This is a genomic window from Actinosynnema pretiosum (genome assembly GCF_024171695.1).
In the GTDB taxonomy this organism is placed as follows: domain Bacteria; phylum Actinomycetota; class Actinomycetes; order Mycobacteriales; family Pseudonocardiaceae; genus Actinosynnema; species Actinosynnema pretiosum.
The window spans coordinates 1-47733 of the sequence record NZ_JAMTCF010000036.1; the positions used below are offsets into that span (position 1 = coordinate 1).

A 47733-nucleotide genomic window follows, 5' to 3' on the forward strand; every position below is an offset into this window, starting at 1 on the left:
GCGACAGCTGAGCGCGGCGGGCAAGCGCCCCGGCCTGGACCAGCCAAGGCTGCAACCGGGTGCGCTGGGCAGGACACCGGGACAGGTCCGGCCGGGACAGCGGGCCGAGGCGGCGGACAGGTGACCTCGCCGGGAACGGGCAGGGCAGTGGTGCGGCGTGGTGGGCGGGGAGCGGTCGGGGCGGCAGGACGGGGCGTGGCGGTGGTGGCGCGGTGCGCTGAGCGGGGTTCCGGGTGGGTGCCGGTGCCGTCGGGCGGTCCGGTGGGCCGCTGGACGGGAGACGGGCGGGCTCGGGTGGTGGGCGGGGCTTCGACCGGCTCGGGAGCCGCTGGCCGCGCGGGTCCGGTCGGGTGCGCGGAGCGGGCCGGGCGCGCTTCGGGCGTGCTGCGGGTGGGAGGGGCGGCGTGAGCGGTGGGGCGGTGGGGTTGCGGGTCGCGCTGCTCGGGCCCGTGCGGGCCTGGGTCGGGGAGCGGGAGGTCGAGCTGGGGTCGTCGCGGCAGCGCGGGGTGTTCGCCGTGCTCGCCCTGCGCGCGGGCACGGCGGTGCGGCGGGACGAGCTGATCCGGGGCGTGTGGGGCGACGACGCGCCCGCCACGGCGGGCGGCAGCGTGCACACCTACGTGTCCGTGCTGCGCAAGGCCCTCGAACCCGACCGGCCGCGCGGGACGCCGTCCCGGCTGCTGGAGTCGTCCGGGTCCGGCTACCGGCTGCGCCTGGAGGCGGCCGACTCGGACGTGGCCGCGTTCGCCGCGCTGCGCGAGCGCGCCCGCGAGCAGCTCGCCGCCGAGCAGCACCGGGCCGCCGTGAGCACGCTCGACGAGGCGCTCGCCCTGTGGCGCGGCACGGCCCTGTCCGGGTTGGACGGTCCGTTCGCCCGCGCCCGGCGCGCCTCCCTCGGCGAGGCCCGGTCCGCCGCGCGCGAGGCGCGGGCCGAGGCGGCGCTGGCGCTGGGCGGGCACGGCGACGTCATCGGCGAGCTGGGCGCGCTGGTCGCCGAGGAACCCCTGCGCGAGCGGGCCCGCGAGCTGCTGGCGCTCGCGCTGCACCGGGCGGGCCGCAGCGCGGAGGCGCTCGAAGTGCTGCGGGAGGCCAGGCGGGTGCTGCGCGACGAGCTGGGCGTCGACCCCGGCCCCGGCCTGCGCGCCGCCCGCGACCTGGTGCTGCGCGACCACCGCGCGGGCCCCGGCCAGGACCCGCCGCAGGCCACCGCCATCCCCCGCCCCCGGCGCGGTGAGGCCGACCAGGTCCTCGTCGGCCGGGACGAGGAGCTGCGGGTGGCCGAGGAGCTGATCGCCTCCGCGTCCTCCGGCCGGGGGCGGGCGCTGTGGGTCGAGGGCGAGATGGGCATCGGCAAGTCCAGCCTGCTCGCGGCGGTCGTCGCGCTCGCCGCGAACGCCGGGCACCGCGTCGCGCACGGCGTCGCCGACGAGCTGGGCACCCGGTTCCCGCTGCGGCTGGCCATGGACTGCCTGGACGTGGACGTGCGCTCCCCCGACCCGCGCCGCGCCGCGACCGCCCGCGCCCTGCGCGACGAGCGCCCGCCGTCCGGGTCGGTGTTCACCGCCGGTGACCCGATCGCGGCGGCCGTGGAGCGGCTGGGCGCGCTGGTGGAGCGGCTGTGCGGGGACGGGCCGCTGACCGTGGTCATGGACGACCTGCAGTGGGCCGACGAGAGCAGCACCGAGCTGTGGCACCGGCTCACCGGGGTCGCCCGCAGGCAGCCGCTGCTGCTGGTCGGGGCGGCGCGGCCGGTGCCGCACCGGGTCGACGTGGCCCGGTTGCGCCGCGACGCCGAGGCGGGCGGCGCGGTGCTGGACCTGCTGCCGCTGTCCGACTCGGCCGTCACCAGCGTGGTCGGCGAGCTGGTCGGGGCCGCGCCGGGACCGGGGCTGCGGCGGGTCGCGGCGCGCGCGGGCGGCAACCCGCTGTACGTGCGGGAGGTCGCCGACGCGCTGGTGCGCGAGCGCGCGGTGCTGGTGTCGGCCGGGATCGCCGAGGTCGCCCCGGACGTGCTCGACCGCACCCCGGTGTCGCTGGTGTCGGCGGTGGCCGACCGGCTGGACTTCCTGACCGACCCGACCAGGCAGGTGCTGCGCTGGGCCGCGCTGCTGGGCGGCGAGTTCTCCGTGGAGGACCTGTCGGTGGTGCTGGCCAGGCCCGTGCCCGACCTGCTGGGCGCGTTCACCGAGGCGGTCGCGGCCGGGGTGCTGCGCGACGCCGGGTCGCGGATGGCGTTCCGGCACCCGGTGATCCGGCAGGCCCTGTACGAGGGCACCCCGTCCGCGCTGCGCACCGCCCTGCACCAGCAGGCGGCGCGGGCGCTGGCCGAGTCCGGGGCGCCCGCCGAGCACGTGGCCGGGCAGCTGATGGCGGCGGCGGGCGAGGTGGACGCGTGGGCGGTGCGCTGGGTGGTCGGCAACGCCCAGTCGCTCGGGGACCGGGCGCCGCTGGTCGCCGTGGAGCTGCTGCAGCGGTGCCTGGCCTCGCCGCGCGCCCCGCAGGACACCCGGTCGGCGCTGGCTGCGCGGCTCAGCTCGGTGCTGTTCCGGGTGGGCCGGGACGCCGAGGCCGAGGAGCACGCCCGGCGCGCGCTGCCCGGTCTGCGCGACGCCGACCAGGTCGCCAAGGCCCGCTGGACGCTGGCGTACGTGCCCTACCGGGCGTCCCGGCCGCGCGCCGCGCTGGCGGAGCTGCGGGAGGCGCTGGCCGACCCGGTGCTCACCGACACCTGGCGGGCGCGGCTGCTGTCGCTCCTGTCGCTGGTGCAGCGGGCCGGGGTCGGTGACCTGGACCAGGCGGCGGTGAGCGCGCGGCAGGCCATCGCGGTGGGCGAGCGGGCGGGCGACCCGTTCGCGATCGGGCAGGCGCTGGAGGTGCTGTGGCAGGTGGAGGCGGTGCGGCGGGACTACGCGCGCGCCGTCGGCTACCTGGACCAGGCGCTCGACGTGGTCGGCACCGACGTGGGGCTGGCCGACCTGCGGCTGGTGCTGCTGGACAACCGGGTGTTCACGCTCCAGTGCCTGGACCGGCTGGACGAGGCCGGGCGGGTGCTGGAGCAGGCGTTCCGGGTGGCCGGGCCGGGCACGCCGGTCGCCGGGTTGCAGGTGGCGGCGGCGGTGCACGGGTTCTGGCTGGGCGACTGGGACGGGGCGGTCGCCCGGCTCGGGGCGGTCATGGCGGACGCGGAGGAGTTCACCGGGTTCGGGTTGCGCGAGGGCGGGCCGGTGCTGCTGCTGCACGGGGCCGCCGCGCTGATCGCCGCGCACCGGGACGACGGGGCCGCGCTGGCCGCGCACCTGGCGGCTGGGGCGAACCTGCCGCTGGTCACGGCGGCCGACCGGGAGAACTGCGACTTCCTGGTGGCGGCCGAGGCGATGGGGGCGGCGCGGGCCGGTGACGAGGCGGGGGCGGTGCAGCTGCTCGGGGCGATCCTGGACACCCGGTTCGCGCAGATGATGCTGCGGCACCAGTGGTTGCCCGACCTGGTGCGGCTGGCGCTGGCCTGCGGTGACCGGGCCACGGCGCGTGAGGCGGTGCGGGCGTGCGAGGCGGAGGCGGCGCGGGAGACCACGACGGCGCGGGCGGCTGCTGCGGCGCGGCGGTGCCGGTGCGCGTGGGAGGGCGACGCGGACGGGCTGGCCGAGGTCGCCGGGCACTACCGGCGGACGGGGCGGGTGTTCGAGCTGGGGCAGACCCTGGAGGACCGGGCGGTGCTGCTGGCCGGGCGGCCGGGGGTGGGCGCGGCCGAGCGGGAGGTGGCGCTGGGCGAGGCGCTGGCGGTGCACGAGGCGCTGGGCGCGCGGTGGGACGTGCGGCGGCTGCTGGAGCGGACCGGCCGGGACTGACCCGGTGGGGATCGGGACTGCGGGGATCGGGCCGGTGAGGATCGGGCTGGCGGGGATCGGATCTGCGGGGATCGGGCCGGTGGGGATCGGGATCGGGGTGCGGGAGCGCTCCCGGTCCACTCCGGACGGGCGGTGGGCCGCGTCCGGGCGGTGGTCGGGGCCACCCCTGCCCGTTCCCCCGGCGGTCCTCCCCCGGTGCGGGACCGCGCGGGGCCCGGTCACGGCAGCGGGCCCGCCGGACCACCTTCCTCCGCCAGGACCGGGGCGCCGATCACCCCGTCCCCCGACATCACCCAGTCGGGGTCGACCGGCGCCGGGCCGCGCGGCGCGGGCACGGCCTTCGGCGCGCCCGTCGCCCTGATGCCCCGCACGAGCAGGTCGACCACCCGGCGCATGTCGGCCTTCCGCTCCACCGGACCGCCGTCACCGCCCCGGTCCGCGCCGGAGGGCGCGGCCACCTCAGATCATCCCCTTCCGCAGCGCGTACGCGACCGCGTGCGGCCGGTTGCGCAGGTGCAGGCGGGTCGTGATGCCGTAGAACACGTTCTTCACGGTCCGCTCCGAGTAGCTGAGCCTGGTCGCGATCTCGGCGGTGTCCAGGCCGTCCGCGATGAGCCGCAGCACGTCGGCCTCCCGCGAGGTGAGCCGGTCGGGGCCGGTCTCGGTGGCCACCAGCTCGCGCTGCAACCGCTGCACGTGCCTGAGCAGCTCGGCCACCAGGTTCGGCGGCATCACCCCGCCGCCCTCGGCCGCCGCGAGGACGCTGCGCAGCACCCGGTCGCCGGTGGCGGCGGTGCGCGGCACGATCGCCACGACCCGGCACTCGGCGGCGGTGAGCACGTCCGCGTCGCCCACCTCGTCGAGCACCAGCACCACCGGCGTCCCCGCCTCGGTCGCGGCGCGCCGCAGCCGGGAGGTGACCTCCTCGGTGAACTTCGGCACCGCCACCACGGCGACGTCCGCACCCGCCCGCTCGCGCTGCCCCACCAGCACGACCTCGGACCTTCCCGCGAGGTAACTCGTGAGCCCCGCAAGGCTGAGGTGGTCGGTCGACTGCACCGCCACCCGAACTCGCTGATCCACCACTGCCTCCCACAGTCCCGGATTGTGCGAGTCCGACTCTGCCGGTGGCCGCTTCACGCGTTCTCAACCGCTTCTACACGACTTCTCCAGGCAGCCGCTCAAGCCGCGCCGACCAGTGCCGGTGGGCCCGCGCGACCAGGTCGGGCAGGGTGCTGGTGGGCCGCCAGCGCGGGTAGTGCGCGCTGAACTTGGCGGTGTCGGTGGTCCAGTAGCGCACGTCCGCGTAGCGGGGTTCGGGGTCGTAGTCGAAGGCGATCTGGCGGTCGGTGAGGTGCTCGTAGCCCGCGATGGCCTCCAGCAGGGAGCAGCTGCGCTCCCGTCCGCCGCCCGCGTGGTAGACCTCGCCCGGTCTGGGGGCCAGCGCGTACTGCCAGAACATCTCGACCAGGTCCGCGACGTCGAGCACGTCCCGCACCTGCTTGCCGCCGAAGCCCCTGACCACGAACGGGGAGCCGCGCAGGGCGTCGCGGACGAGGGCCGCGACGAAGCCGTGCTGGGCGAACGGGGCGTCGCCGGTGGTGGCGACGAGGCCGCCGGTGCGGAAGACGCCGACGGCGACGTCGAGCCGCTTGCCGCTGTCCTGGGCGGCGAGGTCGGCGGCGAGCAGCGCGGTGCCGCGCGGGGTGCGCTCGACGTGGTCGACGTGGTGGGCCTCGGGCAGGCCCCGGTCGTGGGCCGGGTGGCCCTCGGGCAGGTCCCAGCGGGTGGGGGTCTCGACCAGGGGCAGCAGGTTGGGAGCGGTCCCGTAGACCTCGACGCCGGAGTTCAGCACGAACACCGCGTCCGGGCAGCGGGCGTGCACGGCGTGCAGGAGGTTCGCGGTGCCGACCGCGATCAGCATCGGGTCCTGGCCGTCGGGCTCGCGGCCGGTGTGGACGACCAGGCGTACGTCCGCGCCGTACTCGGCGAGCACGGCGGAGACGGCGGCGCGGTCGGCGAGGTCGACGCGGTGGCGGCGGAACCGGGCGGTCGGCTCGGCGGTGGTGGCGGGACCCGTGCCCGCGTCGAGGCCGACGAGCAGGTCGTAGCGGGGGCCGAGGGCGCGCACCACCTCGCCCCCGACCAGCCCGGTGGGGTCGGTGACCACGGCGATGTCCATCGGTGCGCTCCTCGTCTCGGGGGAGGGGGGATCAGGGCCTGCGGAAGAACTCGACCTCGCCGAGGGCGATGTGCCCGCCGGGCGGTTGACCGGCCGCGCCGGTGATCACCAGGCGGATTCGGACCACGTCGCTGATCCCGGTGTTCCACTGCTGCGGGCCGGGCTTGTCGGCGAGCTCGACCCGCTCGGTGCGGGTCGAGCCGTCCTCGGCGGTGGTGACCACGTCCAGGGAGGACGCCCTGCCCTGGGCAGCGAACTGCTGCTGGTCCTCGGCGGCGCCGGTGTGCACGATCAGGGCGAGCAGGCGGAACGGCTCGGCGAAGGTGAACTCGATCGAGTCGCCGACGGCCGGGGCGCCCCAGTAGCGGTTGCTGGCGCCGTCGACGGCGAGGTTCGACGGGTGGTCGGGGAGCTGGGCGCTGGCGGCGGTGCCCGCCGGGCCGACCGGGGCCGGGGTGGCGAGCTTGTCCAGGGTGTCCTGCCACAGGTCGACCGCGCGCGGGTAGAACAGGTAGCCGGCGATCAGCAGCGCGGCGATCGCGGCGATGGCGGCGAGCCTGCGCAGCAGCCGGGACCGGTCCCCGCGCCACCGCCTGCGCTGCTTGCCGCCTGCCTGCCCGGCGCGCTGCTCCGGGTGGAGCGGGGTGGCGCAGCGGCGGCAGAAGCGGCGGTCGGGCGGGTTGGCGGTGCCGCAGTTGGGGCAGCGCGGGCCGACGACGTTGTCCTGGATCGGGGTGGTGACCTCGGGGCGCCGGGCCTCGGGCAGTCCCGGCAGGACGGGGCCGAGGTCGCCGGGGGCCCGGTCGGCCAGGGAGGTGGGGTCGGCGGGGCGGAACGGGGTGGGCGTGGCGGCTCGGGTGGCGCCGGTGGTGGCGAAGCTGGTGGACCGGCCGCCCCACCAGGGCCAGCGGATGGCCTTGAGGAACCGGGACCAGGCCGAGCCGGTGGGTTCGGGGCGGGGGGACGGGGGCGTGGCTGTGGGAGCGGGCTCGGCGGGTGAGGGCTTCGGCTGCTCGTCGCTCGGCGGCGCGGCCGGGAGCGGGGTGGGGCTGGGCGGTTCGGCGCGCGGTGGTTCGACGGGCGTGGGTTCGGCGCGCGGTGGGAAGGCGCGGGGAGGCTCGGCGCGCGGAGGCGTCGGCGGTTCGGCGCGCGGTGGTTCGGGGCGTGGCGCGGGCGGTTCCGCCTTGGGCGGTTCGGCCCTCGGCGGTTCGGGCGCAGCTCGTGGCGGTTCAGCGCGAGGCGGCTCAGCGCGAGGCGGTTCAACACGGGGCGGCTCAGCGCGAGGCGGCTCAGCACGAGGCGGCTCGGCTCGCGGCGGTTCAACGCGTGGTGCGGTCGAAGGCGTCGCAGGAGCGGGGCCCCCTCCCCCGCTCCCCCACCCCAGGTAGGTCCCGCAGTTGCCGCAGAAGTCGTCCAGCGGCCCGACCTGCGCCCCGCACTGCGGGCACGTCACCGCGCTCACCCCGCCTCACCGCCCCGATCCCCATCCCGATCCCCGTCCAGCACCTCGACCACGCACCGCAGGTGCACCGGGCACAGCGCCTCGACCAGCTCCTCCACCCGCTCCCGGTCCACCGCCGCCACCCCCGGCCGCACCCGCACCACCACCGGTCCGTCCGGCCCGGCGGGGATGGTGGCGCCCGGTTCCGGCGACCAGCTCACGCCCGGCCCGTCCAGCACCTCCACCCGCACGCCCAGCGACAGCTCGACCCGCTCCACCAGCCCGGACACCGTGCCGCGCTTGGCGTGCAGCTCCACCGCCCGGCTCACCGCCGCGCGCCGCAGCTCCAGCGGCCACCGGGGGTCGACTTCGGCCGCGACCCACTCCGACAGCCACGCCAGGAAGTCCTCCGGCGCGAGGTCGGGGTCCAGGTACGCGGTGATGTTGTCCAATGTGGACAGCACGGCCGACAGCACCGCGTCCAGCCCGCCGGTGAACCGCTGCGCGAACCCGTCCTCCGCGTACAGCGCGGGCAGCAGGGCGCCGATCGGGTGGTTGCTGGGCAGGTCGGGCAGCGCGGCCCTCATCGCTGCTCCACCGCGACCTGGTGCTGGTGCGAGAACACCAGCGCGTTCGGCGCGACCTCCAGCCGCTCCACCGGCCCGCCGCGCGCCCCGGTGATCGGGTTGGCCGGGAACATCCTGATCTCCTCCACCAGCCGCACGCCCGGAACCCGTTGCAGCACCGCGAAGACCTCGCCGAACTGCACGGGCCTGCCGAACTCCCACCCGTCGCCGTCGCGCCCGCCGCGCAGCGGGTTCAGGTACCGGTACAGCGAGGCCAGCGCCTCGCGCCGCACCCGCTCGGCCTCGGACTCGGCGGCCACCAGCCGCGCCACGACCGTGACGCCCTGGTAGCGCGGCGGTTCGACCACCAGGCGGCTGCCGATGAGCCTGCGCTCCTCCAGGTACCGGGCCACCGTGGTCAGCAGCTCCTGCCCCGGCATGAGCTGCTCGAACCGCAACCGGTCGTCCTCGTCGGCGACCGCGTCGGGCACCAGCAGCACCCGCGCGCCGTGCTCCGACGGCAGGCAGCGCACCCTGGCCAGCGACGGCGCGGCCTGCTTCGCGAGCAGCTCGTGGTCCTCGGCGGTGACCGCCCGCCACTGGGCGCGCAGCTGGTTGGGCACCCGCTGCTTGGCCTCGGGCACGGTCTCGGCCTCCACGCCGCCGCGCGCGGCCTCCCGGTTGACCACCTCCGCCACGTACGGGACGGAGCTGCGCAGCACCGAGATCGCGCCGCGCGCCACGTTGCCGCCGCGCCCGCCGCCGGTGCGGTAGCGGGGAACGCGGATCACCGCCCCCTTGGCGGGGGTGGCCCCGTAGCGGCGCAGCCCGCCGTCGGCCTCGCGCACGGCGGGCGGGAACCGGATCTCGCCGGTGCCCGCGTCGAGCACGACGTGCCGGTCGTCGGGGCCGGACGCGCCGAAGTCGTCCACCGCGGACCAGTCGACCCAGCCCTCGCCCTCGGACACCTGCACGACCACCGGCGGACCGTCGAGCAGGACCGGCGCGGAGGGCAGCGAGAACCGCTGGCCGGGCACCCCGGCCGACTCGCCGACGACGACGTCGGTGCTGGTCTCGGCGTGCTCGGCGACCGTGGTGCCGCCGATGGTGTAGGCCTCGACCTCGCGCACGGTCGGCGACTCGGAGTAGAATGGTTGCCCCGCGACGGGTTCCACGACGCGGCAGCGCAACCACCCGGCGGTGCTGCCCGCGATGGCCGACTCGACGTGCCCGGCAGGCACGTGCAGCACCACCTCGCCGGGCCGGTTGAGCCCGCCGGTGCCGTCCTCGTCGACCTCGCACGCGGTCCACCCGGCGCCGTCCCAGGCCTCCCACACCAGCGGCGGCTGCCTCGGGTCGACGCCGATGCCCTCGACGCGGCTGTCCAGGCGCAGCACGACCGCGCAGCGCGGCACGGCCGCCGACAGGCCGATCAGCATCGCGTCACCGGCGCGCGGCGACGGCTGGAACACCTGGACGTTCTTGCGGGTGTCCGGGTCGACGTCGGCGTTGCCGCGCAGGTCCCTGGTGCGGTCGGTGTGCTCGCCGCCGTCGGTGCGGGTGACCAGCTTGTCCAGCTCGCACGGCACGATCGGCAGGTCGTCGGTGGTGGCGAACACGACGCCGCCCGTGCTCTCGCCGCCGACCGTGGTCACCTCGGTCCCGGCGGGCAGCAGCACGGTGTCGGGCTGGGCGGCGGACAGCCAGAACGTGACGCCCGCGCGGGCGGCGGTCGGCGGGAACAGGCTGACGCCCAGCAGGTCCAGGAACGCCAGGTGGTTCTTCTCCGGCACCCGGTTCAGCCGGTAGACGAGCTGGTCGACCATGTGCGCGAAGGTCTCGATCAGCGTGACGCCGGGGTCGGAGACGTTGTGGTCCGTCCACTCCGGACAGCTCTGCTGCACGTACCGCTTGGCCTCGTCCACGAGCTGCTGGAACCGGCGGTCGTCCAGGTTGGGGGCGGGAAGCATCAGACGACCTCGCTCTCCTCGGAGGGGATGGTGTAGAAGGGGAAGACCAGGTTGCGCGGGTCGTTGGTGCTGCGGATCAGGTAGCGCACGTCGATGTAGAGCGTGCCGGTGTCGACCGCGTCGAACGCGACGACCACGTCGGTGACCTCGATGCGCGGCTCCCAGCGCTCCAGGGCGGTGCGCACCTCGCGGGAGATGTCACCGGCGGTGGCCCCGTCGGCGGAGGCGAACACCAGGTCGTGGATGCCGCAGCCGAACTCGGGGCGCATGGGCCGCTCCCCCGGCGCGGTGCCGAGGACGAGCCGGATGGCCTCCTGGATCTCCTGCTCGCGCTCGACCATGCCGATGCCGCCGCGCGCGTCGACGCCGAGCGGGAACCCCCAGCCCCGGCCGATGAACCCGCTCACAGCGGCCCCCCGACGAAGACGGTGCGCAGCGGCGGGATCGGGATGATCTTCGCCCCGCACGAGGTCTGGTCACCGACGACGGCGGCGGGCAGCCCGCCGACGAACACCCTGCTGGCCAAGGACTTCCCCGGCAGCACCAGGTTCGCCACGCTCGCGATGGCGTGCGGCGGGATGACGCAGACGTGCTGGGCGCTGACCACGGCGGCGGGCAGGCCCTGGATGAGCACGGTCATGGCCTTCGCGGACTTCGGCGGTCCGATCGTGCCGCCGTGCGTGGTCTTGTCGTTGACCCTGGCCGCCATGGGCATGGTGGTCCTCCTCGCGCTGTCCCGGTGTTGCGGTCCCGGCTCAGTTGAGCCGGATGGTGCGGCCCTTGACGACGACGTCGCCGGTGAAGCCGGTGTCGATGTCGACGCCGGTCCTGGCGGACACGTCGACCTTGCGCCCGGCCTTGAGCTTGATCCCGCCCCGGCCCGCGTCGATCTCGATCCCGGTGCGGGAGAGCGTGATGCTGCACCCGCCCCGACCGCCCTGGACCAGCCGCAGCTCGTTCTTCTTGCGGTCCAGCACCACTTCGAGCTCGTCGTCGCCGGACCCGAGCCGCACGCCCTGCGCGGCGGCGCCGTCGAGCAGTTCGAGCCGGTCGCCGCCGCGGTTGACCAGGGACCGCCGGTTGACCTTCCCGCTGCGGCCGTCCACGAGCTTCTGGTCGTGCCTGGACGGCTTGTCCACCCCGTTGTAGAGCCCGCCGAGCACGTAGGGCCGGTCCAGGCTGCCCTGCTCGAACCCGACCAGCACCTCGTCCTTGACGTCGGGGCTGAACACGCCGCCGCCCCCGGCCCCGCCCAGTTGCACGGTGCGCACCCAGTCCGAGACGTACTTGTCGTCCAGCCACGGGAACTTCAGCCGCACCCAGCCCCGCTGGCCGTTGCCGATCTCCTTGACGTCGGTGACCTCGGCGATCGCCAGCCCCGGCATCCTCGGCCCCCTGGCCGGGATGGCGTCGTGGGCGACCAGGCCCGCGAACGAGCGGTCCGGCGAGGCGCTGACCAGCACGGTGGTGCGGTAGCCCCGGTTCGGCTCGATGACGTGCGTGACGGCGGTGGCGGTGTAGCGCCCGCTGAACGCCGCGCCGACGTTGCCCAGCGCGATCGGGACGCCCGCGCGCAGCTGCGGGTTGCCCTCCACCACGGCCTCCAGCTCGCCGTAGCCCGCGCTCAGCGACTCCTCCAGGGCCTTCGCGGCGGCGTTCGCCTCGGCCTGCGTGGCGTACGGGGTCCCGGCGGCGAGGAGCTTGCCGCCGGAGGTGAGCTTGGCGGCCTTGGTGGCGAGCAGGCCGGGCACGACGGTCTTGCTGGGCTGCGGCTTGCGGGTGGCCACGACCTCCTTCTTGGTGGCCTGGTTCCAGCCGCGCACCTCGACGCCGCCGGTCTGCTCGTTCGTGCCGAGGACCGCGCGCAGCGCCATCAGGTTGCGCCCGTACTCCAGCACGTACGGGCTCTTCTCCGCCGACGTGGTGGGCGCGGGCGCCTTGGACGCGGGCTCGGGCTTGACGAAGTCCAGCACGCCCTTGTCGTCCACGCGCACCAGCGCGCCGTGCTCGCGGGCGAGGGTCTGCAGGAAGTCCCAGTCCGAGACGCCGGCCTGGCTGATGTGCTGGTAGGTGATCGGCGCGGCCTCGACCTTGCCGACGGTGAGCCCGGCGTTCTTGGCGACCTTGCGGATGATCGCGGTCGCGCTCATCTCGTGGAACGCCTCCACGCGGCGTCCGCGCAGCAGCCGGTGCGCGCGGTTCATGGCCCGCAGCACCGTGTACGAGCCGGTGCCGTCGACCTCCAGCTCGATGGAGGTGACCTCGCCCCGGAACAGCAGCTCGTTCGCGTTGGTGCGGGCCGAGGCGACCGACACCTCCAGCGGTGAGCCGAGCGTGATCCCGGTGTCCTTGAGCAGCTCGTGCGAGCCGTCGCGGTAGGTCAGCACGGCCACGTCGGGCAGCCCGACGTTCTCGTCGACCACGCAGCTGACCAGCTCGTCGTCCCACGGGGCCTTGACCGGGCCGCCGCCCGCGACGACGGCGCTGGCCGCGAACGCGCGCCCTTCCTCGGTGCCGCTCACCGGCCACCTCCGTCTGCCAGGGGCACCAGCAGCTCGGTGCCCGGAACCAGGACCATCGGGTCGTCGATGTCGTTGGCCTCGGCGATGACGCGCCAGGCCGTGGGGTCGCCGTACTCGTGGAAGGCCAGCTGCGCCAACGTGTCCCCGACGACGACGCGGTGCGTGCGGCTGGCCTCGTCGGACCCGGAGGTCGGGTTCTGGCCGGGCGGGTCGACCCCGGCCTCCTCGATGGAGAGCGAGCAGGTGGCGCGCAGCGGTTTGCCGTCGACGTCGAACAGCGAGTAGTCGACCGACAGGCTGGAGAGCACCCCGTCGAACGAGACGGACTTGGCGGTGCCCCACTCGAAGCGCACCCACGGGCTCGCGGGCTTCTTCTTCGCGATGCTCCTCTTGGTGGGCACGCACGCCACCATGAGGCTCTCGATGCGCTGCTCCACCGAGTTGTCGTGCTTGGCGGTGGCGTCCAGGAACACCTGCACCGACAGGGTTCGCGGGCCGCTGCCGACGAACTCGGGCAGCGAGGCGGACCCGGCCATGCGGGCGGGCTGGCGGCGCCACTCGGTGGACTTGGACAGCGAGAGCGCGTTGGGGTTGAACTGGAACTTGACGGTGGCGAGCTTCCCACCCGGTTTCGCGCCGACCCTCGGGGGCGGCTCCATGATGACCAGGCGGGCCTTGACGAGGCTCGCGCCCGAGGTGGGCGGCACGGCGGTCTTCCCTTCTTCCCGGTCTCAGGAGGCCTGGAGGCCCTCGTGGGCGATCTCCAGGGTCTCGACCGCGGCCGAGGAGCTGGACGGGTCGAACGACGGGCCCTGCCAGCGCACCGGCACCACGCCGATGACCTGCCAGCGCACGATCGGCTTCAGGTCCGGGGTGAGCGCGACGATCTCGCCGTCCTTCTTCTCCACCTGGCGCACCGTCTCGTCCAGCCAGCGCAGAACCTTGGAGGAGTCCTCGGTGACCGGGCGGGTCATGGTGATGTTGGTCCAGGTCATGCGGGTGGGCAGCTGCCAGGCGAACCCGTTGTTGCCGCCCTCGTTGTAGGCCTCGACCTCCATCTGCGCGCCCAGTCCCTCGCAGGTGTGGAACGTGCCGAGGCTGTTGCCCGCGATGGAGAGCCGGAAGTACACGGTGCTGGCGAACACGTCCGCGCTCATCGCTCGTTCCTCCTGCTTCGGGGCCGCTGGTCCGGTGTGGTGGGGCGGGTCAGCGGCGGTGGTCGTGGGGGCGGCCGACGCGGTCGCGGTCCCGGCGGATCTCGTTGCGCATCAGGCGGGAGAGGGGTTCGAGGAGCTTGCGGGCGAGGGCGTCCAGGTCGGCCCGGTCCTGGCCCTGCTCGTCCTTGTCGACGTCGGGGGTGGTGAGGGCGCTTGTGACGGCGGTGGGGCCGATGGCGGGTTCGGCGGGGGTGGTGGGGGTGGTGGGGGTGGCGGGTTGGGGAGCCTGGGCGTTTCGCTGGACCTGGTGCCGGGTGGTGCCGCCTGTCCTTTGGACGGCCTGGGTCGCTTGGCCTGCTTGGCCTGCTTGGCCTGCGGACGGGGTCGAGCCGTTCCGCTTCGCCGCGAACCGGGGGTTGACCCACTGGAAGGAGCCGGTGGTAGTGGTGACGGCGGGGCCTGCGGTCTCGGCCACGACGCTCGGGCTTCCGGTCGGCTGACCGGTCACCGGCGCCGCGTGGGGTTGGGCCGAACCGGTTCGCGCTGGGACAGCTCGCGTTGCGCTGGTCTGGATCGCGGCGCTCCGGGGTGCGCTGCCCTGCGGGACGGTGTTCCACGGGGTCGCGGCGCGCTGGACCGCCGTCACCGGGACCACCGGCGCGGCGGGCACCTGGTGCGGCGCCGAGGTGGACGGCGGACCGGTGTCCAGGCGGCGGGGTGGGATCGGGCGGACCACCGGGGTGGAGCGCCCGCTGGGCTTCGCGGCGCGCTGGACGGCTTGTTCGGCGCTCGTGGCGGACGCGGAGAGCTTGGGGCGCAACGGGTTCGTGGTGATCAGCGGGGCCGGGGCAGTGGCGCGCTGGACCGGGGCCTGGGGCCGGCTGGTCAGGCGGACCAGCGGGAGGCCGGTGGGGCTGATCGTCGCGCCGGGTAGCGGGGAGCTCTGGGCGGGCTTGGGCTGGCCCGGTGTGCGCTGAATCGGTTTGGGCTGGGCCGATTTGGGCTGGGCGGTCGCGGGGTGGGTTTCCACGGGGTGGGCGACCGAGGGGTGAACCGCCGCAGGGTGGACGACCGCGGGTTGCACGGGCGGGGTTTCCGGAGAGGCGCGCTGGACCTGCGGTCGCGCGGGGTCAACGCGCAGGCTCGCGATCGGCTGATCCGGCGAGAGCGGCACCATGCGCTGGACCACGGCGCTCGAACCGGGCTCGGCCACCTGGGGCTTGACGGCAGCGGACTCGACGGCAATGGGTTTGGAGGCAATGGGCTTGGCGGCAGGACCAGGATTAGCAGTAGGAGTGGGCTTGGTGGCAGGGCCAGGCTTGGCAGTAGGACTGGGCTGGTGGGCGCCGTTCCCGGTGGCGCTCTGCCTGGGCCGCGCATCCCCGTGGTTCGTGGCGGCTCTCTGGATCGGGGCCAGCGGGTTCGTGGTGGGCATGGCACTGGCCGGGATGGCGCTGATCGGCGCACCGAGGCCACTGGGGCGGACCACGGTGGGACGTGCCGGTTCCGAGGGCGTGGGCGAGGCTGGAGCCGAGGGGAGCGGGGCGCCCAGCACCGGCGCGGACCTCGGCCTGGTCTTCGGTTCCGGTGCGGTGGTGTCGGAGCGGGTCGCGGGCTTCTTGGTGTCCACCGAGCGCTGCACATCAGGCGTCGCAGCGGGGGCAGCCTCCGGGGCGTTCTTGACCGGGTTGGTCAACGGCAGCTCCGGGGTGGCCAGCGGCGTCACCTGGGGAGTGACGCGCTGGACCACGGCGGGGATCTGCCTGGTGGGCAGGTTCTCCGGAGTGCGGGCGGCGATCAGCGGGCGGGTCAGCGGCAGCAGTGGGACCGAGCGCTGCACATCAGCGCCTACCACGGGTCCTGGAACAGCGCTCGGCGTGGATTTGGGCGCTGTGGGCTTGGCGGGCGCGTGCTTGGGAGGCCCGGACTCGGCGGGAGTGGCCTTAGCGGGGGTGGCCTTGGCAGGTGCGGACTTGGCGGGTCGGACCGAGTTCGGGATGGCTCGGACGGTGCGCTTGGGCAGATCCACGAGTTGTTCGGCGGCACTGCGCTGCACCTGGGATGAACCGGGAGCCGCCGGTTCCGCAGGTGTCGCGGCACGACGCTGCACGAAATCCTGGGTGGGCGGGGTGACGGCCGGTTCCTGCGGGGTGACCACCGGCGCGTGCACCGAAGAAGTCGCCGATCGCCGCACAGCGGGCGTGGTGTTCTCGTGCCGTATGGCGGGGGTGGCTTTCTCCTGCTGCGCAGCGGGTTTGCGGCCGAGGACGCGCTGAACCCAGTTGCCCGCCTTGGCTCGGAACGTCTCGAACTGCGGCTTGGTCGTGCGCGCGGGCGCCTCGCCATCCACCACCGGTACAGCGGCCGGCTCGACGTCCGAGGATTCCGGCGTGTCCAGGGGAAGGTTGGACACCGCAGGTTTCCCACCGCGCTGCGCTCGGCGTTGAACCGGGCGCTGTTGTTCCCGGTCGCGCGTCGAACCACCCCTGGCCCGCTGCACCTTTACCCGTCCAGCCTCCCGTCCCGCTGCCCGTCCAGCCGCCCGTCCCGGTCCCCGTTCCGCTTCCGCTTCCGGTTGCGGTTGCGCGTCCGGCTCGTCGCCCGACGCGGCGCGGAAGACGAACTCGCCGCTGTCGCCGTACTCGGGCGTGGCCAACGGGCGCAGCTGGGCCACCCCGCGCACCACGCCCACGGGCGCGTCCGCGCTGAGCGAGTGCCCCATCGGCCCGGTGCCCACCGCGTGGTCCTGCCAGGAGGCGAGGCCGTCGCGGAAGCGCAGCCCGTCCCCCACCGGGAGCTCACCGCCCAGGACACCGCCGCCCCTCGGCGCCGCGCGCCACCCGCCGTCCCACGGCGGCAGCGGCGCGGAACGGCGCTGCACCACGACCGGCCCGCTGTCGGCAGAAGCGGCACCGTCGCCACCACCGTCCCCGCCCCGCCGCCCGCGCGATCCCCAGCGCACCCGGCTCACCTCCCCTCGTTCACCCTCGTGTTGATCCGCGCGATCTCCGCGACCCACCGCCTGCGCTCGTGGTGCTCCAGGTCCAGCACCTCGTCGCGGGACCAGTGGAAGTGGTAGGCCACGTACGCGACCTCCTCGTGCAGGCGGTCGGCCGCGTACGTCACGATTCCCCCAGGCGCCCACCGGCCAGGTCGACCTCGAACGCGGCGCCGCACGACGGGCAGGCCACGCCCGCCCTGGTGTGCCCCTCGCTGTTGATCCGCCGGTAGAAGTCCTGGAGGAACGCGATGTCCGTGGCGTACATCTGCTCCACGACCCCGGCGTGCACCTCGGGCACCGAGCCCAGCCGCGTGATCACCTGGCTGAGCAGCACCACGCTCAGGTAACCGGGGTTCTCCTTGACCCGCAGGTCGATCTGCGGGCGCAGCTCGTCGCGCGCGGTCGCCAGCCGCATCCGGCCGTGCCGGTGCACCTGGCCGTCCGAGTCCACGTACCCGCGCGGCAGCTCGAACTCGAACTCGGTGCGCAGCCTCGGGGTCGCGGAGTCCGCGCCCCAGGAGGACTCCTGCCGGGAGGTGGGCCCCTCGGAAGGGGCCCGCTCCGGCTGCCTGTCGGTGACCAGCTCGTCGAGCTGGTCGATCGCGATCGTCCGTCGCCTCATTCGACCTTGATCTCCTCGAACGTGAGGGTCACCTTCTCCGTCGCGGCGGTGGACTCGCCCGCCTTGAGCGAGGGGCCCTCCCAGCGGCTGGCCCACGCGTTCATCAGCTGCATCCGGCGCACCGTGTTGCCCTCGGTGTCCTTGACCTCGATGGTGACGTTCTGCCGGGCGGCGCTGACCGCGCCGTTCTCCAGGGTCTCGTTGAGCCACTTGGACAGCTCGTCGCTCTGGTCGAGGCCGCGGGTCAGCGTGACCTCGCCGCCCTTCTGCGCGCCGGGCTGCTTGCGGATCAGCGGCTTGCCGGTGGCGGTGACCTGGAAGACCTCGACCACGTCCTCCTCGACGGTCAGGCCGCTGACCTCCTGCAGGGACTCGACCGTGTAGCCACCGAGCTGCACGCCGAAGATGTGTGTTGCGAGGGCGTCGCCTTCAGCCATTGCTGTGCTCACCTTTCTGCTTCACGCGCCGGTCCCGGCGCGCGCGGGTCACTCGCTGACGAGGCTGGTGCTGTCAGAGAACTGCGCGAGCCGGAACACGACGAACTCGGCGGGCTTGACCGGCGCGACGCCGATCTCGCAGATGACCTGGCCCAGGTCGATCGACTCGGTCGGGTTGTTCTCCGCGTCGCACTTGACGTAGAACGCCTCGGCCGGGGTGCGGCCGAACAGCGCGCCCTGCCGCCACTGCTCGGTGAGGAACGCGGTGATGTTGCGCCGGATGCTGGACCACAGCCGGTCGTCGTTCGGCTCGAACACCACCCACTGGGTGCCGATCAGGATCGACTCCTCCAGGTAGTTGAAGAGCCTGCGCACGTTCAGGTAGCGCCACGCCGGGTCGGAGGAGATCGTGCGGGCGCCCCAGATCCGGATGCCGCGACCGGCGAAGGCGCGGATGCAGTTGACGCCGATGGGGTTCAGCAGGTCCTGCTCGGACTTGCTGATCCCGGTCTCCAGGTCGACCGCGCCGCGCAGCACCTCGTTGGCGGGGGCCTTGTGCACGCCGCGCTCGGCGTCGCTGCGGCCCCACACGCCCGCGACGTGCCCGGACGGCGGGACGAAGGTGTTGCGCCCGCTGGACGGGTCGAACACCTTGATCCACGGGTAGTACAGGGCGGCGAAGTTCGAGTCGTAGCCCGCTTCCTCCAGCCGCCAGTTCCGCACCCGCTGCGGGGTGAGGCCGGGAGGGGCGTCGAGCACGGCGACCCGGTCGCCCATCTGCTCGCAGTGCGAGATGACCGCGAGCTGCACGGTCTTCACGCCCTCCAGGTCGATCTGCCCGCGCTGGTAGGAGCTCATCAGGTCGGGGACCGCGACCATGGTGACCTCGTCGACGCTCTCCAGGCCGCCGAACCCGGTGCGCGCCTCCGCGTCGCCGAGGTACTCCTGCGGGTCGATCCTGGCGGGCACGCCGCCGGATGACGCCGGTGCGCTCGCGCCGGGCAGCGCCACGGTCTGCTTGTCGGGCTTGGCGAGCGCGCCGCTGGGCTGCTCGACCACCTCGACCAGCCTGGAGCGCTCGGCCAGCTGCGTGGCGACGTAGTTCTTGGCGTTCTTGCGGGTGGACACGTCGTGCGTCTCCACGACCCGGTTCCCCTGGCGCACCAGCAGCTTGAACCGGTCGTCGGGCGGGTTCTCGCCATCGGCGTCGGCCACCTCGACGGACACGTCGCCGCCCGCGTCGGGCAGCGACCGCACGGTCAGCGCGCCCAACCGCACCGGCTCGGCCCTCGGCGGCTCGGCGCTCTCCTGCCGCTCCCCGCCGACCCGCACCACGTACGCGGAGCCGCCGCCGTTGGAGAAGTAGCCGTAGACGGCGTGCGGCAGGTAGGCGTCCTCGGTGAAGCCGCCGAACAGCTGGACGAACTGGTTCCAGTTGGCGACCAGCGTCGGCCGGTGGAACGGCCCGCGCTCGGCGAAGCCGACGAACGCCGCGACGGCGGTGCCCACGCCCTCGATCGGCCGCGCCCCGGACTGGACCTCCTCCACGTACACGCCGGGCGACAGGTACTGCGGCATGGTCCGCTCCTCCTGGGTTCTCCGCTCTGGCGAGCTCCCGCGCTCGGCGGGGGTCGCGCTCCGACCAGGAAAGCCTCTCTCCACCGGGAGCTCGGCGGCAGGACCGCCGGACCACCGCGCGGTGCACGGTGACTGCCTGAAAGGGCAAGCGCGCGCGGGTGCCCGATGGGGCAGGCGCGATGCCCTGCCGATGTCCCCCGGAACGGTTCACCGGGACCACGCGGAGCGGAGCATGGGGTGGTCCCAACCGTGACCCCGGCGAGGTGCCCGCGTGCGCGAGACGAGGAAGCAGCAGGAAGAGCAGAGCAGCCGCAGGACCGCGCCCACACCGGTCGGCGAGCGGATCGACACCGCAGGGGTCGGGGAGGTGCTGGAGCTCCAGGACGCGATCGGCAACCGCGCCACCGCCAGGAGGATCGCGGCGCAACGGCAGGCGGAGCAGGAGCAGGACGCCGACGACATGCCCACCGCCCAGCGCGCGCTGGTGGACGCCGCGCTGCGCTCACCCGGCAGGCAGCTCGGCGGACCGATGCGCGAACGGTTGGAGAGGTTCCACCAGACCGACCTGTCCGGCGTCCGACTGCACAGCGGTGCCATCGCCCAGCGCTCGACCGAGGCGATCGGCGCGAGCGCGTTCACCGTGGGCAACGATATCGTCCTCGGTCCGAACGCCAACAACGCGAAGACGCTCGGCCACGAGACCGGCCACGTGAAGCAGCAGTCGGAAGGCGCGGTCGCGGGCTCGGACAACGGCGCAGGGCTGAGCATCAGCGACCCGAGGCACCATGAGGAGCGGTCGGCGGACGCGGACGGGAAGGCCTTCGACTCGGGTGCCGAGCACGCCCCGTCCCTGGGCTCGCACAGCGGCGGTGCGGAGAGCCACGCGGGACACCACCACGTGCAGCGCTTGACCACGAGCGACGACGACTCCTCCTACCGGACGTCCTCGTCGGGGAGCTCGTCCTCCGAGGAGTACTCCACCGACGAGTCGTCGGACGAGGAGGAGTCGTCGTCCGACGAGGACCGGCCGAAGAGGGCTCCGGCCCAGAGCGGGACGGGACAGGACAAGTCGAAGGCCGGACTGGTCAAAGCGGTCCAGGACGTGGTGGCGGAGGGCACCTCGGCCCACGGCGGCGGCAGGCACGGCCGGGTCACCGAGCAGGCGCGGTTGCGCTTCAACCGTCCCTACGAGCACCAGCGGGGCCAGCAGACGGTCTCCCAGCTCAGCCTGCTGCTGCACGACACCCTGCGCCGCGTCCAGGACGACCTGGCGGAGGTCCAGGGGAGCTTCACCAGGCTCAGCGACCGCGAGGTCCAGGGCATGATGATCAACGACCGGCTGATGTTCGCGACGAACTTCAACGACACCATCGACAATGTCGAGACGAGGTTCCAGGAGGGGATCGCCCGGCTGCGCCAGTTACTGAGGGAGCATCAGCAGGATGACGCGGGACGCACCGGGGGACTGCTCCCGGCCGACGCCAACGAGTACCGGGAGCGCATCGCCCGCGCCCAGCGCAAGATCGAATCGTTGATCGCGGGAACGCGCGAGATGGCGAACCAGGCGACGGCGGACGCCCTGCGCGCCAACCTCAACGGCCCTGTAGTGGTCGTCGACGCGGGAGCGGCGAACATGCGCGAACTGCTCACCGCCCCCGAGCACCGGGGAACCACGTTCCTGCTGACCTTCCGGGAGTCGGACGGCAGGAACCGGGAAGGTGAGCGGAGGCCGAAGTCGATGCACGCCGAGCAGAAGCTGCTGGTGGCCATCGACCGGTCCGGGCTGAAACCGGACCAGGTCAAGGGCGAGTTCGTCATCGTGGGCAAGTACCGCCCCTGCATGGGCTGCGCGGCGGCGCTGCGCTACTACCAGGAGGCCATGGGGTTCGAGACCCTCCAGTACAACCCCAACTACGGGCACTTCTACACCGACTCCGTGGAGAGCTTGGCCTCGCACCTGAGCCACGTCGTGGGCGACCCCCGCTACCTGGAGTACATCAGGGAGATGGTCAACGCGGACGGTGACAGTGGGAACCGCAACGCGGTGAGCACCTCCGCGCTGTCGAACCAGGAGCCCCCCGCCGAGCACGACGACGTCAACGGCCCGGAGATCCGCATCGACGCGAGCGACGCGCAGGGGCGCGGCTACCGGACGCCATCGGAGAGCGAAGGGGAGGGGAAGAAGACCGCGCGGGCCAAGGTTCCCTACAAGCCGGGTGCCGGGGGGCGCCGCATCGGCAAGGGGACCAAGAAGGCCTCGGGTGGCCGTCGCGCGCAGCGCTTCCTCACCCCTGCGCAGGAAAAACTGGTGCGCGACACGTGGTTGAGGGGCAATTCCGAGGAGCAGGCCGCTCTGTTCAAGCACTTCAGCAAGCGGAAGGGTGACGAGGGACCGCCGGTGTCCCAGAAGGAGCTGTCCGAGGCCACCCAACCGAAACCCGGCGAGGAGGACCAGCGGAAGGGCGCGACGCCCAACAAGGTCGGCCACCTGGTCAACGACAAGACCGGGCACAAGGACCGGGACAACGCGCGGGCACCCGGCACCGCTCCGAAGAGGGTGCCCACGCGCGGCAAGAAGGCCGATCCCACCGCCCCGAAGAAGCCCAGGGGGAAGGGGGACTTCAAGAAGGGCGGCCCGATGGACTCCGATGGTGAGAAGGAAATCAACAAACTCATCAAGCAGCGGCAGCCGAGCTACGACCAGCTGAGGGAGAAGGCCGAGGCCGACGGGAAGAAGGTCAAGCCGGCCTTGATGCGGAAGGAGCTCGGCCAAGGCATCGCCGACCTGCGGAGCGAGTACAACATCGGTGGCCTGGCGGGAAAGCTCGTGATGTCCGAGGACGCGCTGCGCAAGCACCTCAACCGCACGTACGGCAAGCTCAACGAGAAATCGGCGAAGAACACCGCTCCGCCCCCGCCTGCCGCACCCGCCCGCGCGGAGGACGAGGACGTGGTGATGGGAGGCATGGACGAGGAAGCCCAGGACGAGGAGTCCGGGTACCCCGATGTGCCCGGCTACCGGCACTTCGTCGACTACGGCACCGGGCAGCACTACTACCAGGACCGGGACGGGGGCCAGTACTTCTACGACCTGGACAGGGGACAAATGACGCTGATCCAGGCCGGACTGGAGGTCTACGACCCCGACGAGGTCGTCGCGGGACCCTCCGGAACCAGGTGGGACGACCACATGGAGGTGGACCCCGGCGCGGAGGCGGACACCGAGGAGGAAGAAGACGACGTGCTCTCCGACTCGGCGATGCAGGTCGACGAGGAGGACGAGGTCTACGAGGGGAAGGGCAAAGGGCGCTCGCGGCGGGGGTAGGGGCGCAGCCGAAGGCCCGGCCGGGACCACCCGGCCGGGCCTCGTGCCGCGCCCCTGCCCAGGGTCCGGTCAGCCCGGCGCCAGCCAGGGGCCGAACTCGCTCTCCAGCACGAGCCTGCCCAGCTTCCGGTACTCCTGGTGGATCGCGTCCACCAGGTCGGCCATCGTCACCGGGCGGTCCCCCGCCGCCGCCAGGTAGGCGGCGGTGATCGCGCACGCGCGGATCGACCCGCCCGCCAACTCGAAGCGCTCCGCGCAGAACGCGAGGTCCACGTCGTCCGCGCGGGGCAGCGCGGGAGCGAGGCAGCGCTCCCACAGCGCCCGGCGCTGCTCGGCGTCGGGCACCGGGAAGTCCGCGATCACGTCGATCCGCCGGGTGAACGCCTCGTCCACGTTGGAGCGCAGGTTGGTGGTGAGCACGGCGATGCCGTCGAAGGACTCCACGCGCTGCAGCAGGTAAGCCGATTCCACGTTGGCGTTGCGGTCGTGGGCGTCCTTGACCTCCGAGCGCTTGCCGAACACGGCGTCCGCCTCGTCGAACAGCAGCACCCCGTGCACGCCCGCCGCCTCGGTGAAGATCCGCTCCAGGTTCTTCTCCGTCTCACCGATGTACTTGTCCACCACCGTGGACAGGTCCACCACGTACAGGTCCATGCCGATCTCGGCGGCGACCACCTCGGCGGACATCGTCTTCCCGGTCCCGGACTCACCCGCGAACAGCGCGACCACCCCGCGTCCACGGCCCCCTCCGGGGCGCATCCGCCACTCCCCCAGCACGCGCTCCCGGTGCCGGGCCCGCATCACCAGCTCGGTCAACTGCTTGCGGGTGTGCGCGGGCAGCACCACGTCGTCCCAGCCGACCGAGGGCACGATGCGCCTGGCCAACCGGTCGAGGCCCGCCCCGTTCTGGGCGCGCACCCCGGCCCGCACGTGCGCAAGCCCGACGGGACCGCCCTGAACCGCCGCCAAGCCCTCGGCGACCGCCACCGCGCGGTCCAGCTCCTCCGCGCCCAACCGGTAGCCCGCGAGGTCCGGGAGGAAGCCGGGATCACCGCCCAGCGCCTCGGTCCACCGGGCGGCCAACCGGTCCGGCGCGGGGGACGGCACCGGCACCGGCACGACGGGGCGCGGGCTCCACCGAGGGTCCCAGTGGCCGGCGCCGTGCAGCAGCAGCGGCACGCCCTCCGCGCGGGCGGCCAGTTCGCGCAGCAGCCTGACCCGCTGGGGCAGCAACGGCTCCAGCGGTCCCAGCACCAGTCCCGCACCGCGCAAACGGGCCTCGCGGACGGTCTCGGCCAGCGCGGGGTGGTCCTGGTCGGCCAGCGCCACCGGGTCCACGACGAGCGCGTCCCACCCGCTGCTCGCCAGCGCGGCTACGGCGATCGGCCCGGCGTCACCCGCCGGGTCGCGCAGGTGCAGCGCGCGAGCACCGCCGCTCAGCGCGTCGGCGAGCCTGCCGACCAGCTCGCTCTCCGGTTCCCCGCGCGGGGCGACGACCCGCGCGAACGCCGCCACCTCGGGCGCGAGCGCGTCGTCCCCCAGCAGGTGCGCCACGACCCGGTCGGGCACCCTGAGCGGCCGGGCCAGCGCCGGGTTCTCCGGGGTCTCCACCACGACCAGACCGCCCGCCACGAGCGGCGAGGTGGCGGACAGCCGGAACCGACCGGGCCCGGCGACCGGGGCGCCGCACAGCCGCAGTGCGAGCCCGACCGTGGCCCTGCGACGGCGCACGTCGTCGTTGAGGTAGGCGTAGAGGCTCTCGAACCGGGCGTCCACGTCAGGCGCGATCGACACCAGCAGGAGCTCGACGTCCAGCGGGAACAGCCGGAAGTCGCGGGCCAGCCTGGTCAGTCGCAGGTCGGAGCGCTCGGGTTCGGCGACGGCGGCGGGTGGGTGCAGCGGGGGTTGAACGGGCTGGTCCAGCACCCGCCGCACGGCCTCGTCGGTCAGGTAGAGCCCACGATGGGGGTCGAGCGGGCTCCCGTCGTCATCGGCGGCCTTCTCGACGGCTTTCCTGACCCGGCGCTCGACGGCACCCAGCCTGCGCCACAGGTGCGCCACGTCGGCCGCCCGCGCTCGGGCCACACCTCTCAGTCGGTCCGCCACCGCAGGCTCCCCCACCAGGTCCACCGCCGCACCGATCACGTCAACCGCCCCCGACGGCGGCGCGAACCCGCCACGGGCAACCGGGACCTGCGCGCCCCGAACCCCTCACCCTCCGCCCTCGACGGCCCGTCGTAGCGGAGCCTGCGCGGGTCCTCGTGCGCCTGCTCCGAGGTCCGCAGCACCACGCCCTCGGTCACCGGCGGCCCGGCATCGGTCCACTCACCGGCCAGCGGCGAGATCACCTTGAGGTCGATGGACGGCTTGAGCTCACCGCCCAGCGCCGACCACACCTCGGCGGTCGCCCGGTCTTCCCGGACCGGCCTGGCCGCGGTGAGAGTCACCGACAGGTTCAGCTCGGCGAGCGTGCCGGTCAGCCAGGACGGGGCCATCCGCTCGTTGCGCACCAGGCACGCCAGTACCTCCGAGAGCAGCCGGTGCTCGTCCTGGGGGCGGTTGGTCCACGCCGTGACCAGGTAGGACAGCTCGAACCAGCGGGCGGGGGCGCGCCAGCCGACCACGACGCCCCGCTCGTCGCGCCTCTCCGCGCCACCCGCGTGTCGCCGCCCGACGTCCTCGCGGATGTCGTACAGGAACACGTTGACCGTGGGCGCGTTGCGCCGCGCGTTCCACTCGGTAGTGGGTGCGTCGAACACCAGCTCGCTACCTCCCGCAGGAACACCGCCCGCGGCGAACAACCTGCGGATCGCCTCGTCCACCTCGTGGATCACGCTGACCTCCCCGCGCTCGAAGCACGCAAACCGTCCACAGTGGACCACCCTCGCCCGGTCACCGCCGGTTCACCATGTCCGGCGGACCGATCGTGCCTGGCACCACCAGGAACGGCGTGGTGGCCGGCCGGAACCCGTCGCCGGACGCGGTGATCACGCGCGGCCCGGTCTGGTCCTTGGGCAGGATCAGCAGCTGCGCGATGAAGCTGCCGTCCTGCCTGGGCAGCGTCGGCGCGGCGGCGGCCGTGATGCCCGGCTCCCAGTTCAGCCGCACCGGCGTGCCGGGCGGGAAGTCCAGTCCCCGCACCGAGGTGACGAACCCCGGCTCGCCGATCGGCGGCACCGCCACGATCCTGGGCAGCAGCACCCGCACCTGCGCGGTCGCCGCGTTGTCCCCGGCGTTGTCGTCGCTCCCGGTGGTGCGCACCACGCCCCGCGCCACCCCCTGGCCCGGCGCGACCGGCGCCAGCACCACGGTGAGCGTCTGCGCGCCACCGGGCGGCAGGTCGCGCAGCGCGCAGGCCGTCGCGGAGCACCCGGCGGGCAGCGCCGCGACCGGGATCCCCCTGGGCAGCGCCATCTCCAGCCGCAACCCGGTGGCGTTCGCGCGACCGCCGTTGCGCACGGTGTAGACCACGCTGGCCCGGCCGCCCACGTAGGACGGGGTGGGTCGCACCGCGACCGCGAGCGCGGGACCGGCCTGTGGCGGCGCGGGCGGCGGCGGTGGTGGCGGAGGGGGCGGCGGGCTGCTCGGCGGGGTGGTCGTGGTCGGCGGGACGGTCGTCGTGGGCGGCGCGGTGGTGCTGGTCTGCGCGTCCACCACCGGCACGACGGTGCGCGCGCTGTTGTCGGCGGCCTCGGGGTCGACCACCCCGCCCGCCACGCCCCACCCGATCTCGCCCCGCCCGGCGGTGACCCCGGTGACCACGGCGACGACCGTGACCTCCTCGTCCGGTTGCACCACCCCGAGCTGGCAGGCCAGTCCCGCCACGTCGCACGTTCCCCGCGGGGTCCGCAGCTCGTCCACCCGCACCCCGGTCGGCGGCACGACGGTCAGCGTCGTCGTGGACGAGACGCCGGGCCCGTTGTTGGCCACCACCACGGGGATCTCGGTGCTGGTCCCGGTGGTCACCTCGGGCGTGCTCGACGGCGCCCGCACCGCCAGGTCCACGGTGATCCGCCAGCTGGGTTCCTTGTGCCTGCCGGGGAGCGCGTAGTTGACCCGCGCCTCGGCGAGCCCGCCTGCGGTGAAGTCCACCAGCGCCAACGTCTCCGGCTGCTCGGCGGCGGCCCCGCGCCGGGTGGAGACCACCAGCCGACCGCCCTCCGGGGAGAACGCGGCGTCGCGCGGCTGGTACGGCCCCGGCTCGTTGACCACGGGCGCGCCGCACTGGTCGCCGCCCTGCGGGACCAGCACGCGGCAGGTCTCCCGGTCGAGGTCGAAGGAGATGAGCGCGTCCTGCTCGCGGTTGAACACCAGGTCGCCGCTGTCGGGGCTGAACACCGAGCTGTCGTCGGTGACCTGGCACGGCGACGCGGCGCCGCACGCGATCTCGCTGATGTCGCGCTGGTTGCCCAGGGTCGCGGCGTCGGCGGTCCAGATGTGGTTGTCGCGCACCTCGGTCCCGGTCTCGTCGTCGAACACCACGCCCCTGGTGAACGACAGCGTCCGCCCGTCAGGCGACCACGCGGGCTGGGTGTCCTCCTGCCCCTCCGCGCCCGGCGGCGGGACCAGCTCGCGCAGGACCTGGCCGGTGGAGGCGTCCGCGATGGCGATCCGGCTCGGCCCGCTGTTCGGCCGGATGCCGCCGGGCGAGCGGCGGGTGATGGCGATCTGCTCGCCGTCCGGCGACCAGGCCGGGTCGAACTCCCAGTCGGTGGGCAGCCGGTCGGAGACGTTCAGCCGCACCGGGTCCGAGCCGTCCGCGTTCGCGGTCCAGATCCGCTGCAGGCGCGAGCCGAGCGGTCCCTCGAAGGCGGTGTAGACGATCTTGCGGCCGTCCGGGGAGTAGGTCTGCCGCAGCGTCCACGGGTCGTAGCCGCCGGTCGGCTTGAACAGCAGCCTGGAGTCGGACGCGATGTCCGGGTGCTCCAGCGCGAGCGCGATCCCGAGGTCCCTGGGATCGGTCCCGTCCGGCTGGATGTCGTGCAACCGCACCTCGTTGCGCACCGACGCGGTGGTGCGGGCGATCAGCAGCGTCCCGGTGAGCGGGTCGCCGATCCAGGCGGGCGCGCTGACCTGCCGGTCCTCCCTGAGCAGCAGCTGCGGCGAGGCCCCGACCGGCTCACCGCCGTCGCCCGCGACCCGGTACACGCCCTCCCTGGGGTCCTCCTCCAGGCAGCCGCAGCTCAGGAACAGCAGCGCCGCCCCGTCCGGCATCCACACCGGCCACCGGCCGCTCCACCCGCTCTGGTTGTCCGCGAAGAAGTCCCGGCTGACCCCGTCCTCCAGCACGCGCAGCGTGGCGCGCTGGTCCGCGGGCCCGACCTTGTAGACGATCCGGTCCTCGGTCGGGTGCCACACCGGTTCGCCCGCGCCACCACCGGGTTCGTCGGTGAGCCGCGTGGAGGGACCGCCCGCGAGGGGCCTGCTGCGGATCTGCCCGTCCGCGCTGAACGCGACGCGCTGCCCGTCGGGGGAGATCGTGGGCCACTCCTCGGGGGCGGCGCCCTCGGGGGTGATGCGGCGCAGGTTCGTCCCGTCGACGTCGACCGCCCACAGCTCGCCGCGCCCGGTCGACCGGACCTGCTGGAACACCACGGTGCCCAGGTCGGGGGTGAGCTGCGGGTGGCAGGCGTACATGCCCTCGGTCAGCTGCACGACGGACCCGTCCCGCTGGCGCAGGAACACCTGCGGCAGCTTCTCCGCCCGCATGCTGACGAACACCACGAGCCCGCCGCGCGCCGACACCTCGTCGTCGAAGTGCGCGGGCCGGTCGGAGAGCAGCGGGGGGCTGGGGGCGTTGGTCGGGTAACCGTTCTGCGGCGCGGGGAACTGCCCGATCCCCCGGTGCTCGGTGCCCGCGTACGCGACCCGCTGCGGCGGTGGCGGGTCGTCCTGCTGGGCGGGCGCCACCCCGCTGTGCAGCACCACCACGACGCCGCCGAGCAGCACAGCCACGACCGCCACCACGACGGCCCTGAACCTGGTGAACACCGCGCACCTCCTCACGTCGGTCCCGATCCTGGCCGCGCGCCCCGCCGGGGAGGGAGGTCCCGGCGGGCAGCGCGGGGGAACGGCTGGTGGTCCGTTCGGGCAACCCGGCCGCGCGGGGCCTCAGATGAGCCCGTGGCGCATCACGTACCCGACCGCGTGCGCGCGGTTGCGCAGGTTCAGCCGGGTGGTGACCTCGTGCAGCACGTTCTTGACGGTCCGCTCGGAGAACGACATCTTCACCGCGATCTCGGCGGTGCCCAGCCCCTCGGACACCAGCCGCAGCATGTCGGCCTCGCGCGGGGTGAGGGTGGACAGGCTGGGCGCGTTCGGGTCGAGCACGCTGCGCCGCAACCGGCTGACGTGGTCGAGCAGCTTGCCCAGCAGGTCGCCGGGCAGCACCGCCTCGCCCTTCGCGAGCGCGGTCACCGCCGCCACCAGCCGGTCCTGGTCGGCGTCGCCCCTGCGCACCACGGCCACCACGCCGCAGTCGACGACGGTCTGCAGCGCGTCCTGGTCGAACCGGCTCACCACCACGCCGGTGCGCACGGTCGTGGCCCGCTGGAGGCGGCGCAGCAGCCGCGCGGACGGCTCGTCCACCTCGTCCACCACCACGAGCGCGACGCGCGCGCGGTGCTCCTCGCCGAGGGGCAGGACCTCCACCTCGGGGCGCGGCTTGAGCTGGTGGGTCACGCCGGTGCGCAGCACCTGGTCCGCCGCGTACACGGCGACCGGAATCCTCGTCGTCATCCCGACTCCCCTCGCTGGTGGTGCGTCCCATCGTGGGCCCGGCGGCAGGAGGTCGGGCAGGGGCGCGGGTGCGCGAGTGCACGGGTTTGCCCGCACAGTGCCCTTTTCTCCCTCCCGGACGGCGGCGCGGGCCGCCTAGCGTCCCCCGCGTGACCGCAACGACCGAATTCGGTCTCCCCACCGTGGTGGTGACGCCCGGCCAGGAGACCAGCACGACGATGACGGTGCGCAACGACAGCGACGTGGTCGAGGCGTACGAGTTCGAGGTGGTGGGTGAGTGCGCGCCGTGGACGAGCGTCGAGCCCGCGCGGCTGTCGCTGTACCCCGGCACGTCTGGCCAGGTCGCGGTGCTGCTGCGCCCGCCGAGGGCGTCCACCCCGAGGGCCGGCGAGATCCCGCTCGGCGTCCGCGTGCTCCCGTCGGAGCGCCCGGAGGCCGTCGCGGTGTCGGAGACGACCGTGGTGGTGGAGCCGTTCGGGCAGCAGCGGGCCGAGCTGGTCCCGCAGCGGCGGCGGGCGTGGCGCAGCGCGCGGTACCACGTGCGCCTGCACAACGAGGGCAACACGGCGGTGTCGGTGGCGCTGTCTGCGGCGGCGTTGGACGACCGGCTGACCTACGAGCTGCCGCAGCGCCCGGTGTCGGTCGAGCCGGGCGAGGCGACCGAGATCGACTTCCGGGTGCGGGTCGGGAAGGTCCTGTGGTTCGGCAAGTCGGTGGAGTGGCCGCTGAACCCCGTGGTGACCGCCACGGGTCCGGCGGCGAGCGGCGCGCCGGGCGCCACCCTGGTGGACGGCGGGGCGGTGCTGGAGCACCCGCTGGACGGCGAGCTGGTCCAGCTCCCGGTGTTCTCCCGCTGGCTCCTGGCCCTGCTGGCGGCGCTGCTGGCGCTGGTGCTGGCCTGGCTGCTGCTGGTGCGCCCGGCGATCCAGTCGGCGGCGCGCGAGGCGGCGGACGACCGCGCCGAGGAGATCGTCGAGGCGGGCGGGGTGAACCCTGACAACCCCGGCGGTGGCGGCGAGCAGGGCCAGGGAACCGGAAACGGCAACGGCCAGCAGCCGGGAACCGGCGACGGCGGCCAGCAACCGGGCCAACCCGGCCAACCGGGCACCGGCCTTGGCGGCGGCCAGCAGGGTTCCGGCACGATCGAGGTGGGCACGGCGGGCGGCCAGCAGCGCCAGGGCACCTACACGATCCCGGACGGCAAGCTGTTCCGGATCACCGACCTGGTGGTGAGCAACCACCAGGGCGACGAGGGCGTGCTGACGATCTCGTTCGGCGAGCAGCGGGTCCTCACGCTGGCCCTGGAGACGTTCCGCAACCAGGACTTCCACTGGGTCGCCCCGATCGAGATCCGGGAGAACGACACCGTGACCGCGCTGGTGCAGTGCACGAAGCCAGGCACCCCGGCGACGGGCCAGCAGTCGCAGCAGTGCTTCCAGACGCTGAACGTCAGCGGCCTGCTGAACGACCTGCCGGAGGAGTGAGCCCGCGCTCCGCACAACCCCAAGGAACCCCCGGCCATACTCACAGGCCGGGGGTTCCGCTTCCCACCCCTCAACGCCGCGAACTCCCGCTCCACCACGACAGCTCACCCACTCACGAACTCGACCGCTTCGCGGGCTGCGGGGCGAGCGCAGCGAGCCCAAGCAGCCCCACTCCCGCGTCCCTCGTCTCCGTTTGGCCTGGCGCAGCCCAAGCGCACTTGTCAAGATGCCGCCGCACTGCCACGGCAGACCAACAAAGTCATCCGGCGTCTTGACGAGTGTGCTTGCCTGAAAGGAGGCCAAACGGAGACGAGGGACCCGGACCACCGCAGGGGTACAACCGCACCACAAGACCAACGGTCACCGGCCGACAGAGCTAGTCCCTCTCGTTTTTGGAGGCCTGCCCCGCCGGCGAGGCGAGCTCTTCAGCTCTTGAGCCCTTCCTCAACCACCGACCCACCAGAACACCCACGCCGCCGGTTCCACTCGTCCAGCAGCGCGTTGATCCAGGCCCCCATCAGCCGAGCGGTCTCCGGGTCCCCCCGCCGCAGGTGCTCGACCTGCTCCACCCTGGTCGCCCGCAACTCCTCCGCGAGGTCCCCCACCTCGACCCCAGCCCCGGTACCGCCCCCGCCCCAGCCCCCACCCTCATCCGCGCCCACCCCGCTCACCGCGCACCCGCCGCGATCCGGAACGCCTGGATGTACTTGGGCAGCTCCACCAGCGCCCGCTCCCAGGTGTCCGCAGCGATCTGCCCGGCGAACACCGAGTCCACCACCAACCGCTCGACCTCAGGCGCGATGTCCCCCCCAGGCGCCGAGTGCAGCTTCCGCGACACCTCGGCCCGCAGCAGCTTGGCCCGCACGACCTCCAAGGTCTGCTCCAGCTCGGCGATGACCCGCTCGGCCTGCTCGGCAGGCACCACCAGCCACCCCTTGCGGGCGAGGTGGAGGAACAGGTCGCCCGCGAACCGCTCCCCGGAAGCCCCGGTCTCGCCCTCAGGCCGCATCAGTCCACCTCCGCGCGTCTGCCCAGAGCCCACCACGTCCGCCGACCCCGGCCAAGTGGGTCAGCGGGGTTCTGCCCCTCCGTACCAGGGGTGCTGCCCCCAGCGCCGTTCCCCCGGACGAGTGAACAACCCCCGTTTCCTGAACCGTTCCCCACCACATCGGCGTGTGCCCCCTGTCTGAGCGGACCGGGAGGATCGCATGTCGGGTCGGGGACTTCGGGTGGAGCTGCTGGGACCGCTGCGCGCCTGGGCGGACCCCGGCGAACAGTCCGAGATCGCGCTGGGACCGGCCCGCAGGCGCGCGGTGTTCGCGGTGCTCGCGGCCCGCGCCAACCAGGAGGTGACCAGGCAGGACCTGGTGGACGCGGTCTGGGGCGACCAGCCGCCGCCGACAGCCGTGGGCGCGCTGCACACCTACGTCTCCGGCCTGCGCACGGCACTGGGCGAGGACCGGGCGGCACTGGCGTCGGGCCGCGCCTCCTACTGCCTGCACGTGCCCGACGACGGCCTGGACACCGCCGGTTTCGAGCGCTCCCGCCTGACCGGGGTGCGCCTGCTGGGCGCCGGTGACTGGTCCGGGGCGCGCACCGCGCTGACCGGGGCGCTGGCGCTGTGGCGCGGAACCGCGCTCTCCGGCGTCCCCGGCCCGTTCGCCGAGGTGGAGCGCCGCAGGTTGGCCGAGCTGCGCCTGGGCGCCCTGGAGGCGCACGCCCGCGCCGGTCTGGAGCTCGGCGAGCACACCGAGGTCCTGGCCTCCCTGTCCGCACTCGTGGCCGAGCACCCCGGCCACGAGTCGCTGCGGGAGCTGGTCATGCTGGCCCTGCTCCGCTCGGGCCGCCGGGCCGAGGCGCTGAAGTCCTACCAGGACGCCCGCCGCGCGCTCGCGGGCCAGGGCGTGGAACCGGGCCCCGCCCTCCGCGCGCTGCACCAGCGCGTTCTGCGCGAGGACCCCGGCGCGGCGGCCGTGGCGGAGGTGCTGGCGGCGGGCCCGGTGCGCGCGGACCGGATCACCCGCGTGCGGGACCTGATCGCGGGCCCGGCGGGCTGGGACCGGGCGTTCTCCGAGCAGCACCCGACCGTGGTCCGCCACTCCCCCGACCCCGCCGCACGCCGGACACCCGACCGCCCCACCTCTCGCCCAGCCCCAACCCCAGCCCCACCCCCCCGCAGCTTCCTGGGCCGCACCGAGGAGCTGACCCTCCTGCGCGACCTGATCGCCGACGTGCGGTCGAACCGGAACGGCCTGCTGTGGCTGGAGGGCGACGCGGGCATCGGCAAGTCCGCCCTGATCGCCGAGGCGCTGTCCGGCGCGGCGGGCTGCCGCGTGGTCGCGGTGGCCGGGACCGGAGGCCTGTTCGGCGACCCCGCCACCGCCCCGCTGGTCGCCGCCGCGCTCACCGGCGCGCCCACCCCCGAGCCGCTGGTCCTGCTGGTGGAGGACCTGCACGCGCTGTCCGAACCCGACCTGCTGATGTGGCACCGCCTGGCCACCACCGCGCAGGCCACCCGCAGCTCCCCGCTGCTCCTGCTCGCCACGTCCCGCCCGGTCACCTCGAACCGCGTGCTGCCCAGGCTGCGCAGGGCCGTGCGCGTCCGGGGCGGCCACCTGCGCACCCTGCCGCCACTCCCCACCCCCTACATCGCGGCGCTGATCGGCCAGGTGGTGGGCGCCCGCCCCGGCGCGTCCCTCCTCGAACTGGCCCGCCGCTCGGGCGGGAACCCCCTGTGCGCCGAGCGCGTGGCGACCTCCCTGCTGCACCGCGACGCCGTGCGCGTGGTGGACGGCGTGGCCGAGGTCGACGAGTCGGACCTGGAGCGGGTGCCCCCGGCGCTGCTGTCACTGGCGGCGGGGGTCCTGGAACCGCTGTCCGCAGCCGCCGGGGAGGTGCTCCGCTGCGCGGCCGTGCTCGGTCCGCGCTTCCGGGTGGCCGAACTGGGCGCGCTGACCGGCCGCACCGTCCGCGAGCTGCTGGGCGCGCTGGACGAGGCGGTGGCCGCGTCGGTGGTGGTGGACCCCGGTTCCGGCGAGGAGCTGGCGTTCCGCACCCCGTGCCTGCGCCGCGCCCTCCTGGCGGGCCTGCCCACCACGACCCTCAGCGCGCTGCGCCACCGGGCCGCCCAGGCCCTTCACGCCCTGGGCGCGCCCCCGGAGCGCATCGCCGCCCTGGAGCCGGCGTTCCCCGGCTGACCGCCCGTCACAGGTGCCCTTCCCTCCGCAACCAGGAGAAGGCCACCCACCCGATCGGCACGCGCGCCCAGAACGAGATCAACCGGTGCAGCAGCGCCACCACGAGCGCCATGGACGGGTCGAGCCCGACCGCCGCCAGCTGCGCCGCCAGCACCAGCTCGGCGGCCCCGGCCCCACCCGGAACCGGCACCGCGCCCGCGATCGCCGTCCCGGCGGCGGCGACCAGCAGCAGGTCCCCCAGCGGCACGTCCCCGCCGAACGCGGCCACCGCCGCCGCCAGCGCGGCCGTCGACCCGAGCAGCGCCACCACGTGCCCGGCGAGCACCACCGCGCACCGGCCTGGCGTGCCGAGCCCCTGCCCCATGCCCGCGAGCGCGTCCAGGATCATCACCCGGCTGCGCCGGACCAGCAGGGCAGCCGCCAGCACCACCACGACCGCCACCGCGACCAGCCACCCGATGCCGGGGCTGAGCAGCTCGCTGACCCGCCCGGAGGTGGCCAGGAACGGCAGCACGATCATGACCGTGATCAGCACCGAGGTCCCCTGCACCGCGCCGACCGCGCCGACCGCCCCCGGCGTGGGCACCCCGTTGCGCCCGAGGAACCGCACGTTGGTGGCCATGCCGCCCAGGTTGGCCGGGGTGACCAGGTTCCCGAACGAGGTGGCCAGCTGGGCCACGGTGGTCAGCCCCCACGGCAGGTGCACGGGCGAGGCGGCGCGCAGCGACAGCACGTTGCCCAGCACCGGCAGGGTGGAGGCGGCGATGGCGGCCAGCACCCAGGCGGGGTCGGACTTGACGAACACCTTGCGCAGGATGCCGCTGTCCACTTGGTGCGCGAAGACGGCGAGAGCCACCACGACGACCGCCACCGCGGCGAACTTGAGCAAGGTCGTCCGGTGCTCCGCACCGCGAGTGATGATCACGGATCCAGGATGGACGGTCCGAGCTGAGAACGCGTCACACCACGGGTTGATCGGCGTGTACGACTTCCGCAGTACCCCTGACCTGCGAATGTGCGACGGAGGTGTGGTTTGGTGCGGCGTGTCGGGGTGTTCGCCCTGAGTGATCAACCTGAGAACCTGCGGTTTTCCCCTTCGGAGAACCGGACATGGTGGACATGTTGGGCCGTGTGATTCGTCACGCGGCGTGTTCGGTTTGATCAGCAAAAAGGGCCCCGGAGCACGCCGGACGCGCCGCGGGCCGCCCCGCCCGGTCCAGGGTGGACGGTCGGCGAGCCGGCCACCCCGCTCCGACCACGGCCCTACCCCACCGCCGAGGGCGCCGCCGAGGACCCCCTGGTGATCAGCTCCGGTTGCACCACCACCCGGTGCACCGGCCGCTCTCCACCCGCCCGCAACCGCGCCGCCAGCAGCGCCACCGCCGCCCGCCCCACCGCCGCCTTCGGCGGTCGCACCGCGGTCAGCGGCGGCTCGCACAGCTCCGCCATCTCGTCGTCGTAAGTCACCACCGACAACGCCCCCGGCACCACGATCCCGCGCTCCTGGCAGCGCTGCACGAGCGCCAGCGCCTCCGGGTCCGAGTGCACCAGCAGCGCCGTCGTCCCGCTCTCCAGGCACCGGTCGAGCAGCGCGTCGAGCTGCCGCGCCCAGTCCGGGTCGCGGTGGTCGCGGGTGCTCACCTCCGGCACGCCCTCCAGCTCCAGCCCCAGTTCCGCGCACGCCTGCCGCCACCCCCGGCGCAGGTGCGGGGCGGTGGGGCTGCTGGTCGAGGCGCACAGCCCGATCCGCCGGTGCCCCAGCTCCGCCAGGTGCCGCACCGCCGAGGCGGCCCCGAGCCGGTGGTCGCTGACCACCGATTCGAGCAGCCCGAGCCCAGGGTCGCCGGAGTCGCGCTCCAGCAGCACGACCGGCACTTCGGCAGACCGCAGCCAGTCCACCAGCGCCGCCCCCTGGCTGCCGGTGGTGGTCGGGGCGACCAGCAGCCCGTCCACGCCGACCGAGTCGACCAGCGCGCCGAGCTGGCGCAGCTCGTCGTCCGCCGCGTACCCGGCGCCGCGCAGCACCACCCGCAGCCCCAGCTCGTCGGCGGCCTCGCGGACCCCGCGCACCACGTCCGGCCAGTAGTAGACCAGCGACGGCACCACCAGCCCGACCACCGCGCCGGTGACCGCCCCGGCGCCGCGCCCGCCGCTGGTCGGGGCGGTCGCGGGCAGCTCCAGGGTCGCGCCGCCGTGCACCCGCCGCACCACGCCCTCCTGCGCGAGCCTGGTGATGTCGCGGCGCACCGTGATCGCCGAGACGCCCAGCCGCGCCGCCAGCTCGTGCACCCGCACCGCGCCGTCGCGCCGCAGCAGCTCGACCACCCTGGCCCGCCGCTCCACGGGCAGCATCGCCCGCGCGTTCGTACCCGTTGTCATCCGGCGATTCTGCCCACCGCGCGCGGGTGATCACACGTGATCGGTTGTGCGCACCGGGGATTGACGTCGGAAAACCGATCACCCACGATCTGCCCCACGGCTCCCTCGCCCGGCGGAAGGGATCGGCGTGACCGGACAACGACGACGACCGCGTGCGCTGCTGGTGATGGACGGCTCGACCTTCCGGACGCAGTTCCACGCCCCGCAGCTGAGCAGGCTGGGCGAGCTGGCCGACACCGCCGACCCGGTGTGGGTGGACGAGCTGGACTCGCCGGGAGCCCGGCGGGCGCTGCGCGGCAGCGAGGTGCTGCTGACCTCGTGGGGCTGCCCAGGGCTGACCGCCGAGCGCCTCGCCGCCGCGCCCGAGCTGCGCGCGGTGTTCCACTGCGCGGGCACGGTGCGCCCGCTGGTGAGCGAGAGCCTGTGGCAGCGCGGGATCCTGGTCACCACCGCCGCCGACGACAACGCGGTGCCGGTCGCCGAGTTCACGCTGGCCGCGATCGTGTTCGCGGGCAAGAAGGTCCCGTTCCTGGCGCAGGACGCCCGGCGGCACCGCGCCGACTGGTCGTACCGGGCCGCGCGCGGCGAGCTGTCCAACCGAGGACGGGTGATCGGCCTGGTCGGGTTCTCCCGCGTGGGCAGGCGGGTGGCGGCGATGCTGCGGGCGCTGGAGGTCCGGGTTCTGGTGGCCGACCCGCACGCCGACGCGGCCGAGGTGCGCGCGGCGGGCGCGGAGCTGGTGCCGCTGCCCGACCTGCTGCGGGCGTGCGACGTGCTGTCGCTGCACCTGCCCGCGCTGCCGTCGACCAGCAACCTGATCGGGCGGCGGGAGCTGGCGCTGCTGCGCGACGGCGCCACCGTGATCAACACCGCGCGCGGGGCCGTGCTGGACACCGCCGCGCTGGAGCGCGAGTGCGCGGGCGGCAGGCTGGACGCGATCCTGGACGTCACCGAGCCCGAACCGCTGCCCGCCGCGTCGGTGCTCTACGACCTGCCCAACGTGATGATCACCCCGCACGTGGCCGGGTCGCTCGACTCGGAGGCGCGGCGGATGAGCGACAGCGCCCTGGAGGAGCTGGCCCGCTACCTGGACGGGCAGCCGCCGAGGTCGCCGGTGACCGCCGAGCGGCTGCGGGTGAGCGCGTGAGCGCGGACCGGGAGCTGTCCCCGATCACCGGCTGGACGCGCGGGCACTGGACCGCGCTGGCGGACCGGATGCTGGACGCGGTGCGCCCGCTGACCTCGCCCGGCGGGGCCAGGATCGTGCTGCCCGGCCCGACCGGCGGCCTCGGCGCGGACGTCGACGGCCTGGAGGGCTTCGCGCGCACGTTCCTGCTGGCCGGTTTCCGCCTGGCCGGGGAACGCGGCCACGACCCGGCGAACCTGGCCGAGCGCTACGCGGGCGGCCTGGCGTCCGGCGTCGACCCGGCGTCCCCCGAGCGCTGGCCGCGCCCCGACGAGCACGCCCAGGCCAAGGTGGAGGCGGCCTCGCTGGCGCTGGTGCTGGACCTGACCCGGCCGTGGCTGTGGGACCTGCTGCCCGAGCGCACCAGGGACCAGGTGGTCGACTACCTGTCCCCGGTGGTCGGCGACGACACCTACCCGCGCTGCAACTGGCTGTGGTTCCGCATCGTCGCGCAGACCTTCCTGCGCTCGGTCGGCGGGCCGTGGCGGGCCGAGGACGTCGAGTCGGACCTGGCGCTGCACGAGGATTTCCTGCGCGTGGACGCCTGGTACTCGGACGGCGACGAGCGCGCGTTCGACCACTACAACGGCTGGGCGATGCACCTGTACCCGGTGCTGTGGTCGAGGATGCGCGGCGCCCGCGAGATCACCGATCGGTCCACTGTGGACACCGCCCGCCTCGACCGCTTCCTGCTCGACTACGCGAACCTGATCGGCGCGGACGGCTCCCCGCTGGTCCAGGGCCGCAGCCTCACCTACCGCTTCGCCGCCGCCGCGCCGCTGTGGGTGGGCGCGCTCGCCGAGGTCCCCTCCACCCCGCCGGGCCTGCTGCGCCGCGCCGCGTCCGGGATCGTGCGGCACTTCGCCGACCGGGGCGCGCCCGACGAGCGCGGCCTGCTCACCCCGGGCTGGCACCACGCCTGGCCGGGGATCGCCCAGTCCTACTCCGGCCCGTCCTCGCCCTACTGGGCCGCCAAGGGGATGCTCGGCCTGGCCATGCCCGCCGACCACCCGGCGTGGCGGGCGGTGGAGGAGCCGCTGCCGGTGGAGACCGCCGACCGGCTGTGGACGGCCGCCGCGCCGGGCTGGCTGGTCAGCGGCACCCGCGCGGACGGCGTGGTCCGGGTGGTCAACCACGGGACCGACCACGCCGCCGAGGGCGCGCACGTCGGCGACTCCCCGCTCTACACCCGCTTCGGCTACTCCACCGCCACCGCGCCCCCGCTGTCCGAGCGGTCCTGGACCACCCCGGCCGACCAGTCCGCCGTGCTCCTGGACGCGACGGGCCGCGCCACCCACCGCGCCGGGATGTCGTTGCTGCGCACCGGACTCGTCGACGACGGGCAGGTCGCGCTCGGCGCGTCGCGGGCCCGCGCGCACTGGCTCGCCGACACCCCGCCCGCCCGCGACCACGGCTCGGGCCGCACCGGCGCGCACACCGACGCCGCGCTGATCACCGCGGTGTCGCTGCTGCGCGGACCGTGGGAGGTGCGCTGCGTCCGCGTCGACCCGCTGCCCGGGAACCCCGGCGCGCTCGACGCCGCGACCGCGCTGCGCGTCGGCGGCTGGCCCCTGGCCGCGCGCACCCGCCCCGAGGTGTCCACCACCCCCTCCCGCCTCACGATCACCGACGGCACGACGACGTCCACCCTGCTGACCACCGAGCCGGGCGACACCGTGGAAGCGCTTTCCGAGCACGACGCCAGCCCGCTCGGTCCACACAGCGCCACCCCGTGCGCCACGGGCCCGATCACCCCGAGCCGGTGGCGCGCCTACGCCATCGGTCTCTCCCGCACCCCGGAACCGCCCGACGCCCCCACCACGAGCCTCAGCTCGACCGACCTGCGCGTCACCTGGCCGGACGGCCGCACGACCGCGCTCGACCTGGCCGAGTTCCACCCCACCGCGCCCTGACCGAGGAGCGCCGACCGGCACGGACCGGCACCACCCTGAGAGGACGGGTCAACGATGATTCCGAACCGCCGCGCCGGATCGCGGGCACGACGCTGGGCAGGCCTGGCCGCCGCCCTCTCCCTGGCGGTCACCGGCTGCGGACCCGGCGCCGCCACCGACCCGAACACGCTCACCGTGTCGGTGTGGAACCTGGCCAGCACCCCCGAGTTCCAGGCCCTGTTCGACGCCTTCGAGCAGGCCAACCCCGGTGTCATGGTCAAGCCGGTGGACATCCTCGCCGCCGACTACCCGGAGAAGGTCACCACCATGCTCGCGGGCGGCGACCGCACCGACGTGATCACCATGAAGAACGTCACCGACTACGCCCGCCACTCCAGCCGGGGCCAGCTCCAGGACGTCACCGACCTCGTGGAACCGCTGAAGTCCCAGGGCCTGCAAGGACTCGAGGCGTTCGACACCGACGGCAAGTACTTCGCCGCCCCGTACCGCCAGGACTTCTGGGTGCTGTACTACAACAAGACCCTGTTCCAGCAGGCAGGCGTCCCCGCGCCGCAGAACTGGACCTGGGCCGAGTACGCCGACGCCGCGAAGAAGCTCACCACCGGCAGCGGCGGCGACAAGACCTTCGGCGCCTACCACCACGTGTGGCGCTCCGTCGTCCACTCCGTCGCCGCGGCCCAGAACGACGGCGACCAGCTGAGCGGCGACTACGGCTTCCTCGCCGAGCAGTACACCACCGCGCTGCGGATGCAGGACGAGGGCTCGGTCCTGGACTACGGCACCGCCACCACCCAGCAGGCCGACTACCGCAGCACGTTCGAGAAGGCCAAGGCCGCCATGCTGCCCATGGGCACCTGGTACATCTCCAGCATCGTCAAGGCCAAGAAGGAGGGCAACTCCCAGGTCGACTGGGGCATCGCACCGCTGCCCCAGCGCGCCGAGGGCGGCGACACCACCACCTTCGGCTCCCCCACCGCGTTCGCCGCGAACCGCAACGCCGACAACAGCGACCTGGCCCGCAAGTTCGTCGCCTTCGCCGCCGGGGAGGAGGGCGCGAAGGCCATCACGGCGGTCGGCGTCGTGCCCGCGCTGCGCAGCGAAGCGCTGACCGACGCCTACTTCCAGCTCGACGGCATGGCGAAGGACGAGCTGTCCACCACCGCGTTCAGCCCGGACCACGTCGCACTCGAGATGCCGGTGAGCAAGCGCAGCTCCGCCGTCGACTCCATCCTCAAGGAGGAGCACGAGCTGATCATGGTCGGTGACAAGTCCATCGCCGACGGCATCCGCGACATGGGCGAGCGCGTCCGCACCGAGGCCCCCGAGTAGACCCGTGCCGACCACCGCACCCACGTCACCGCCGACCGCCGCCGACCACGCCACCAGGCGCAGGCGGCGGTCCCGGCGCGCCGCGCTCGTCGGCTGGAGCTTCATCCTGCCGAACTTCCTGGGCTTCGCCCTGTTCACCCTCGTCCCGGTGCTCGCCGCCGCCGTGCTCGCGTTCGCCGAGTGGGACTCCTACAACCCGCCGCGCTGGGTCGGCCTGGACAACTTCAGCCGGATGCTGGCCGACCAGAACGTCCGGGTGGCGCTGACCAACACCCTGTACTACGCGGCGGGCCACATCCCGCTCACCCTCGTCGCCGCGCTCGGCCTGGCGCTGGTGCTCAACCGGCGGATGCGCGGCGTCGCCTTCTTCCGCACCGCCGCGTTCTTCCCGTACGTGACCTCGCTCGTCGCGGTCGCCGTGGTGTGGAACGCCCTGTTCGACCCGAACTCCGGCCCGGTCAACCAGTTCCTCGGCGCGCTCGGCGTCACCGACCCGCCCGGCTGGACCACCAGCACCACGTGGTCCATGCCCGCCGTGATCCTCACCAGCGTGTGGCGGGACATGGGCTACTACATGGTGCTCTACCTGGCGGGCCTGCAGGCGATCCCCGCCGAGTACCACGAGGCGGCGCGGGTCGACGGCGCGAACCGCTGGCAGCGCTTCGTCCACGTGACCCTGCCCTGCCTGCGCCCCACCACGTTCTTCGTGCTGGTCATGCTGACCATCCAGAGCTTCAAGGTGCTCGACCTGATCGTGGTGATGACCGACGGCGGTCCCGGCCGCAGCACCCTCGTGCTGGCGCAGCTGGTCTACCGGGTCGGCATCCGGGAGGGCGAGTTCGGCTACTCGTCGGCGATCTCCCTGCTGCTGTTCGCGCTCGTCCTCGTCGTCACCGCCGCCCAGTTCCGCCTGAACCAGCGGAGGCACACCCCGTGACCGCCCTGCGCGAAGCCCCGCTCGACACCGCCCCGCCAGTCCCCCAGCGCACCGACGGGTGGCGCGCGATCCTGGGCTACGCCGCCATGACCGCGGTCGCCGCCCTGGTGCTGATCCCGTTCGCCTGGATGGTGTCCTCGTCCCTCAAGCGCGACAACGAGGTGTTCAGCACCCCGATCCGCTGGATACCGGAGGAGCTGCGCTGGTCGAACTTCGCCGAGATCTGGGACCGCGTGCCGTTCCTGGCCTACCTGGGCAACTCCGCGCTGCTCGCCGTCGCGATCACCGCGCTCCAGGTGCTCACCGGCAGCTTCGCCGCCTACGGCTTCGCCAAGGTCCGCTTCCCCGGCCGCGACGCCCTGTTCCTGGCCTACCTGGCGACGATCGCCGTGCCGTGGCAGGCGTACATGGTGCCGCAGTACATCATGATGCAGAAGGCCGGGCTGACGAACACCCTGTGGTCGATCGTGCTGCTCCAGGCGTTCGGCGCGTTCGGCGTCTTCCTGATGCGCCAGTACTACCTGACGATCCCGGACGAGCTGTGCGAGGCCGCCCGCATCGACGGCCTGAGCGAGTACGGCATCTACCGCCGGATCGTGCTGCCGCTGTCCAAGCCGGCGCTGGCGAGCCTGGCCCTGCTGACGTTCGTGAACACCTGGAACGACTACATGGGCCCGTTCATCTACCTGACCAGCAACGAGCTGTGGACCGTCCAACTGGGACTGAGGTCGTTCGTCGGCCAGTTCGAGGCCGAGTACGCCATGATCATGACCGGCGCGGTGCTGTCCGTGCTCCCGGTGACGGCGGTGTTCCTGCTGGGCCAGCGGTACTTCATCGAGGGCGTGGCGACCACCGGCCTGAAGGGCTAGACCACGATGCTGACCCGCGTGACGCAGCAGTCCTGGGAGCGCCTGTTCACCCTGGTGTGGGCCGCCCTGCTGGTGAACCTCAACCTGACCGCCGCCCTGTCCCCGTTCCTGCTAGCCCTGGCCCTGGTAGCGGATCCCCTGGGTTCGTGGCCGTTCTTCCTCCTCCTGTCCGCGCTGTGCGGCCCGGCCCTGACCGCCGCTTTCTCCTGCTTCGCCGATCCGGACGCCACGTCGACCCGCCGGTTCTGGTCGACGTGGCGCCGGACCGCCGTCAGCGCGACGACGACCTGGCTGACCGCCGCCGCGCTGGTGACGATCCTGTTCCTGGACGCCAGGTTCCTCCTGGACACCCGCTGGGGCCCGGCGCTGGCCCTGTTCTTCGCCAGCGCCACCACCCTGGTCACCGCCACCGCTTTGGGCGTGCTGACCGGCCTGGCCGCCGGACCCACCACCCCGCGCCACCTGCTCCGCCCGTGCCTGGTGGGCGCGGCGAGGCGCTGGTGGCTGAGCCTGGCCAGCACCACGATCCTGCTGACGGCGGCGGTCTTCGCGCTGGCCGCCCCGCTCCCCGCCCTGCTCCTGGCGGCGTCCCCGCTCCTCTACGCGGTGTGGACGCAGTCCAGGATGAGCGCGCTCACCGCTGCCCACCCGACACCAGCAGCACGTCACCGGTGATCCACCGGGCCTCGTCGGACACCAGGAACGCCACGACGGGCGCGTAGTCGTCCGGAACCCCGATGCGCCCCAACGGGTTCTGCGCGGCGGTCGCGACGGCCTGCTCCGACCCGACGAACCCGAGCGCGCGCGTCCCGTCGGTGTCGGAGGCGCCGGGCGCGATCCCGAGCACCCGGATGCCACGCGGCCCCAACTCCTTGGCGGACACCACGGTGAACGCCTCCAGCGCACTCTTGGTGGCCACGTACACCGAGGCGTGCGGCGGGAGCCCGGTGGTGCCCGCCGTGGACACGTTCACGATGACTCCACCCGCCAGGTCCGGCTGAGCGGCGAACGCCTGCGTGGTCAGCACCGGCCCGAGGAAGTTGATGTCCACCTGCCGCCGGAAGTCCGCCACCCCCACGGACCCGACGGGCCCGAACACCACCACACCAGCGTTGTTGACCAGCACGTCGACCACCCCGAACTCCGCACGCGCAGCCGAGAACAACTCCACGACCTGCTCGGGATCGGCGACATCGGCCCTGACCGCGATCGCCCGCCCACCCTCGGCGCGGATGCCCGCGACGACGTCGTCCGCAGCCCCACGATCGGTGGCGTAGTCGACAACGACGTTCGCCCCCTCTGCGCCCAACCGCCGCGCGATCCCCGCCCCGATCCCCTTGCCAGCCCCCGTGACGACGGCGGTCCGCCCACTGAGCCTGCTGCTGCTGTTGTTGCTATTGCTACTGTTGTCGGACATCGTCCCCGCTCCCCACGCCGTTCCCCGGCCATCTGCCGGGCAGCGGGGACGCTAAGCGCGACCGGGAGCACCGGGAAGACAGCACTTTCCCGCAACCTGGTCACCGCGCGGTGACCGTCCAGGTCAGGACGCCGCGGCGACCGAGGACGCGGCGGACCCCACACCCGGCGCGCCCGGTTCGGCGAGCAGCTCGGCGGTGTGCGCCCCGAACCAGCTCAGCAACCCGGTCAACGGCACCGACAGGCTCTCCCCGAGCGGCGTAAGGCTGTAGGTGACCTGCGGCGGCACCGTCGGCTCGACCTCCCGGTGCACCAGGTTGGCGCGCACGAGCGCCTTGAGGTGCTGCGAGAGCATCTTCTGACTGATCCCCTCGACCCGACCCCTGAGCCGCGAGAACCGGTGCGGCCCGTGGATCAGCGCCGCGATGATCAACATCCCCCACCGCGTGGTGACCTGCTCCAGAACCGGCCGACTGGCGCACCCGGCCCCGACCCCACCGGCTTCGAGCACCCGCCCCGCGCACCCGGCCCCACCACCGGCCTCCAGCAACCTGCCCGCGCTCGCGAGCACAGCGGACCGCCCACCGTCGTCTTCGCCGTCCATGGCGGGCAGTCTACGGCGGGCAACCCGACAGCACTCGAAGTCCGCGTGAACGGGTTGCACTCAGGAAAAACACGATGAAGCGCTCTGCGACGAAACAGGCGGTCCGCCGCAGAGCAGCAAAATTGCCGTTCACTTCACCTTCGATTCTTCGAAAACACGCCCGAACGGAGCGTCAGAGGAACCGCGACGAGAACCAGGACAGCTCCCGGAAGGTAACGCGTCCACCACACACCAGTAGCCTTCTCAAGTAAAGCGCCAGCGACACCCGCAGCCACAGCAGCAACAACCAAACCTGCGACCACCACCCCGCGCCTACTTCTCTCTTGACTCATCTTCCCCTCGCCACTAATTGATAAAATTGCTGGTCAAAACGTAACTCACACCCACAACGGCAAAAAGTGAACCACCTATCGCGGTGCCCACACCAGCGCCTGCCGCGCAACCCACAGGCCCAAAAACGCACCCAAGCACACCAGCACCCGCACCAAGAGCTCCACCCACTCCAGCAAAAGAAGCCACTGTACTCAAGTCTTGAAGAAAGTCGGATTCGCCATACGCTCCCGTGGGATCGCTGCGGTTGATCGGGTCGCCCTGGGAGTAGTTGTACGGGTTCTCCTCCTGCCCGGTCGGGTCGGTCGACCTGAACCTCGCGAACGCGCTGTCGTACACCCGGTAGCCCAGCAGGTAGTGCCCCCGCTGCAACTGGTAGGCGCCCAGGTAGCGGAATGGGTTGGCCTTGGCCGCAGCCCCGGTGGCCGTGACCGCGCCGTACGGGGCGTAGCTGTACTCGGCGGCGATCAGGCCGTTCCCGTCAACGAGGGCCAGAACGCTGCCCTGGTAGTCGGTCACCGCCCCGTGGCGCGCGCCCGAACCGTCCTTCACCCCGACCAGCAAACCATTGGTGTCACGGGTGAATCCCGAGCGCACGCCGTTGTCCACGAACTCTGATACCCCGAGCGCGGTGCGCGTGAACACGTGCGTGACCCGACTGCCACCGGTCGGGGTCTCGGTGATCTGGTTCGGTTGGGTCTGGTCGGCGGTGTCGTAGGCGAACTCCATCACCCGCGCGCCCTCGTAGTCCCCGGTGCGCACCTGGTTGCTGGGGCTGTGGGTGAAGCTCGTCGCCGGGCTCGACGTGGACTTGTAGTTGCCCGCCCCGTCGAAGGACACCGCCATGTCGTTGATCTTCGTGTACTGGTCGGCGGCGTTGACCTCATAACTGCGCCCCTCACCGGAGAGCAGGTTGGAGGCGTTGTCCAGCCGGTAGGTCCCGGCACCGGCCGAGGTCAGCCTGCCCAGCGCGTCGTAGCCGTAGTCCGTCGTGACGCCCTTGACGGTCTTGGACTGGACCCGGTCGGTGTCACCGCCGTCGGGCCGGGTGAACCGGTAGGAGGCCGCGAGCAGCTCCCGGTCGCCGTTGACCACGGTGATCGAGGTCTGCCTGCCCGAGTCGTCGTACCCGGTGCGCTGCGTGGCGCCACCGGGGAAGTCCGTGCTGGTGCGCCGATCCGCGTCGTCGTAGCCGAACCCGGTGGTCCCGCCGTGCGCGTCGGCCAGCGAGGTCAACCGGTCCGCCGCGTCGTAGGCGTACGTGGCCGTCCCGCTCGGCGTGGTCAACGTCCTGAGGTTGCCCACCTTGTCGTAGGTGTACGAGACGACCTCACTGCCGCGCGTGACGCGGGCGAGCTGGTTGCGCGCGTCGTAGGCCAGAACCCGCGACACACCGGGCACCTGCGTACCGGTGAGGTTGCCGTTGACGTCATAGCTATTGGCCTGCAACACCTCCACGCCGCGCTTGACCGACACCACCCGGTCGAGCCGGTCGTAGCCGTACTCCAGCTTGACGCCGTTGCCGTCGGTGACGCCGGTCAACCGCGACAGCGAGTCATAGGTGTAGGAACTGGCTCCGGCGGGAGCGGGTGGGGCGACGGCGGTGAGGTTGCCGCGCGTGTCGTAGGAGTAGTTGGTGACCGCGCCCTTGCCGTCGGTCCGGGTCTTCACGAGACCGCGGGCGAAGTAGGAGTAGGTCTCGATGTCGGCGTTCAGCCCGGTGGACCGCGCCTTGGTCAGGTTGCCGTTGGCGTCGTACTCGCGGGTGACCTGGTTCCCCGACCCGTCGGTGACCTGCGTGGGCAGGTGCGGGTGAGCGGAGTCGGTGTACCCCACCACGTTCTCCGCGCCGGTCGGCAGCTTGGTGCCGATCATGTTGTTCAGCGAGTCGTACTCGCGGGTGGTGGAGTGCGACAGCGAGTTCGTGGTGGTGTTGACGTCGCTGGCCGCGGTCCAGGTCTGCGACTGGACGTGCCCGAGCGCGTCGGTCGCCTTGGTCTGCCTGCCCTTGTCGTCGAACTCGTGGGTGGCGGCATGGCCGTTGGCGTCCGTGACGCGGTTGTCGGCGTAGGTGCTGGTGGCTCCGCCCGGCTTGGTCAGCGCCGTCAACCTCCGCGCCGAGTCGTACTCCAGGCTGTAGGTGTTGCCACGCGGATCGGTGATCGCGCCGGGCAGCTTCCAGTCCGCGGCGTCGCGGATGTAGGAGACCTTGGTCCGCTCCCCCGCGCGGTCGGTGAACTCGCGGATGGAACCGCCGTCGTAGGCGTAGTCCCCGTACGTCTCACCCGCCGGATCGGTAATGGACCGGGGAAGCCCGTCGGCGTCGTGGGCGAAGGTCGTCACGCGCGTCTGCGAGTCGGTCACGGACGAGACGTGTCCCTCGGGGGCGTAGCCCATGGTCAAGGCGTTGCCGTTGCGGTCGGACTGCGACACCAGCCAGCCCGATCCGGTGAACAGCCAACGCTCACCGGAGGAGTCGAAGGTGACGACGTAGCCGCCCTCGGGCGTCCTGGTCAGCTTGGTGTGGAGGCGCTCGGCGGGCGCGAAGGAGCCGTCGGCGTTCTTGTCGAACCACACGCACTCACCACTGGGCCCGTACAGCAGCGCGCCCGTGTCGTACTGGCGCAGCCCGATCCGGTCGTAGCCCCGCTCCCAACTCCCGTACCCCTCCTGGGTGTTGAGGAACCAGTTCACCGACAGGTGCA

At 73.4% G+C, this 47733-nt stretch carries 37 protein-coding genes; 10 read left to right on the forward strand and 27 right to left on the reverse strand.

Translation table 11 applies throughout. From position 1 onward, the window contains the following. Nucleotides 1-404 precede the first annotated feature (404 nt). Nucleotides 405-3845, forward strand: a complete 3441-nt coding sequence (locus LV78_RS41405; protein ID WP_308208813.1) for an ATP-binding protein — start codon at nucleotides 405-407, stop codon at nucleotides 3843-3845. A 218-nt stretch (nucleotides 3846-4063) separates the two neighbouring features. Here the strand turns inward: LV78_RS41405 and LV78_RS39655 are convergent, their stop codons facing one another. From LV78_RS39655 to LV78_RS39730, 16 genes are all read right to left on the reverse strand, one after another. Beyond that, a complete protein-coding gene (locus LV78_RS39655) occupies nucleotides 4064-4303 on the reverse strand; it encodes a hypothetical protein (protein ID WP_253851373.1) in 240 nt (79 codons plus the stop codon). A 1-nt stretch (nucleotide 4304) separates the two neighbouring features. Then, the gene (locus tag LV78_RS39660) at nucleotides 4305-4928 is read right to left on the reverse strand and encodes a helix-turn-helix transcriptional regulator (RefSeq protein ID WP_253851374.1); all 624 of its coding nucleotides are present in this window, start codon (nucleotides 4926-4928) and stop codon (nucleotides 4305-4307) included. Nucleotides 4929-5001: 73 nt separating this feature from the next. Further along, on the reverse strand, nucleotides 5002-6027 hold the full coding sequence (locus LV78_RS39665; protein ID WP_253851375.1) for an NAD-dependent epimerase/dehydratase family protein: 1026 nt from the start codon (nucleotides 6025-6027) through the stop codon (nucleotides 5002-5004). A gap of 31 nt (nucleotides 6028-6058) precedes the next feature. Beyond that, nucleotides 6059-7489: an NADase-type glycan-binding domain-containing protein gene (locus tag LV78_RS39670; protein ID WP_253851376.1), complete on the reverse strand. Its 1431-nt coding sequence runs from the start codon at nucleotides 7487-7489 to the stop codon at nucleotides 6059-6061. Continuing rightward, nucleotides 7486-8055, reverse strand: a complete 570-nt coding sequence (locus LV78_RS39675; protein WP_253851377.1) for a phage tail protein — start codon at nucleotides 8053-8055, stop codon at nucleotides 7486-7488. Before LV78_RS39675 ends, LV78_RS39670 begins: the two co-directional genes overlap by 4 nt. Next, nucleotides 8052-10004, reverse strand: coding sequence for a putative baseplate assembly protein (locus LV78_RS39680; RefSeq protein WP_253851378.1), 1953 nt, complete (start codon nucleotides 10002-10004; stop codon nucleotides 8052-8054). Before LV78_RS39680 ends, LV78_RS39675 begins: the two co-directional genes overlap by 4 nt. After that, on the reverse strand, nucleotides 10004-10411 hold the full coding sequence (locus LV78_RS39685) for a GPW/gp25 family protein (RefSeq protein ID WP_253851379.1): 408 nt from the start codon (nucleotides 10409-10411) through the stop codon (nucleotides 10004-10006). Before LV78_RS39685 ends, LV78_RS39680 begins: the two co-directional genes overlap by 1 nt. Continuing rightward, nucleotides 10408-10719 carry a PAAR domain-containing protein gene (locus LV78_RS39690; RefSeq protein ID WP_253851380.1) on the reverse strand — a complete coding sequence of 104 codons (312 nt, stop codon included), beginning with the start codon at nucleotides 10717-10719 and terminating at the stop codon, nucleotides 10408-10410. The genes LV78_RS39685 and LV78_RS39690 overlap by 4 nt, the downstream gene beginning before the upstream one ends. 40 nt (nucleotides 10720-10759) lie before the next feature. Next, nucleotides 10760-12526: a VgrG-related protein gene (locus LV78_RS39695; protein ID WP_253851381.1), complete on the reverse strand. Its 1767-nt coding sequence runs from the start codon at nucleotides 12524-12526 to the stop codon at nucleotides 10760-10762. Beyond that, nucleotides 12523-13233 carry a CIS tube protein gene (locus tag LV78_RS39700; RefSeq protein ID WP_253851382.1) on the reverse strand — a complete coding sequence of 237 codons (711 nt, stop codon included), beginning with the start codon at nucleotides 13231-13233 and terminating at the stop codon, nucleotides 12523-12525. The genes LV78_RS39695 and LV78_RS39700 overlap by 4 nt, the downstream gene beginning before the upstream one ends. A 24-nt stretch (nucleotides 13234-13257) precedes the next feature. After that, a complete protein-coding gene (locus LV78_RS39705; RefSeq protein WP_015801753.1) occupies nucleotides 13258-13683 on the reverse strand; it encodes a phage tail protein in 426 nt (141 codons plus the stop codon). A gap of 49 nt (nucleotides 13684-13732) precedes the next feature. Beyond that, the gene (locus tag LV78_RS39710) at nucleotides 13733-16645 is read right to left on the reverse strand and encodes a hypothetical protein (protein ID WP_253851383.1); all 2913 of its coding nucleotides are present in this window, start codon (nucleotides 16643-16645) and stop codon (nucleotides 13733-13735) included. A 5-nt stretch (nucleotides 16646-16650) separates the two neighbouring features. Beyond that, nucleotides 16651-16809, reverse strand: coding sequence for a DUF6760 family protein (locus LV78_RS39715; protein ID WP_177154659.1), 159 nt, complete (start codon nucleotides 16807-16809; stop codon nucleotides 16651-16653). After that, a complete protein-coding gene (locus tag LV78_RS39720; RefSeq protein WP_253851384.1) occupies nucleotides 16806-17306 on the reverse strand; it encodes a hypothetical protein in 501 nt (166 codons plus the stop codon). The genes LV78_RS39715 and LV78_RS39720 overlap by 4 nt, the downstream gene beginning before the upstream one ends. Further along, nucleotides 17303-17743 carry a phage tail protein gene (locus LV78_RS39725; RefSeq protein ID WP_253851385.1) on the reverse strand — a complete coding sequence of 147 codons (441 nt, stop codon included), beginning with the start codon at nucleotides 17741-17743 and terminating at the stop codon, nucleotides 17303-17305. The genes LV78_RS39720 and LV78_RS39725 overlap by 4 nt, the downstream gene beginning before the upstream one ends. Before the next feature lie 48 nt (nucleotides 17744-17791). After that, entirely contained in the window at nucleotides 17792-19321 is a 1530-nt protein-coding gene (locus LV78_RS39730; protein ID WP_253851386.1) for a phage tail sheath family protein, read from the reverse strand. A 271-nt stretch (nucleotides 19322-19592) separates the two neighbouring features. Here LV78_RS39730 and LV78_RS39735 point away from each other — a divergent pair, with 271 nt between their 5' ends. Next, nucleotides 19593-22646: an eCIS core domain-containing protein gene (locus LV78_RS39735; RefSeq protein WP_253851387.1), complete on the forward strand. Its 3054-nt coding sequence runs from the start codon at nucleotides 19593-19595 to the stop codon at nucleotides 22644-22646. A gap of 69 nt (nucleotides 22647-22715) precedes the next feature. On the opposite strand, the gene LV78_RS39740 is transcribed toward LV78_RS39735, so the two are convergent. The 4 genes from LV78_RS39740 to LV78_RS39755 all read right to left on the reverse strand — a co-directional run bounded on the left by LV78_RS39740 (nucleotide 22716) and on the right by LV78_RS39755 (nucleotide 29384). Then, the gene (locus tag LV78_RS39740; protein ID WP_253851388.1) at nucleotides 22716-24752 is read right to left on the reverse strand and encodes an AAA family ATPase; all 2037 of its coding nucleotides are present in this window, start codon (nucleotides 24750-24752) and stop codon (nucleotides 22716-22718) included. A gap of 35 nt (nucleotides 24753-24787) precedes the next feature. Continuing rightward, entirely contained in the window at nucleotides 24788-25480 is a 693-nt protein-coding gene (locus LV78_RS39745; RefSeq protein WP_253851389.1) for a Pvc16 family protein, read from the reverse strand. Nucleotides 25481-25538: 58 nt separating this feature from the next. Then, nucleotides 25539-28637, reverse strand: coding sequence for a hypothetical protein (locus LV78_RS39750; RefSeq protein ID WP_253851390.1), 3099 nt, complete (start codon nucleotides 28635-28637; stop codon nucleotides 25539-25541). Between the two features lie 120 nt (nucleotides 28638-28757). Continuing rightward, on the reverse strand, nucleotides 28758-29384 hold the full coding sequence (locus LV78_RS39755) for a helix-turn-helix transcriptional regulator (RefSeq protein WP_253851391.1): 627 nt from the start codon (nucleotides 29382-29384) through the stop codon (nucleotides 28758-28760). A 149-nt stretch (nucleotides 29385-29533) separates the two neighbouring features. On the opposite strand from LV78_RS39755, the gene LV78_RS39760 reads away from it, so the two are divergent. Continuing rightward, complete coding sequence (locus tag LV78_RS39760) at nucleotides 29534-30868, forward strand: COG1470 family protein (protein WP_253851392.1); 1335 nt, start codon at nucleotides 29534-29536, stop codon at nucleotides 30866-30868. Between the two features lie 425 nt (nucleotides 30869-31293). On the opposite strand, the gene LV78_RS39765 is transcribed toward LV78_RS39760, so the two are convergent. Together LV78_RS39765 and LV78_RS39770 are read right to left on the reverse strand one after the other, a co-directional pair. After that, nucleotides 31294-31530: a hypothetical protein gene (locus LV78_RS39765; protein WP_253851393.1), complete on the reverse strand. Its 237-nt coding sequence runs from the start codon at nucleotides 31528-31530 to the stop codon at nucleotides 31294-31296. A 5-nt stretch (nucleotides 31531-31535) separates the two neighbouring features. Beyond that, complete coding sequence (locus LV78_RS39770) at nucleotides 31536-31877, reverse strand: hypothetical protein (RefSeq protein WP_253851394.1); 342 nt, start codon at nucleotides 31875-31877, stop codon at nucleotides 31536-31538. Nucleotides 31878-32097: 220 nt separating this feature from the next. On the opposite strand from LV78_RS39770, the gene LV78_RS39775 reads away from it, so the two are divergent. After that, a complete protein-coding gene (locus LV78_RS39775) occupies nucleotides 32098-34065 on the forward strand; it encodes an ATP-binding protein (RefSeq protein WP_253851395.1) in 1968 nt (655 codons plus the stop codon). Nucleotides 34066-34072: 7 nt separating this feature from the next. Here the strand turns inward: LV78_RS39775 and LV78_RS39780 are convergent, their stop codons facing one another. Together LV78_RS39780 and LV78_RS39785 are read right to left on the reverse strand one after the other, a co-directional pair. After that, the gene (locus LV78_RS39780) at nucleotides 34073-34990 is read right to left on the reverse strand and encodes a lysylphosphatidylglycerol synthase transmembrane domain-containing protein (RefSeq protein WP_253851396.1); all 918 of its coding nucleotides are present in this window, start codon (nucleotides 34988-34990) and stop codon (nucleotides 34073-34075) included. A gap of 338 nt (nucleotides 34991-35328) precedes the next feature. After that, on the reverse strand, nucleotides 35329-36444 hold the full coding sequence (locus LV78_RS39785; protein WP_253851397.1) for a substrate-binding domain-containing protein: 1116 nt from the start codon (nucleotides 36442-36444) through the stop codon (nucleotides 35329-35331). 127 nt (nucleotides 36445-36571) lie between these two features. Here LV78_RS39785 and LV78_RS39790 point away from each other — a divergent pair, with 127 nt between their 5' ends. From LV78_RS39790 to LV78_RS39815, 6 genes are read left to right on the forward strand one after another with little or no spacing between them, the layout of a single operon-like run. Next, nucleotides 36572-37591, forward strand: a complete 1020-nt coding sequence (locus tag LV78_RS39790; protein WP_253851398.1) for a hydroxyacid dehydrogenase — start codon at nucleotides 36572-36574, stop codon at nucleotides 37589-37591. After that, nucleotides 37588-39543 (forward strand): DUF2264 domain-containing protein, encoded by a 1956-nt coding sequence (locus tag LV78_RS39795; protein ID WP_253851399.1) that lies wholly within the window; start codon nucleotides 37588-37590, stop codon nucleotides 39541-39543. Before LV78_RS39790 ends, LV78_RS39795 begins: the two co-directional genes overlap by 4 nt. A gap of 54 nt (nucleotides 39544-39597) precedes the next feature. Next, nucleotides 39598-40872: an ABC transporter substrate-binding protein gene (locus tag LV78_RS39800; protein WP_253851400.1), complete on the forward strand. Its 1275-nt coding sequence runs from the start codon at nucleotides 39598-39600 to the stop codon at nucleotides 40870-40872. A gap of 4 nt (nucleotides 40873-40876) precedes the next feature. Then, on the forward strand, nucleotides 40877-41809 hold the full coding sequence (locus tag LV78_RS39805) for a carbohydrate ABC transporter permease (protein WP_253851401.1): 933 nt from the start codon (nucleotides 40877-40879) through the stop codon (nucleotides 41807-41809). Beyond that, nucleotides 41806-42678 (forward strand): carbohydrate ABC transporter permease, encoded by an 873-nt coding sequence (locus LV78_RS39810; protein WP_253851402.1) that lies wholly within the window; start codon nucleotides 41806-41808, stop codon nucleotides 42676-42678. The genes LV78_RS39805 and LV78_RS39810 overlap by 4 nt, the downstream gene beginning before the upstream one ends. 18 nt (nucleotides 42679-42696) lie before the next feature. Beyond that, entirely contained in the window at nucleotides 42697-43353 is a 657-nt protein-coding gene (locus tag LV78_RS39815; protein WP_253851403.1) for a hypothetical protein, read from the forward strand. Here the strand turns inward: LV78_RS39815 and LV78_RS39820 are convergent. From LV78_RS39820 to LV78_RS39830, 3 genes are all read right to left on the reverse strand, one after another. Beyond that, nucleotides 43313-44095, reverse strand: coding sequence for an SDR family oxidoreductase (locus LV78_RS39820; protein WP_253851404.1), 783 nt, complete (start codon nucleotides 44093-44095; stop codon nucleotides 43313-43315). The two genes, LV78_RS39815 and LV78_RS39820, sit on opposite strands and share 41 nt — an antisense overlap. Nucleotides 44096-44218: 123 nt before the next feature. Beyond that, on the reverse strand, nucleotides 44219-44698 hold the full coding sequence (locus tag LV78_RS39825) for a winged helix-turn-helix transcriptional regulator (RefSeq protein WP_253851405.1): 480 nt from the start codon (nucleotides 44696-44698) through the stop codon (nucleotides 44219-44221). Nucleotides 44699-45043: 345 nt separating this feature from the next. Then, a partial coding sequence (locus tag LV78_RS39830; RefSeq protein WP_253851406.1) for an RHS repeat-associated core domain-containing protein occupies nucleotides 45044-47733 on the reverse strand: 2690 nt, incomplete at its 5' end.

What these genes read in the sequence shown, in the direction of transcription:
- LV78_RS39665 (WP_253851375.1), bottom strand. Translation starts at nt 6,027, where the DNA reads ATGGACATCGCCGTGGTCACCGACCCCACCGGGCTGGTCGGGGGCGAG.
- LV78_RS39675 (WP_253851377.1), bottom strand. Translation starts at nt 8,055, where the DNA reads ATGAGGGCCGCGCTGCCCGACCTGCCCAGCAACCACCCGATCGGCGCC.
- LV78_RS39680 (WP_253851378.1), bottom strand. Translation starts at nt 10,004, where the DNA reads ATGCTTCCCGCCCCCAACCTGGACGACCGCCGGTTCCAGCAGCTCGTG.
- LV78_RS39690 (WP_253851380.1), bottom strand. Translation starts at nt 10,719, where the DNA reads ATGCCCATGGCGGCCAGGGTCAACGACAAGACCACGCACGGCGGCACG.
- LV78_RS39705 (WP_015801753.1), bottom strand. Translation starts at nt 13,683, where the DNA reads ATGAGCGCGGACGTGTTCGCCAGCACCGTGTACTTCCGGCTCTCCATC.
- LV78_RS39720 (WP_253851384.1), bottom strand. Translation starts at nt 17,306, where the DNA reads ATGAGGCGACGGACGATCGCGATCGACCAGCTCGACGAGCTGGTCACC.
- LV78_RS39725 (WP_253851385.1), bottom strand. Translation starts at nt 17,743, where the DNA reads ATGGCTGAAGGCGACGCCCTCGCAACACACATCTTCGGCGTGCAGCTC.
- LV78_RS39730 (WP_253851386.1), bottom strand. Translation starts at nt 19,321, where the DNA reads ATGCCGCAGTACCTGTCGCCCGGCGTGTACGTGGAGGAGGTCCAGTCC.
- LV78_RS39755 (WP_253851391.1), bottom strand. Translation starts at nt 29,384, where the DNA reads ATGACGACGAGGATTCCGGTCGCCGTGTACGCGGCGGACCAGGTGCTG.
- LV78_RS39770 (WP_253851394.1), bottom strand. Translation starts at nt 31,877, where the DNA reads ATGCGGCCTGAGGGCGAGACCGGGGCTTCCGGGGAGCGGTTCGCGGGC.
- LV78_RS39785 (WP_253851397.1), bottom strand. Translation starts at nt 36,444, where the DNA reads ATGACAACGGGTACGAACGCGCGGGCGATGCTGCCCGTGGAGCGGCGG.
- LV78_RS39800 (WP_253851400.1), top strand. Translation starts at nt 39,598, where the DNA reads ATGATTCCGAACCGCCGCGCCGGATCGCGGGCACGACGCTGGGCAGGC.
- LV78_RS39820 (WP_253851404.1), bottom strand. Translation starts at nt 44,095, where the DNA reads ATGTCCGACAACAGTAGCAATAGCAACAACAGCAGCAGCAGGCTCAGT.
- LV78_RS39825 (WP_253851405.1), bottom strand. Translation starts at nt 44,698, where the DNA reads ATGGACGGCGAAGACGACGGTGGGCGGTCCGCTGTGCTCGCGAGCGCG.